The 56,546-nt window shown below is 39.2% G+C and carries 60 protein-coding genes (2 of these 60 cut by a window edge); 32 read left to right on the forward strand and 28 right to left on the reverse strand.

The annotated features are described in order from the left end of the window. Positions 1-126, forward strand: partial view of an MFS transporter gene (locus ODQ17_RS10450; protein ID WP_322903440.1) — the end only. The gene continues 1,230 nt to the left of window position 1, outside the view; the window shows 126 of its 1,356 coding nt (coding positions 1,231-1,356); its start codon lies beyond the left edge, outside the window; the stop codon is at positions 124-126. A gap of 48 nt (positions 127-174) precedes the next feature. On the opposite strand, the gene ODQ17_RS10455 is transcribed toward ODQ17_RS10450, so the two are convergent. Continuing rightward, positions 175-1,413, reverse strand: coding sequence for an SGNH/GDSL hydrolase family protein (locus tag ODQ17_RS10455; protein ID WP_322903442.1), 1,239 nt, complete (start codon positions 1,411-1,413; stop codon positions 175-177). Positions 1,414-1,524: 111 nt separating this feature from the next. On the opposite strand from ODQ17_RS10455, the gene ODQ17_RS10460 reads away from it, so the two are divergent. Next, positions 1,525-2,430 carry a LysR family transcriptional regulator gene (locus ODQ17_RS10460; RefSeq protein ID WP_322903444.1) on the forward strand — a complete coding sequence of 302 codons (906 nt, stop codon included), beginning with the start codon at positions 1,525-1,527 and terminating at the stop codon, positions 2,428-2,430. On the opposite strand, the gene ODQ17_RS10465 is transcribed toward ODQ17_RS10460, so the two are convergent. Continuing rightward, complete coding sequence (locus ODQ17_RS10465; RefSeq protein WP_151768449.1) at positions 2,423-2,725, reverse strand: hypothetical protein; 303 nt, start codon at positions 2,723-2,725, stop codon at positions 2,423-2,425. The two genes, ODQ17_RS10460 and ODQ17_RS10465, sit on opposite strands and share 8 nt — an antisense overlap. Before the next feature lie 904 nt (positions 2,726-3,629). Here ODQ17_RS10465 and ODQ17_RS10470 point away from each other — a divergent pair. Together ODQ17_RS10470 and ODQ17_RS10475 are read left to right on the forward strand one after the other, a co-directional pair. Then, the gene (locus ODQ17_RS10470) at positions 3,630-3,776 is read left to right on the forward strand and encodes a hypothetical protein (RefSeq protein WP_005304246.1); all 147 of its coding nucleotides are present in this window, start codon (positions 3,630-3,632) and stop codon (positions 3,774-3,776) included. A gap of 266 nt (positions 3,777-4,042) precedes the next feature. Next, a complete protein-coding gene (locus ODQ17_RS10475; protein ID WP_322903449.1) occupies positions 4,043-4,471 on the forward strand; it encodes a hypothetical protein in 429 nt (142 codons plus the stop codon). A 90-nt stretch (positions 4,472-4,561) separates the two neighbouring features. Here the strand turns inward: ODQ17_RS10475 and ODQ17_RS10480 are convergent, their stop codons facing one another. From ODQ17_RS10480 to ODQ17_RS10490, 3 genes are all read right to left on the reverse strand, one after another. After that, complete coding sequence (locus tag ODQ17_RS10480) at positions 4,562-4,879, reverse strand: hypothetical protein (RefSeq protein ID WP_004793048.1); 318 nt, start codon at positions 4,877-4,879, stop codon at positions 4,562-4,564. Between the two features lie 115 nt (positions 4,880-4,994). Beyond that, a complete protein-coding gene (locus ODQ17_RS10485; protein ID WP_005304252.1) occupies positions 4,995-5,210 on the reverse strand; it encodes a hypothetical protein in 216 nt (71 codons plus the stop codon). 280 nt (positions 5,211-5,490) lie between these two features. Further along, a complete protein-coding gene (locus ODQ17_RS10490) occupies positions 5,491-5,967 on the reverse strand; it encodes a CinA family protein (protein ID WP_312321717.1) in 477 nt (158 codons plus the stop codon). A gap of 316 nt (positions 5,968-6,283) precedes the next feature. On the opposite strand from ODQ17_RS10490, the gene ODQ17_RS10495 reads away from it, so the two are divergent. Both ODQ17_RS10495 and katE read left to right on the forward strand, forming a co-directional pair. Next, entirely contained in the window at positions 6,284-7,702 is a 1,419-nt protein-coding gene (locus tag ODQ17_RS10495) for an iron-containing redox enzyme family protein (protein ID WP_322903454.1), read from the forward strand. Between the two features lie 43 nt (positions 7,703-7,745). Then, positions 7,746-9,890, forward strand: a complete 2,145-nt coding sequence (gene katE / locus ODQ17_RS10500) for a catalase HPII (RefSeq protein ID WP_322903456.1) — start codon at positions 7,746-7,748, stop codon at positions 9,888-9,890. A 55-nt stretch (positions 9,891-9,945) separates the two neighbouring features. Here katE and ODQ17_RS10505 read toward each other — a convergent pair whose 3' ends face one another. Together ODQ17_RS10505 and ODQ17_RS10510 are read right to left on the reverse strand one after the other, a co-directional pair. Then, on the reverse strand, positions 9,946-10,824 hold the full coding sequence (locus ODQ17_RS10505; protein ID WP_322903458.1) for an SDR family oxidoreductase: 879 nt from the start codon (positions 10,822-10,824) through the stop codon (positions 9,946-9,948). 139 nt (positions 10,825-10,963) lie between these two features. Continuing rightward, positions 10,964-11,365, reverse strand: coding sequence for a DUF6367 family protein (locus tag ODQ17_RS10510; RefSeq protein WP_005304267.1), 402 nt, complete (start codon positions 11,363-11,365; stop codon positions 10,964-10,966). Between the two features lie 474 nt (positions 11,366-11,839). Between ODQ17_RS10510 and ODQ17_RS10515 the strand changes: the two genes are divergently transcribed. Further along, positions 11,840-12,694, forward strand: a complete 855-nt coding sequence (locus tag ODQ17_RS10515) for a KGG domain-containing protein (RefSeq protein ID WP_322903460.1) — start codon at positions 11,840-11,842, stop codon at positions 12,692-12,694. Between the two features lie 59 nt (positions 12,695-12,753). On the opposite strand, the gene ODQ17_RS10520 is transcribed toward ODQ17_RS10515, so the two are convergent. After that, positions 12,754-12,987: a hypothetical protein gene (locus tag ODQ17_RS10520; RefSeq protein WP_004793031.1), complete on the reverse strand. Its 234-nt coding sequence runs from the start codon at positions 12,985-12,987 to the stop codon at positions 12,754-12,756. Between the two features lie 288 nt (positions 12,988-13,275). Here ODQ17_RS10520 and ODQ17_RS10525 point away from each other — a divergent pair, with 288 nt between their 5' ends. Further along, a complete protein-coding gene (locus ODQ17_RS10525; RefSeq protein WP_005304277.1) occupies positions 13,276-13,887 on the forward strand; it encodes a LexA family protein in 612 nt (203 codons plus the stop codon). Positions 13,888-13,958: 71 nt separating this feature from the next. On the opposite strand, the gene ODQ17_RS10530 is transcribed toward ODQ17_RS10525, so the two are convergent. Beyond that, positions 13,959-14,570 carry a LysE family translocator gene (locus ODQ17_RS10530; RefSeq protein WP_009388290.1) on the reverse strand — a complete coding sequence of 204 codons (612 nt, stop codon included), beginning with the start codon at positions 14,568-14,570 and terminating at the stop codon, positions 13,959-13,961. A gap of 156 nt (positions 14,571-14,726) precedes the next feature. Here ODQ17_RS10530 and ODQ17_RS10535 point away from each other — a divergent pair, with 156 nt between their 5' ends. Next, positions 14,727-15,182 (forward strand): Lrp/AsnC family transcriptional regulator, encoded by a 456-nt coding sequence (locus tag ODQ17_RS10535; RefSeq protein ID WP_000376211.1) that lies wholly within the window; start codon positions 14,727-14,729, stop codon positions 15,180-15,182. Positions 15,183-15,239: 57 nt separating this feature from the next. On the opposite strand, the gene ODQ17_RS10540 is transcribed toward ODQ17_RS10535, so the two are convergent. Beyond that, positions 15,240-16,856 (reverse strand): purine-cytosine permease family protein, encoded by a 1,617-nt coding sequence (locus tag ODQ17_RS10540; protein ID WP_004793027.1) that lies wholly within the window; start codon positions 16,854-16,856, stop codon positions 15,240-15,242. Between the two features lie 195 nt (positions 16,857-17,051). On the opposite strand from ODQ17_RS10540, the gene ODQ17_RS10545 reads away from it, so the two are divergent. Next, positions 17,052-20,516: a hybrid sensor histidine kinase/response regulator gene (locus ODQ17_RS10545; protein ID WP_322903465.1), complete on the forward strand. Its 3,465-nt coding sequence runs from the start codon at positions 17,052-17,054 to the stop codon at positions 20,514-20,516. Next, positions 20,513-21,472, forward strand: a complete 960-nt coding sequence (locus ODQ17_RS10550) for a response regulator transcription factor (protein ID WP_322903467.1) — start codon at positions 20,513-20,515, stop codon at positions 21,470-21,472. Before ODQ17_RS10545 ends, ODQ17_RS10550 begins: the two co-directional genes overlap by 4 nt. 47 nt (positions 21,473-21,519) lie before the next feature. Here ODQ17_RS10550 and ODQ17_RS10555 read toward each other — a convergent pair whose 3' ends face one another. Together ODQ17_RS10555 and ODQ17_RS10560 are read right to left on the reverse strand one after the other, a co-directional pair. Then, complete coding sequence (locus tag ODQ17_RS10555) at positions 21,520-22,590, reverse strand: alpha/beta hydrolase (protein ID WP_322903469.1); 1,071 nt, start codon at positions 22,588-22,590, stop codon at positions 21,520-21,522. A gap of 45 nt (positions 22,591-22,635) precedes the next feature. Then, on the reverse strand, positions 22,636-23,112 hold the full coding sequence (locus tag ODQ17_RS10560; RefSeq protein WP_322903471.1) for a cyclophilin-like fold protein: 477 nt from the start codon (positions 23,110-23,112) through the stop codon (positions 22,636-22,638). A 285-nt stretch (positions 23,113-23,397) separates the two neighbouring features. Here ODQ17_RS10560 and ODQ17_RS10565 point away from each other — a divergent pair, with 285 nt between their 5' ends. Further along, positions 23,398-24,288, forward strand: a complete 891-nt coding sequence (locus ODQ17_RS10565) for a LysR family transcriptional regulator (protein ID WP_322903474.1) — start codon at positions 23,398-23,400, stop codon at positions 24,286-24,288. On the opposite strand, the gene ODQ17_RS10570 is transcribed toward ODQ17_RS10565, so the two are convergent. Continuing rightward, complete coding sequence (locus tag ODQ17_RS10570) at positions 24,266-25,471, reverse strand: MFS transporter (RefSeq protein WP_322903476.1); 1,206 nt, start codon at positions 25,469-25,471, stop codon at positions 24,266-24,268. The genes ODQ17_RS10565 and ODQ17_RS10570 overlap by 23 nt on opposite strands. A 263-nt stretch (positions 25,472-25,734) precedes the next feature. Between ODQ17_RS10570 and ODQ17_RS10575 the strand changes: the two genes are divergently transcribed. Beyond that, the gene (locus ODQ17_RS10575) at positions 25,735-26,019 is read left to right on the forward strand and encodes a GNAT family N-acetyltransferase (protein WP_001025680.1); all 285 of its coding nucleotides are present in this window, start codon (positions 25,735-25,737) and stop codon (positions 26,017-26,019) included. A gap of 105 nt (positions 26,020-26,124) precedes the next feature. Here the strand turns inward: ODQ17_RS10575 and ODQ17_RS10580 are convergent, their stop codons facing one another. Then, on the reverse strand, positions 26,125-26,238 hold the full coding sequence (locus ODQ17_RS10580) for a hypothetical protein (RefSeq protein ID WP_322903478.1): 114 nt from the start codon (positions 26,236-26,238) through the stop codon (positions 26,125-26,127). Positions 26,239-26,302: 64 nt separating this feature from the next. Between ODQ17_RS10580 and ODQ17_RS10585 the strand changes: the two genes are divergently transcribed. The 5 genes from ODQ17_RS10585 to ODQ17_RS10605 all read left to right on the forward strand — a co-directional run bounded on the left by ODQ17_RS10585 (position 26,303) and on the right by ODQ17_RS10605 (position 30,191). After that, positions 26,303-26,962, forward strand: coding sequence for an amino acid ABC transporter permease (locus ODQ17_RS10585; RefSeq protein WP_002114214.1), 660 nt, complete (start codon positions 26,303-26,305; stop codon positions 26,960-26,962). After that, positions 26,952-27,617, forward strand: coding sequence for an amino acid ABC transporter permease (locus ODQ17_RS10590; RefSeq protein ID WP_000418066.1), 666 nt, complete (start codon positions 26,952-26,954; stop codon positions 27,615-27,617). Before ODQ17_RS10585 ends, ODQ17_RS10590 begins: the two co-directional genes overlap by 11 nt. 2 nt (positions 27,618-27,619) lie before the next feature. Beyond that, complete coding sequence (locus ODQ17_RS10595) at positions 27,620-28,351, forward strand: amino acid ABC transporter ATP-binding protein (protein WP_322903480.1); 732 nt, start codon at positions 27,620-27,622, stop codon at positions 28,349-28,351. 30 nt (positions 28,352-28,381) lie between these two features. Then, entirely contained in the window at positions 28,382-29,242 is an 861-nt protein-coding gene (locus ODQ17_RS10600; protein ID WP_322903482.1) for a transporter substrate-binding domain-containing protein, read from the forward strand. A gap of 82 nt (positions 29,243-29,324) precedes the next feature. Next, positions 29,325-30,191: a cysteine ABC transporter substrate-binding protein gene (locus ODQ17_RS10605; protein WP_322903484.1), complete on the forward strand. Its 867-nt coding sequence runs from the start codon at positions 29,325-29,327 to the stop codon at positions 30,189-30,191. Positions 30,192-30,438: 247 nt separating this feature from the next. Here the strand turns inward: ODQ17_RS10605 and ODQ17_RS10615 are convergent, their stop codons facing one another. Next, positions 30,439-31,374, reverse strand: a complete 936-nt coding sequence (locus tag ODQ17_RS10615; protein WP_322903488.1) for a LysR family transcriptional regulator — start codon at positions 31,372-31,374, stop codon at positions 30,439-30,441. A gap of 91 nt (positions 31,375-31,465) precedes the next feature. On the opposite strand from ODQ17_RS10615, the gene ODQ17_RS10620 reads away from it, so the two are divergent. Beyond that, positions 31,466-32,104: a LysE family translocator gene (locus ODQ17_RS10620; RefSeq protein ID WP_322903490.1), complete on the forward strand. Its 639-nt coding sequence runs from the start codon at positions 31,466-31,468 to the stop codon at positions 32,102-32,104. A gap of 465 nt (positions 32,105-32,569) precedes the next feature. On the opposite strand, the gene ODQ17_RS10630 is transcribed toward ODQ17_RS10620, so the two are convergent. From ODQ17_RS10630 to ODQ17_RS10650, 5 genes are all read right to left on the reverse strand, one after another. Continuing rightward, a complete protein-coding gene (locus tag ODQ17_RS10630; RefSeq protein WP_322903492.1) occupies positions 32,570-34,531 on the reverse strand; it encodes a family 2A encapsulin nanocompartment cargo protein cysteine desulfurase in 1,962 nt (653 codons plus the stop codon). Further along, complete coding sequence (locus ODQ17_RS10635; protein WP_001107602.1) at positions 34,506-35,438, reverse strand: family 2A encapsulin nanocompartment shell protein; 933 nt, start codon at positions 35,436-35,438, stop codon at positions 34,506-34,508. Before ODQ17_RS10635 ends, ODQ17_RS10630 begins: the two co-directional genes overlap by 26 nt. A 257-nt stretch (positions 35,439-35,695) precedes the next feature. Beyond that, positions 35,696-36,637 (reverse strand): serine O-acetyltransferase EpsC, encoded by a 942-nt coding sequence (gene epsC, locus ODQ17_RS10640; RefSeq protein WP_075382795.1) that lies wholly within the window; start codon positions 36,635-36,637, stop codon positions 35,696-35,698. 18 nt (positions 36,638-36,655) lie between these two features. Further along, positions 36,656-37,165, reverse strand: coding sequence for a rhodanese-like domain-containing protein (locus ODQ17_RS10645; protein ID WP_151821791.1), 510 nt, complete (start codon positions 37,163-37,165; stop codon positions 36,656-36,658). 236 nt (positions 37,166-37,401) lie between these two features. After that, a complete protein-coding gene (locus ODQ17_RS10650; RefSeq protein WP_322903495.1) occupies positions 37,402-38,139 on the reverse strand; it encodes an SDR family oxidoreductase in 738 nt (245 codons plus the stop codon). A 125-nt stretch (positions 38,140-38,264) separates the two neighbouring features. Here ODQ17_RS10650 and ODQ17_RS10655 point away from each other — a divergent pair, with 125 nt between their 5' ends. Together ODQ17_RS10655 and ODQ17_RS10660 are read left to right on the forward strand one after the other, a co-directional pair. After that, positions 38,265-39,167 carry a LysR family transcriptional regulator gene (locus ODQ17_RS10655; protein WP_322903497.1) on the forward strand — a complete coding sequence of 301 codons (903 nt, stop codon included), beginning with the start codon at positions 38,265-38,267 and terminating at the stop codon, positions 39,165-39,167. Between the two features lie 60 nt (positions 39,168-39,227). Further along, entirely contained in the window at positions 39,228-40,046 is an 819-nt protein-coding gene (locus ODQ17_RS10660) for an AraC family transcriptional regulator (protein WP_322903499.1), read from the forward strand. Positions 40,047-40,084: 38 nt separating this feature from the next. Here ODQ17_RS10660 and ODQ17_RS10665 read toward each other — a convergent pair whose 3' ends face one another. Continuing rightward, complete coding sequence (locus ODQ17_RS10665; RefSeq protein ID WP_322903501.1) at positions 40,085-40,687, reverse strand: LysE family translocator; 603 nt, start codon at positions 40,685-40,687, stop codon at positions 40,085-40,087. 154 nt (positions 40,688-40,841) lie between these two features. On the opposite strand from ODQ17_RS10665, the gene ODQ17_RS10670 reads away from it, so the two are divergent. Further along, entirely contained in the window at positions 40,842-41,249 is a 408-nt protein-coding gene (locus tag ODQ17_RS10670; protein WP_107973273.1) for a DUF2000 domain-containing protein, read from the forward strand. Between the two features lie 66 nt (positions 41,250-41,315). On the opposite strand, the gene yghU is transcribed toward ODQ17_RS10670, so the two are convergent. The 3 genes from yghU to ODQ17_RS10685 form a co-directional block, all read right to left on the reverse strand. Continuing rightward, entirely contained in the window at positions 41,316-42,164 is an 849-nt protein-coding gene (gene yghU / locus ODQ17_RS10675; RefSeq protein WP_322903504.1) for a glutathione-dependent disulfide-bond oxidoreductase, read from the reverse strand. 33 nt (positions 42,165-42,197) lie between these two features. Further along, positions 42,198-42,824 (reverse strand): glutathione transferase, encoded by a 627-nt coding sequence (gene yfcF / locus ODQ17_RS10680; protein ID WP_322903506.1) that lies wholly within the window; start codon positions 42,822-42,824, stop codon positions 42,198-42,200. 120 nt (positions 42,825-42,944) lie between these two features. Next, the gene (locus ODQ17_RS10685) at positions 42,945-43,850 is read right to left on the reverse strand and encodes a LysR family transcriptional regulator (protein WP_322903508.1); all 906 of its coding nucleotides are present in this window, start codon (positions 43,848-43,850) and stop codon (positions 42,945-42,947) included. 110 nt (positions 43,851-43,960) lie between these two features. On the opposite strand from ODQ17_RS10685, the gene ODQ17_RS10690 reads away from it, so the two are divergent. Next, positions 43,961-44,392: a CidA/LrgA family protein gene (locus tag ODQ17_RS10690; RefSeq protein ID WP_005069824.1), complete on the forward strand. Its 432-nt coding sequence runs from the start codon at positions 43,961-43,963 to the stop codon at positions 44,390-44,392. Positions 44,393-44,404: 12 nt separating this feature from the next. Further along, positions 44,405-45,094, forward strand: a complete 690-nt coding sequence (locus ODQ17_RS10695) for an LrgB family protein (RefSeq protein WP_002157453.1) — start codon at positions 44,405-44,407, stop codon at positions 45,092-45,094. Between the two features lie 7 nt (positions 45,095-45,101). On the opposite strand, the gene pdxR is transcribed toward ODQ17_RS10695, so the two are convergent. After that, the gene (gene pdxR, locus ODQ17_RS10700) at positions 45,102-46,592 is read right to left on the reverse strand and encodes a MocR-like pyridoxine biosynthesis transcription factor PdxR (protein ID WP_322903512.1); all 1,491 of its coding nucleotides are present in this window, start codon (positions 46,590-46,592) and stop codon (positions 45,102-45,104) included. A 115-nt stretch (positions 46,593-46,707) separates the two neighbouring features. Here pdxR and ODQ17_RS10705 point away from each other — a divergent pair, with 115 nt between their 5' ends. Together ODQ17_RS10705 and ODQ17_RS10710 are read left to right on the forward strand one after the other, a co-directional pair. Further along, positions 46,708-47,343 carry an FMN-binding negative transcriptional regulator gene (locus ODQ17_RS10705; RefSeq protein WP_322903514.1) on the forward strand — a complete coding sequence of 212 codons (636 nt, stop codon included), beginning with the start codon at positions 46,708-46,710 and terminating at the stop codon, positions 47,341-47,343. A 42-nt stretch (positions 47,344-47,385) separates the two neighbouring features. Further along, positions 47,386-47,979, forward strand: a complete 594-nt coding sequence (locus ODQ17_RS10710) for a GNAT family N-acetyltransferase (protein ID WP_322903516.1) — start codon at positions 47,386-47,388, stop codon at positions 47,977-47,979. Positions 47,980-47,982: 3 nt separating this feature from the next. On the opposite strand, the gene ODQ17_RS10715 is transcribed toward ODQ17_RS10710, so the two are convergent. From ODQ17_RS10715 to ODQ17_RS10725, 3 genes are all read right to left on the reverse strand, one after another. Beyond that, positions 47,983-48,975 carry an AraC family transcriptional regulator ligand-binding domain-containing protein gene (locus tag ODQ17_RS10715; protein ID WP_322903518.1) on the reverse strand — a complete coding sequence of 331 codons (993 nt, stop codon included), beginning with the start codon at positions 48,973-48,975 and terminating at the stop codon, positions 47,983-47,985. Between the two features lie 39 nt (positions 48,976-49,014). Beyond that, complete coding sequence (locus ODQ17_RS10720; RefSeq protein WP_322903520.1) at positions 49,015-49,845, reverse strand: oxidoreductase; 831 nt, start codon at positions 49,843-49,845, stop codon at positions 49,015-49,017. A 160-nt stretch (positions 49,846-50,005) separates the two neighbouring features. Further along, entirely contained in the window at positions 50,006-51,193 is a 1,188-nt protein-coding gene (locus ODQ17_RS10725) for an MFS transporter (protein ID WP_322903522.1), read from the reverse strand. Between the two features lie 400 nt (positions 51,194-51,593). Between ODQ17_RS10725 and mdcA the strand changes: the two genes are divergently transcribed. The 6 genes in view from mdcA to ODQ17_RS10755 are tightly spaced (at most 2 nt apart) and all read left to right on the forward strand, a layout consistent with a single transcriptional unit that may run on beyond the window. Further along, positions 51,594-53,273, forward strand: a complete 1,680-nt coding sequence (gene mdcA, locus ODQ17_RS10730; protein ID WP_322903526.1) for a malonate decarboxylase subunit alpha — start codon at positions 51,594-51,596, stop codon at positions 53,271-53,273. Beyond that, positions 53,273-54,157, forward strand: coding sequence for a triphosphoribosyl-dephospho-CoA synthase (locus tag ODQ17_RS10735; protein WP_322903528.1), 885 nt, complete (start codon positions 53,273-53,275; stop codon positions 54,155-54,157). The genes mdcA and ODQ17_RS10735 overlap by 1 nt, the downstream gene beginning before the upstream one ends. A gap of 2 nt (positions 54,158-54,159) precedes the next feature. Next, complete coding sequence (locus ODQ17_RS10740; RefSeq protein ID WP_000448955.1) at positions 54,160-54,459, forward strand: malonate decarboxylase subunit delta; 300 nt, start codon at positions 54,160-54,162, stop codon at positions 54,457-54,459. Then, on the forward strand, positions 54,452-55,303 hold the full coding sequence (locus ODQ17_RS10745) for a biotin-independent malonate decarboxylase subunit beta (protein ID WP_322903530.1): 852 nt from the start codon (positions 54,452-54,454) through the stop codon (positions 55,301-55,303). The genes ODQ17_RS10740 and ODQ17_RS10745 overlap by 8 nt, the downstream gene beginning before the upstream one ends. Beyond that, a complete protein-coding gene (gene mdcE, locus ODQ17_RS10750; RefSeq protein WP_322903532.1) occupies positions 55,300-56,127 on the forward strand; it encodes a biotin-independent malonate decarboxylase subunit gamma in 828 nt (275 codons plus the stop codon). The genes ODQ17_RS10745 and mdcE overlap by 4 nt, the downstream gene beginning before the upstream one ends. After that, positions 56,118-56,546, forward strand: partial view of a malonate decarboxylase holo-ACP synthase gene (locus tag ODQ17_RS10755; protein WP_322903534.1) — the 5' portion only. 180 nt of this gene lie beyond the right edge of the window; only the first 429 of its 609 coding nucleotides appear in the window; it begins with the start codon at positions 56,118-56,120; its stop codon lies beyond the right edge, outside the window. The genes mdcE and ODQ17_RS10755 overlap by 10 nt, the downstream gene beginning before the upstream one ends.

A 56,546-nucleotide genomic window follows, 5' to 3' on the forward strand; every position in this document is an offset into this window, starting at 1 on the left:
ATGAATTTTGTGATGATCGCAATCCCTGCAATTTTGGCGCTTTTCGCTGTCATGGTTCTAAGACGTTATGCAGCTGAAAAACAGCCGATTACACCAAAACTTACCACCGAGTTAGAGGGTAATTAATAAATAGTGATGCAGGTAGGGAGCAAATTCCTACCTGCATCTGGCGTTTTATTGATTAACTAACTGGTTTAAATCAACCAGATTTGCCATTTGTTGATTACCGCGATCATTCGGATGTAAATGATCTCCAGAATCATAAATTGGATTTAATCGGTCAGAATGTTTTGAATCTTTTAAGCCTTGCTCAAGATCAAGAACCCCATCAAATGTTTTACTGGTTCTCATCCACTGATTAATGCGCTGGCGTAATTCATCTTTGTTAGGCTGATAATAGTTATCTAAAGGTGTATTGGGTAAAGCGCCTGAAAAGGGAAGTAATGTCGCCCCAATCACTTGAATACCTTGCTCATGAGCGTCCTTTACAACACGTTTATAACCTTCGGTTAAGGCTTCAAACGACGGTATTTGTTGTTTAGGTGCAAAAGCTGTACCGGGCCATGAAATATCATTAATACCAACTAAAACAATTAAAGTTTTAACACCTGAGTATTGAAACACTTCACTGTTTAAACGTTTTAAAGCACTGTCACCCATACCGTCTGTAAGTAGTCGATTCCCTGAAATTCCACTATTAATAACCGCTATTTGATGGGTCGATAAGCGCTTAGCTAAAAAGTCAGTCCATCTCGTATTTGCATCTAAAGTTGCAGTTGCGCCGTCAGTAATGGAGTCTCCAATGACTGCAACAACATGTGCTTTATGCTTCGGTTTTACTTCAATAGCCGATAATAATAACCGTGCAGTTGTTGTTTTGGCACTGCTAGGCGTATTTAAGTTCGCGGTCTGATTGCCAGCAATAATCCAACTGGTTTGTTTCGCATCCCAATGAAAAGTTTTAAATGTAGTCGGCTTTTGAATAAAACTATTTACCATTAACTGCGCATGATCGGGAACAGGTAGCTGGATTGGATCACTAATCAGTTGTTTGCCAGGTAGAATTTGTGCTTTAAGTTTCCCAGAAAAATAAACTGGATAAGTACTCTTAGCTTTTAGACTTTGTCCTTTGAATATTCCCACAGTTGTTTTATCAATAGATAACGGTTGATCCCCATATTGATTTGTGAAAACAAGCCTAACAGCTTCACCACCTAAACTAATTTGACTGATTTGTTTGATGGTTTGATTAGATATTTGATCTGGAATATTGGTCGGGAAAAAGAAATCTTTATTCCAGACTTTTTGGGGGCTGGCTGCCCAAGTGGTAATCCATTCGCTCTTTTTTACTTCTGCTTGTGCAAAGCTTGTAAATAAAATGAGAGAGAATAGGGCGGGTTGATAAAGTTTCATCTCGTGAACTCTTTAAAACGAATTAAAGTTATCTTGAAACAAATTGCTGGCTTGTTATAGCGACATAAGCGGAATAAGATTTGTGAATGAAATTCATAAATGGCTTTTGTTATGTCATATTTTGATATTAATCGGTCTGGCGAGTTGGCAATTTTTATTCGAGTGGTCGAGCTTGGGAGTTTCTCTGCCGTTGCAAGAGCTTGTGACATGACGCCGTCTGCGGTCAGTAAGTTAATTTCTCGGTTGGAAAAAAGACTTGGCGTTAGATTGCTTAACCGTTCAACACGCCAGTTTCAGCTTACCAGTGAAGGATGTCAGTTTTATGAGCAAGGCATTCATATACTCAATAACTTAGATGAACTAGAACAATCAGTTACTGCAAATCACATGCCGCAAGGGCGAATTAGAATTCATACTAGTCTTTCATATTGGACACACTTTTTATTGCCTTGTATTTCTCGATTTAACGAGTGCTATCCACAAATTGAATTAGAGGCTCATTTGAGTGATGAAGTCATTAATTTAGTTGAGCAACGGATTGATGTTGCAATTCGGACAGGGCCTTTAAAAAGCTCAAATTTGGTTGCTCGCTCACTCGGAAGCACGCAGAAACATTATGTCTGTTCACCTGCATATATTGAAAAGTATGGTTGTCCGCAGCACCCAGAAGAGCTTTATGAACATCAGCTTTTAGATGTAAGTTATCAGCGTCAGAATAAAATATGGTTGTTTAAAAGAGACGAGCAAGAAATCACACTTGCACCTACTCAAGTCCTGAGAGTAAATCATGGAGAAGCAATCTTACAATTAGCGCTTGCAGGTGTTGGCGTTGCACAGCTTAATGAATTCCAAGTTCGAAAAGCGCTAGAGCAAAAACTATTGGTTAAAATTCTTGAAGACTGGAATATCAATGCTTCTGAAGAATTTCATGCTGTTTGGATAGGACATGACAAATATGTCCCTAAACGTGTAAGGGCATTTTTAGATTTCTTGGTAGAGCAGGCAAAGATTAGTTAATTAAGTTTTTTCTGGCACTTAACTGACATTGGTGCATGGTTTCATTCATTGTTTCCACAAAGTGCTTATCCGCATCAATATTTTGTAAGCTTACTTTAGGTAAGTTTTCTACAAATTGTGGCGAATAATGTTCTTCTAAAGAGTTATAAATACAATTACATTGTGAAAGTGCGCGTCCTGCCCAAACACAATGTCTGTTAAATTCATTTTTACTGATAGATCTGCAACCTAATAAACTTATAGAACTTATTAATAGGATGCACATTAAAACAATACGATATAAAAAAAACATCATAATTGCTCTTAGTTGGTTGTTGTTATCGTTCGATTTGGTATATAGATGTTCTAATCTTTAATTGGCATTTAATCTTGAGATTTTTTCCGTATAAAGATAAAAGTTTGGATAGGTGAAAAGATGGTAGGAATTCTTTAAAAGTGTTTTAAGCTGAACGATAAGATAATAAAGATGAAGAAAAATAAAATGATATAAAATAATAGTCATTAGAGACTCCTTGATAAAAGAAGTTACGCCCAATCACTGCTATTAATTATGGTGGTGAAACGAAAGAGGGTTAGCAGACTGATACCTAAGAAACCAGCACACCCGAAGGTGTCCCACTCCCGTTCCTCCGTCAAAGGCACGAGGGGCTCCACACCAAAAAACGTGTTTTTAGTGCACTTAGGTAGACGGTCTGCTAAAACCGACTGACAAAATAGGTCAGCCGGAGCATCATAAGCTGAGCATTAAAGCGGGTCAATTGCAAAAATAAAAGATTGGTTTATATAAACAAATATTAATATTTTTAAATTTTTATTAATAAAATAACTGATTATTTGGAATTTAAGCGATTGATTAATTATTATACCTAATCTTAATAATTGAGTTTTAATGTTTATATATCAAATATTTATTAATTGTTAATTTATATATTGTTTGCAATCATTGACTTAATAAGACACAAACTCGGAAAGGATGAATAATTTTACTTTCATGAATATGACAATCTGAAATAATTAGCTAATGCCAAAATTTAATTAAAATATCAATTGCAAGAATGATATTTTTTGATCATTTATTTAATTTTGATTTTTACAAAAGCTTGCATAATCTACAAAAGTTAAGAGAACCACTGCGGTAGGTCAACAGAAGATAATGTTATTCATAAGCTTATATCTTAAGATTAATCAGGGTGATCTCAATGTTAAGAATTTTTTGTGCAGTAAGTATGGTATTTGCAATCGCGATGGGTATGAGTGCTTGCCAAGATCGACATTCAACAGATGATGATGGAACACATGGCTCTAATGATCCAACTGTTCCACAACAAATGGATAAAAACTCATAATTATTTCATCTAAGAAAACTCACTTTTACGTGAGTTTTCTTATCGTTAATTTCTATAAGATATGTAACACAATAAAAAAGATAATTATATAAAAAGATAAAATTAATCAATGAATTAGATTGAAGTTATCTTTTGAATAATTTGTTGTTACTGAATTGTTTCGCTATTAAATTATAGTTTCAAAAAATTAATAAAATAAACACAATAAATTACTTATATTCATCCAAAATTCATTTTAATGATGAGAGTTTTATAAAGGTAAGGATATGCCCCAGTACTTAAGAATAGCTGAGAAAATCTATCAAAATGTTAAAGAGAAAAAAGGCTTTACAGATGAGCCTATGGAGGACCTTAACAATTTGATGATTGAACTCAGACATGAGCTTAAGGGGACAAAGCTTAAGCTTTTATACAATTACATTGATTTTGCTGACTTACTGATTAAACCCTTACAGGAATCTAAAATTAAATTGGATTTAAGCCTTATTCCAAAGAGTAAAAATACACAAGAATTTGTGCTGTGGCTTGCAGGTTTTATTGAAAGAATTACTACAGGCGGACAAGAAAAATTACCGCCAATTCAGACTAAAGTTGCTTTACCTGACTACGCCTATGAAGAAACACTTTCTTCTCCAGTAAAACCAGTCAATAATGGAGAAGAAATTATTGAATATTTTAATAAAAAAGAAAGTTAAATAGTGGCATATAAAAAAAGCCTATTTCCGAGGGCCAATCGGAAATAGGCTCTTAGTTTTTGGACCAAAAGAGAATGTTATAAAAACAACTTATCTTCCATTCCATGCATCTTTAATTGCTTGTTTAGCATGTTCCCATTTTAAACGAGATTCAGCTTTAAGTTCTTCCCATTTTTGTTCCAAACCGCCTTCGACATCTTCAAATTGAGTGCCTTGTTCCGATTCAGCACGTGCACGATGACCTAATTCATAGGCTGTCGAAAAGTCTCGGTCATAATCGAGATCGGGAGTAGTAAGCTGAGCTTCTTGATAATAAGGACGAGTAAGGTAACTTTCGCGCCAATAAGTGTCAGAATAATTATGGTCGCCGGCTGGCAGTCGTGCGTGATCGCTATTTTGATCTGTCATCAGTTTTTCCTCATCTATTATTTAATTTTATGCTTATGGTAAATTTAGGAAGGTGAGGGCACCTTCCTAAATAAAATGAATGACCGCATCAAATGACATTTAAGTCAGCATCGGATTAGCGTTGCTGATTATTGTTATTTGAGTTTTGTTGGCCTGAATCTTTTTGATTCGAGCCTTGTTGTTGGCGGCGATTGTCATTTTGCTGTTGTTGCTGATTGTTTTGTTGCTGTTGATTGCCGTTTGGCTGTTGCTGATTGTTGCGGTTGTCATTTTGCTGTTGTTGTTGCTGTTGATTATCGCGTTGATTGCTTTGATTATTAGTAGTGCTCATCTTTAATTACCTCATATCATTTATGATGTGTGTTTTATCTGAGAGCTTCAGATAGGTTTATTAAAACATGAAAAATTTTAATGTGTAGTCTTCGGGTGTTACCCTATATTTAACTGTAACTTTGAAAAATAAATAAAACCTTGATTTCTATAAAATGTAATTTTTATCAATAAACATAATTAATATGAAGATAGATAAAATTACATTTGAGTAAAGTGGTGTTAAATAAATGCTATGGTTATTTCTAAATGTGTATATGTTATCTTTTATTAAAATGAATTTATTTTTTATTATCTAATATTATGTATTCTATATCTTTAGAAATGCAATAAATAAGTTGTCTAATTTTAAGACATGGTAGCCCTTTAAATAGTCGTCTAAAGTTGTAAAAATTATTTTTATAATAAATAGAATAAAAAAAGGTGCCTACTGGTTTTTCTTTAGTCTCAGACCCTCCCTTTTTTAAGAGGCCTGTGCAGGCAATATAAAGATCGGCATGTAGGAGTTCTTTGCCTTTTTTGATCATTTCCACAGTGACTTCCATCGATTCAGGTGTATATTTTTCAATAAGTTCAGGTGAGATATGAAGTGTATTTTCTTTGACACGTAAGTCATAGCTGACTAAGCTTCCAATCAGAATATCACCTGAATAGGGACTTAAAGAGAAGCGATAAGCTAAATAGCCCGCCGAAGCACTTTCAAAAAGTGCAATTTTAATTTTTTCTTGTGCGAGTAATTTGCAACATGAATTAAACATTGGTTTTCTCCTTAAAACTGTTTTTAATTTAGTTATAAGAGTATTTTTAATTTATTTTTGTTAAGTTTTTAAACTTTATGATTTTTAAAGTAACTTAAATGTAATTAAAATTTATTGTTTATATATTTTTTATAAAAACAGATGCTTAAATAATTCTAAAGTTGAGAATGTAAATTTGTGTTATTTTTTATCTAATTGAAATTTAACGATTTTAAAATTATAGGTTATTTCTTAATAACGTAATATAACAAAGATAGGCTGGGATTATAGTTTAGCTGAAGTATGGTAATTTATATCTCACTAAAGGAGAATAGAAATGCCTGTTGTAGTGAAAGAAAGATTATTAGACTTATTACAAGATAATCAACAAAACTATTACGAATTATTTGTTTTTTTCCTTGATCCTGATATTTCTAGTTTTGAAAAAGAAAAGAAAGCACGAGATTTTCTTAATAAAGAAATTGATAAAATAGATCAAAAGGAAATTGATTTTCCTGCAACTATAAATACAGTTAAACCATGGTGTGAAAACGATAATAAAGAGAATTGTGAATTATTTCAGGCTTACCTAAACCGTAGACAAAATGGGGGTGAGAGAGAATATTTTAAGAATGTTGGTCAGGCATTCGAATTTTTAATTAAGGTTTCCCCAACTAAAAAAGTAGATGGTGCATGGCTATATAGTTCAGTTCACTACTGGAATGATCCGGTTTTTCATGACCTCATTATTACTTATTTGGAAGAGCTGGGACTAGGTGAGCCGAAAGCAAACCATGTCTGTATCTATGATGACTTACTACGTAGTCTCGGACTCGATAGTTTTGATCTGCTATTAGAAGACGAATATTATCATAATGCCGTGATTCAGCTGGCGCTTGGTTACGCTCCACCTGAGTTCATTCCTGAAATTGTCGGCTTTAATTTAGGTTATGAGCAACTGCCACTGCATCTACTCATCAGTAATTATGAGCTTGCTGAACTAGGTATTGATTCTAAATATTTTAATTTGCACATCACTATCGATAACATTGATAACGGGCATGCAGATAAAGCAATTAAAGTTATAGAAAATATTTACGATAAATACAGAGATAAAGAACTTTTCTTTAATAAATTGAAGCGCGGTTTTGCGCTTAATGGTCACGGTGTTTCATCTTCAAAAATTATTAAAAATTTAAATCTTGAAGATTTAGTCCTTAAAATTTTAAAAAGAAAAGCGCTCGTAGGTCAGCTCATTCATAACGAAACTAGACAGTTTGGATGTAAAACGATTAACCAATGGTTATCAAATCCAGAAGACGTTAAAGGGCTGGTTACACATCTCATTGATCACAAGTGGATTAAATTTAATACCGACCCAGAACAGAGTGTGTTCTGGCGAATGATTAATGAAGAAAATGGAAAAATGTTTGGGGTATTTAACCCTGTAGAACGTCAAATTATTCATGACTGGATTGCAGGTAGTGATCATTCTTCTAACTTCTTGGCTTATAGCAGGGAATTAAAGAATAGCCAGCGTATTCAAGATTATCTCTTTAGTTATATTTCCGATGGCGAACTGGATGCACTGCAAGAACGTGTTCAGAAATCACATGATCTTGCCATAAAAATATGCAAGTTGACTCCGTTTTTGGCCCCAGATTCACATCATAAAAGCATTGGACTTTGGAGCACTCGTAAATACGTCGAACTCCTTTTTCCATATTTAAGTTCCTTTAACAAAACTAACTCTTGAAGTTTTTTAACTCACCCCACGTTTAACTTTAAAAACATAGGTAATGAACATGACTGATAATGTTAAATCAACAAATAAAACAAGTGAAATGGCTGGTGCTGACGCTGCAAATAAAGCCAATACTACCCAAAAAACTGAACAATTAGACTCAGTCAGAGACGATGCAACCAATGAAGCATTAACCACAAACCAAGGCGTTAAAATAGCGGATAATGAGAATAGCTTAAGAGCGGGTATTCGTGGTTCGACGCTATTAGAAGACTTTATTTTAAGAGAGAAAATTACTCATTTTGACCATGAGCGTATTCCTGAGCGTATTGTTCATGCGCGCGGTGTAGGTGCGCACGGTTACTTTCAAGCTTATGAAGGAAATGAGCGCTTAACAAAAGCGGGATTTTTAACTGATCCAAGCATTCAAACACCAATTTTTGTACGTTTCTCAACAGTGCAGGGACCACGTGGCTCTGCTGACACCGTTCGTGATATTCGTGGTTTTGCGATTAAGTTTTATACCCAAGAAGGTAATTTCGATTTAGTCGGCAATAATGCACCAGTTTTTTTTGTGCAAGACGGTATTAAATTTCCAGACTTCGTTCATGCGGTAAAACCTGAACCAGATACAGAAATGCCAACAGGAGCAACTGCCCATGATACTTTCTGGGATTTTGTGTCTTTAGTTCCTGAGTCAGCTCATGCAGTAATTTGGGCAATGTCGGACCGTGCAATTCCACGTAATCTACGCTCAATTCAAGGCTTTGGTGTTCATACATTCCGTCTTATTAATGCCCAAGGAAAATCTCATTTTGTGAAATTCCACTGGACCCCTAAACAAGGTTTAAGTGCTTTAGTGTGGGATGAGGCTCAAAAACTTGCAGGTAAAGACCCAGATTTCCATCGTCGAGATCTGTATGAAGCGATTGAGAATGGGGTTTATCCTGAATGGGAATTGGGTGTACAAATTGTCGAAGAAGAAGATGAAATGAACTTTGACTTCGATTTATTAGACCCAACCAAAATTATTCCTGAAGAGTTGGTTCCAGTGACTCCAATCGGCCGATTTGTTTTAAATAGAAATGTAGATAATTTCTTTGCAGAAACAGAGCAGGTGGCTTTCTGTCCGGGACACATCGTGCCAGGGATCGATTTTACAAATGATCCACTTCTACAAGCACGCCTATTTTCGTACACCGATACACAGTTAAGTCGTTTGGGTGGACCGAACTTCCACCAAATTCCGATCAATAAACCAGTATGCCCATTCCATAACAATCAACGTGATGGTATCCACCAACATACGATTCATAAAGGGCAGGCTTCATATCAACCAAACTCAATTGATAATGATTGGCCAGCAGAAACGCCACCTGCTGCTTCAAATGGTGGTTTTGAAAGCTATCCTGAACAAATTAGTGGACACAAACTTCGTCAAAGAAGTGAAACCTTTTCCGATCATTTTTCACAACCGCGCCTTTACTACAAGAGCCTTGCCCCTCATGAGCAAAAGCATGTGGTCGATGCCTATACTTTTGAATTAAGTAAAGTGCAACGAAAACACATTCGTGAGCGCCAAGTTCAACAAATTTTGGCAAATATCGATCTCGACTTAGCTCGACAAGTAGGTGCTAACTTAGGAATTGAAGTTCCTGATTTGACTCTAGATTATAAGAAAACCGCAGTTGAAAAATCGGCTAAATTATCTTTCTTGGCTTTCCCACCAGAAGATATTCAAGGGCGAAAAGTTGCTGTGCTTATTCATAACCTTGTGAAGTCAGATACACTTGAAGCTATTAAAAAATGGGCGATTAAAGAAGGTGCGGTTGTTCATTTACTAGCGCCGAGCTTGGCTCCGGTAAAAGACCATAAAGACAATATTATTGTGGCTGATGGTATGCAAATGGCTGAACCTTCAATCGCTTATGATGCGGTGATTATTCCTGATGGCGATAACTTAAATGCCGTACTGCAAGATGGCGTAGCGCGCCATTATGTACTCGAAGCTTACAAGCATTTAAAACCAATTGCGTTTTTAGGTAATAAATCTGATTTGCTTGAACCGCTAGGTTTAGTTGCCGATGAGGGCACTTTAGTTGAAGATGAATTCCAGCCTATTGCTGAAAAATTCAAAAAACTGATTATGGCTCATCGTGTTTGGTCACGAGAACAAATAGCTGCTCAGATACCGGCTTAACAAACAAAAAAGCCCTGAAAGTTTTAACTTTCAGGGCTTTTTTATATCTTAGGGATTAACCATTTACGATTTGACCACCATTTACATGAATCACCTGACCTGTAATATAACTTGCATCATCTGAGGCAAGGAAAAGATAAGCAGGTGCAACTTCACTTGGTTGTCCCATTCTTCCCATTGGTGTGTCTTTACCAAATTCCTTAACGGTTTCTGCATCAAAACTGCTTGGGATTAATGGGGTCCAGATCGGACCTGGTGCAACACCATTTACCCGAATTCCTTTTTTCTGTTTCATTAAATTGTTCGATAAGCTACGTGTAAAAGTCGTAATCGCACCTTTGGTACTTGCATAATCAATAAGCTCATCATGGCCTTGATAGCTGGTAATACTAGTCGTATTAATAATACTGTCGCCTTCTTCCATATATGGAATAGCTTCTTTAGTAAGATAAAACATTGGAAAAATATTAGTTTTAAATGTCTTTTCTAATTGCTCATTACTAATACTTTCAATTTCCTTTTGTTGATATTGCACGCCAGCATTATTCACTAAAATATTAATTTTTCCATAATGTTGTAGAACTTTATCAATATCGAGTTTTGCAACATCTGGGTCAGAAATATCACCTTTTAATAAAAGGCAATGTTGTCCTTCTCTTTCAACAAGTTGTTTAGTGATTTCGGCATCCTCATCTTCTTCAAGATAAAGGATTGCAATATCGGCACCTTCACGGGCAAACAATACTGCGACAGAACGACCTATACCACTATCGCCACCACTAATAACGGCAACTTTATCTTTTAACTTATCGCTACCTTTATGAGAGCTTTTTATAACCTCAGGTTCAGGATGCATTTTTTCCTGATCGCCTGGTTGATGAGATTGAACTTGTGCAGGTGCGGATGTTGGATACTGATTTGTTGAGTTTTCCATACGTCAAATACCTCAGTTAAATATCTAATTTATAAATAGTGCGCTGTTACTACGTAAATATGAGTAAAATGAATTTTTTAATAAGTTGCCTTTGTTATTTTATTTATAAGGATGTAAAAAAATATTTTATATTTAAAAGTTAAATAATATCCATTAATTTGATTTTGTTCTTATCAATCATACTTTCAATAATAGATCTATTGCCTGTATCTTCTAGCCAATTTTCAATAGGTATATTATTGGATAAGTCTAAAATTTCTTTAATAATTTTTTTAGCGCCTTCAATATTTTGTGTCTCTTTATTATTTTTAATAATGATATTGTCAAGCAATAACTTTATATCTTCTTGCTCTATATTCTTTGACTTAATAATATGTAAATCTCTTTGGAAGGGATGGCTCGCATGCGGAGGATCTAATCTATAGCTCCATTCTTGGTCATAATTTTGCCATGAATTCTTAGATTTAATATGCCCGAGTAAAATTTCTGGAATAGAAATATGGATGTATTGTAGTGTTGACTCTTGATCTTTTAATTGCATGGCTAAACTACTCAAATTGCCTTAATAAAAATAGTTTTAAATATTCATATTAATCTCTCAAGTAAATTCACTTTGAAAATGTAATGATATATATTATTGTTTTATATTGAAAATAAGTGTTTTACTCTGTGTTTGTTTAAGTAAGTATGTTTCATTATTTTACTTTTTGTTTATAGTTAAGCTGTTTTGTTGTTTGTATAGATATTTTAAATCTGTTTGTAAAAATATATTGTAATGTGCAGTTAAGTAATAATAAGTGAGCTAATTATTTAAAAAGTAAAATGTGAGAAAAATTAGAATGTATAAATTTTTATTTAAATAATGAAGTTATAGAATTTTTAATCTTTCATTTTATATACATTTAAATTGATTGATACAGTGCATGGGTAGGAAAATATTATAGATCTTCTATCTTTATTAAATCCGTTAATCAAAAGCGGTAGTGACTATAATTAAATATAGGAAGATATAACTATGGCTAATACTAGATATGAAGATGATGATAACAATAGTACAGGTACTTCAAATCGTGGATTTGCAAGTATGGATCCTGAAAGAGTTAGAGAAATAGCCAGCAAAGGTGGGCGAGCAGCCCATGCCAGTGGTAATGCGCATGAATTTACTTCTGAAGAAGCTCGTGAAGCTGGTCGAGCAGCGCATGCAAGCGGTAATGCACATGAATTTACATCTGAGGAAGCTCGTGAAGCGGGTGCCTTAAGCCATAGAAATGGTGGTCGCGGTCGTAGGCGCGATGATGACGACGATGATGATGATCGCGGTAGCCGTTCAGGTGGCCGAGGACGTGGCCGCAGCCGTGATGACGATGATGATGACGATCGCGGTAGCCGTTCAGGTGGCCGAGGCCGAGGTCGCAGCCGTGACGACGACGATGATGACGATCGCGGCCGTTCAGGTGGTCGAGGCCGTGGCGGCAGCCGTGATGACGATGATGATGACGATCGTGGTAGCCGCTCAGGTGGTCGAGGCCGAGGTCGCAGTCGTGACGACGATGATGATGACGATCGCGGTAGCCGCTCAGGTGGTCGAGGCCGTGGCCGCAGTCGTGATGACGATGATGACGATCGTGGCCGCTCAGGTGGCCGAGGACGTGGCCGCAGTCGTGATGACGATGATGATGACGATCGTGGCAGCCGTTCAGGTGGCCGAGGTCGAGGTCGTAGCCGCGATGACGACGATGATGATGACGATCACGGTAGCCGTTCTAGCGGACGAGGTCGTGGTCGCAGCCGTGACGACGAAGATTATGACGGTCGTGGACAAAACTCTCGTAATCAAAAACGTGATGCCTCTGGACGTTTTACGTCTTAAGCATAATGTTTTAAAAACGAAGGAGGCTTTTGCCTCCTTCGTTTTTTAATTTATTTACTTTACTGTGGGAGCAGTTGTAGTCCTTTTACAATATCAATGTACTCAGAACCGTTTAACCAAAAAGATTTTTTTAAAAATAGTGTCGTCATAATACTTTCGGCTGCTTCGCTATCCGGATTTTCACAGAATAATCCGTAGCTTTCACCTAAAACCGCATCATTTTCAATTAGGCGGATATAGTAAGCATGTTGCTCATTTGCATAACCTAAAACCGCATCACGTTGATTTTTCATTTCGCATGTCTCCATACCAAAAAACTGAATTTAACCAGAATGTTAAGTGTTCAGAATCTCATTTGATAAAAATCAAAAAACAGTCAGCAATAATGACTATCTCGAAATAGGTTTTGATTTTCTTCAAATTGCCATTTTGATTAAAACATCCCTGTTAAAAGCAAAATGGATTAAAATCTGATCATGAGATTTATTGTTATGCAAAAAAAATATTTCGTCAACTTGAAAATGTAACTTTTTCAAGTTACATTGTTTGTGTAGGATTTGAACAGTGAAAAGGGAGGCAATATGCCAAAGAAAAAAGAGTTCGAGCATGGCGGTGTACGAGAAAATGCCGGACGTAAAGCACAGTTCAATGAACCCACCAAAGTCATTCGTGTTCCCGAGTCTCAAGTTAACTTTATCAAAAATTGGTTACTGAATAATGTCAAAACCAATAATTTAACCGACTTTAACTCAAAACTTAATGTTCAACAGGTTCACCCGAATAACGATAAAATTTACCACATTCCTTTAGCAACAGAACGTGTTGCGGCAGGTTTTCCTTCACCTGCACAAGATGATATTGAGCAAGCACTCGATTTAAATGAATATTTAATTAGAAATGAAAATGCCACGTTTATTGTCAAAGCCAATTCTTTATCGATGCTAGACGCTGGAATTGATATTAATGATCCGCTTATTGTGGACCGTAGTATTCCCGCTAAATCGGGTGATATTGTGATTGCACTCATCGACAATGATTTCACTGTTAAGCGCTTAATGATTGATAGTCAATTTCAGCCACCTAAAGTTTGGCTAAAAGCTGAAAATCCTGATTATCAGAATATTTATATTGAAGAGGGGCAAGAACTGGTGATTTGGGGAGTGGTGACTTATAACCTCAAACGAATGAGATAAATTTTTCTTATATTTTACTATTCAAGTTACTGACCCGAAAAGTGAGTCAGTAACTTTTTCCTGAATGATTTTTAAATTTGCCCAATCAATAAGCACGTTGCGATAACGACCATCAAACCACCTGAAAAACGACCGACTAATTGTGCTGCTTGTGGTCTGGTTTTCAAAATAGCCTCTGAACCATAACCCACCATTAAGTAAATAATCGCGCAGCTAATCATGTGAACAACACCAAAGGCAAGAATTTGTGTTGTCACTGACCATGAAGCAGTGGTGTCAATAAATTGAGGAAGCAGCGCTAAAAAAAGTAAAAAAACTTTCGGGTTTAATCCACTCACATAAACGCCTTTGGTTGCCCAGCTCAACCATGACTGAGCTTTTTCAGAACCAGACTCATTCGGAGTAGGAGGGGTAAGTAATAAGTTTATTCCCATCCATAACAAATAAGCAGAACCTGCAATTGTTAAGATCATGAGTGCAGTTGGATTATTTGCTACAAGCAGGCCAACACCAGCCGCTACCAATAAAATCGTAATAAAGTGCCCAAATAGCATACCTGCGACAGCGGGTACGACGACTTTGCCTTTAATCCCTGCCGAAATGGCATAGGCCCAGTCTGCCCCTGGCGTAATAATAAAAAGAATGGAGACACTCCAAAATGCAATAAAAATGTTAAAAGCCATATGCTTATCTCGGCAAACTATTTTCCAAAGGTTTCGCTCGTGGTTTAGAAAAAATCCCTATTTATTCGAGCTTGTTGAAAATAATATGCTCATGTATTTAGAATGTGCTTTTAAATGTTTGCTCATATCACACTCATTTGGGGTAAATTTTTCTAAATGGATCGCACAGATAAAAAGATTCTTGCTGAATTGCAATTAAATGGCCGATTATCTATTACTGAATTGGCAGAAAAAGTAGGTTTGAGTATTTCACCTTGTCACAGACGAGTGAAGGCTTTAGAAGAGTCGGGAGCCATCAAAGGCTATCGGGCAGAACTCGACCCAAACTTAGTGGGATTTGAATTTTCAGCGATTGTTTTTATTACGCTTAAAGAAGGCGATAAACAGGCAGTCGAGAAGTTTGAAAATGCCGTAATTGATATTCCACAAATTATTCAAGCGCAGCGTTTGTTTGGTGAGCCAGACTATTTGCTACATGTGGTCGCTAAAGATTTGCCAGCTTTTCAGCGTTTGTATGATGAAAAATTATCTGCTATTCCAAGTGTGCAACGACTCATCTCAACCATTGTGATGAAAGATGTAGTGCCTGAACGCTTATTTCCGATTGGCTAAAAATCATCAGGCGTAAAAAAAGAAGCTTTAAAGCTTCTTTTTTAGTTTCGAGAGTATTTAAGCATCGAGTGTTTTACACAAAGAACAGATCGTGCCGTTATGTTTGTGAGAGAACATAATATCTGGACGCTCATAACCTTGCTCACATACGCGGCAGTGATAAACCGTTGCAACTGGTGTACCTTCAGCATCGTAACGTGGTTCTTTAATGCCGTCATCGTGTGACTTGATGTAGTATTTTCCTTTGGTTAATAAACCCATGACTGGAGTTAAGACAAAAGCAAGCACAAGTGCGATAAGCGGAGAGTAAGGCGCCAAGAAACTACCAAGTAAGCCGAAGAATGCTGCAATTGATAAGCCTGCTGATACAAGGAAGGCAACCATACCGACAGGGTTTACGTTGTATAGCATGTCACGGCGATATTCAGGTTCTTTAGGTGAAAGTTTTAAAACATATTTGTTGATTGAAATGTCTGTTGCAACAACCACAACCCATGCAATGGCAAAGTTTGAATAGAACCCTAAGATTTTACCCAGTACCGCAAACATGTTGCCTTCCATTAAAGCAAGTGCAATTGCCAAGTTCACCATCACAAAGACAATACGACCCGGATAATGTTTGCTAATACGTGTGTAGGCACTTGTCCATGCAAGGGAACCAGAGTAAGCATTGGTCACATTAATTTTAATTTGAGAAATAACCACCAAAATTACTGCAAGTGTTAAAGCAGCCCAGCCCGGAAGCATGTCATGAAACGCTGCATTAAACTGTTGAACAGGTTCAGTGCTGTTTACGCCCGGTATTTTAGTGAGTAAATAGAACCCTAAAAATGCCCCAATAATTTGTTTAATTGCACCTAAAATCACCCAACCCGGACCCGCTGAAATAACGGCTGCCCACCATGCTTTGCTGTTTTCTTTTGTTTTAGCAGGCATGAAACGTAAGTAATCAATTTGCTCACCAATTTGCATGATTAGAGATAAACAAATACCAGCACCTAACATGATTGCTGCCATGTCTACGGTTGCAAAACCTTCTTTACCTGTAAAAGTAGCAAATTGGCTGACTAAAGTTGGTTCTTGATAAATCAGGTAGGCCACAGGACCAATCATCAGAATGAGCCAAAGTGGAGTGGTCCAAACTTGTAATTTACTCAAGGCTTTCATGCCATAAATGACGAGTGGAATAACCATAACGGTTGAGATGAGGTAACCAGCCCAAAGCGGAATGCCTAAACCGAGCAATAACCCTTGCGCCATGATTGAACCTTCAAGGGCAAAGAAAATAAATGTGAAACTGGCGAAAATGATACTAGTAAGAACCGAACCGATGTAACCGAAGCCTGCGCCGCGGGTAATCAAGTCAAGGTCGATGTTATAGCGCGCTGCGTAGTAGGCTAAAGGAATGCCAGTTAAGAAGATAATAATCGCTGCAAATAAAATGGAGAAAACAGCATTGGTTGTTCCGTAAGACATACCAATACTGGCACCAATAGAAAAGTCAGCAAGATAGGCAATACCACCAAGTGCAGTAATAGCGACAACTTTGGGACTCCAGCGCCGAAAGCTGTGTGGAGCATAACGTAAAGTATAATCTTCTAAGGTTTCATTCACTGCTTTTTGTGAATCTGTACCTTGCACAGTGTCCAGATTTGGATGTTCAGATACACTCATAACATCAACCTCCCAATCATTTTCGGTCAATCAACACAAATATTGATCATTGTTTTTTGATGTTTTTGAGTGTGTGATTTTTGGGGAAAATTGAAAATACGTTATTTTGCGTATATGTGCGTATTCGAGAAAATCGCCATGATAAATGACTTTTGGCATAAGGATTGCTGGGTTTAATACAGCCCTATCCAAAACATGAGTGTTATGCCAGATTCTTCACGCCCCCAACAAGCGCCACAACGTGTGATCAAAACACGCCGTGAATATAATATTTGGGTGGCCGATGAAAGTATCGAAGATTATGCGCTCCGCTATGCACCCACCTCAGTAAGAAAATGGTCACCTTGGACCGTTACTAATACCGCAATTTCGACTGTTAGTTTTCTGGCGATGGAAGCCATTGGGGCGACCATGCTTTGGCAGTATGGCTTTAGCAATGCAGTCTGGGCAGCAATTGTGGTATGTACCATCATATTTTTAACCAGTTGGCCGATTAGTTACTACGCTGCAAAATATAATGTAGACGTTGATTTGCTTACTCGTGGTGCAGGTTTTGGCTACATTGGCTCGACCATTACCTCTCTAATTTATGCCAGCTTTACCTTTATTTTGCTTGCGTTTGAAGCCGCAATTATGGCGATGGCACTTGAACTGGCTTTAGGCATTCCGCAAGTTATTGGTTACTTAATTTCGGCATTAGTGATTTTGCCTTTAGTGGTCAAAGGCATTGGTTTTATTAATAAAGTTCAGGCGATCACACAACCAATCTGGCTTTTATTGCTGTTATTACCGTGGTTTTTTGTACTTTGGAAACAACCACAAATTTTAAGTGATAGCTTGCATTTTGTTGGTGCGGTCTCAAACTCAACCGACTTTAACTTGTATTACTTTGGTGCGGCTTGCACTCTTATTTTTTCTTTTGTGATCCAAATTGGTGAGCAAGCCGACTATTTACGTTTTTTACCCCAACAAGAAAAGAATAGAACTGCATGGCGTTTTGCCGTTTTTTTAGGTGGTCCATCTTGGATTATTTTTGGATTCCTAAAAGTTCTAATGGGCATGCTGCTAATGGTGTTGGCTTTTCAGCTATTTATTCCTGTCTCTGAACTAGACAATCCGACTTATCTGTATTGGATTGCCTATCAGCAATTTATTCCAAATCCTCAACTAGCTTTAATATTGACTCTAGCACTGGTTTGCTTGGCGCAAATTAAAATTAATATGACCAATGCCTACGCTGGTTCACTGGCATGGTCAAACTTTTTTGCCCGCTTAACTCATAGCCACCCGGGGCGAATTGTCTGGCTTCTTTTTAATGTTTTTATTGCTATCGTTTTGATGGAAATGGGAATTAGCCATGCAGTTGAACGTATTTTGGGGCTATATAGCAATATCGCTTTGGCATGGATTGGTGCAGTTGTTGCCGATTTAATTATCTGTAAACCTTTAGATTTAAGCCCAAAGGGAATTGAATTTCGTCGTGCTTATTTATATGACATTAACCCCGTAGGTGTGGGTGCATTACTGATTGCTTCAGTGTTATCGATGCTGAGTTATTTGGGCTTTTTCGGACTCATGGCGAAAGGCTTGGCGAGTTTTATTGCTCTGGGGAGTGCTGTGTTATGCGTTCCTATTATTGCTTACTTAACCAAAGGCAAATATTACATCGCACGCCAGCCTGAAAAAATTCAGGCGACTTCGGTTGCTAACTGTGTGGTATGTGAAAGGGACTATGAACTTGCCGATATGGCGGGCTGTCCAGCCTATAACGGTACGATTTGCTCTCTATGCTGTTCACTTGAAGCGCGCTGCCACGATTTATGTAAACCCGATGCACGTTGGTCAGTTCAACTCAAAAAAGCCATCTGGCACTATTTACCAGAACGTTGGGCCAGCCGTTTAAATAGTCGAGTCAGTTTATATTTATTACTGACTTTAGGGCTGTCGATTGTTTTGGCAGTGAGTTTAAGTCTGGTTTATATCCAAGAAAAAACCTATTTAGAAACCATTAATGCGGCAGCCGTTCCTCAGTTATTTACGCTGTTTGTCAAAATTTACACCATTTTATTTTTATTGATGAGCGTTGCTGCATGGTGGTTAGTGTTAAACGATGAAAGCCGTCGTAATGCTGAAATCGAAACGCATCAGCAAACAGCATTATTGATTGATGAAATTGCTGCTCATGAAGTCACTTCAAAAGATCTGCAAGATGCCAGAATTTCAGCAGAGCGAGCAAATGATGCAAAAAGCCGTTATGTCATTGGAATTAGTCACGAACTAAGAACACCTCTAAATAGTATTTTAGGCTATAGCCAATTGCTTCAAAAACAAGAGCAGCTTTCAGAACAAGGCAAAATGGCGCTCGGGGTGATTAGCCGTAGTGGGCAACATTTGACTTCACTGATTGATGGTTTACTAGATTTAGCACGAATTGAAACAGGCAAGATTTCTTTAAATGTGGTGGATGTTCATTTCCCAAATTTTATAGAACAGATTATTCAAATGTTTCAGCCACAGTTTGAACAGAAGAATTTACAGTTTGTTTATGAAATTGGAGAAAACCTACCGCACTATGTCCGTACCGATAAAAAACGCTTAGAGCAAGTACTCATTAATTTGCTGGGTAATGCTTTAAAGTTTACGACGAGCGGCACAATTACTTTGAAAGTCGAGTATCGTTTTCAAACGGCTTATTTTGAAATTAGAGATACGGGCTGTGGTATTGCCGAGGCAGATTTAGAACGAATTTTTAACCCGTTTGAACGGGGCAGCAATGTCGTGCAAGGCGGATTTACCGGAACAGGACTCGGACTACCAATTGTAAAATTATTAGTCGATTTACTTGGTGGCCAGCTATCTGTGACTAGTCAACTCAATCAGGGTTCTCAGTTTAAGATTAAGTTTTATTTACCTTCAAAAGAAGTGGTTCATCCAATTTCTAATGTTTACTCCAACCAAATTACAGGCTATCAAGGCGAGCGAAAACGAATTTTGGTTGTCGATAATGAAGCGGTGGATCGGGGGTTAGTCGCTAATTTTCTAAAACCATTAGGATTTATAATTGAAGAAGCCGAGTCGGGCATTGACTGTTTAAGACGTGTACCTATTTTCCAGCCTAACTTGATCTTGATGGATTTAAATATGCCTTTGATGGGGGGCTGGGAAACAGCGCGGTTATTACGTCAGAATAATATTACCAATGTGCCGATTTTAATTATTTCCGCCAATGCTGGCGAGCGCGAAGTCAACCCACAAGATGCCGTCTTAAGTGAAGACTTTATGTTAAAACCAATCGACCTCAATTTGTTGCTGAGTAAAATTGGGGACAAATTAGGTTTGATATGGATTGATTCTAAAACAGATGCACATCTTGAAAATAATGAGGTTCAAGCACTGGATGTAAAGGTATTTAAGCAGGAGCAAACCACTGTTCATACATCAATTATACAACCTGAAAATAATGATCTGCTCGATTTGCCGCAAAGCTTGCAACAATTAAATGATTTGATTGGGCAGGGTTACATTCGAGGAATTCAACAGACTTTAACGCAATGCCGTCAAAATTTTCCAGAGCATAACGAGTTATGGGAACAGCTTGAACACGCTATTCAAAAGTTTGATTTAAAACACGCGCAACGATTAATTCAGGATAAGCAATGAGTACGCAACATGTTTCTTTTCAGCAAGCTTCGCCAAACGAGCAGGCTGCTATTCTGATTGTGGATGATGTGCCGGAAAATTTAGGCTTGCTACATGAAAGTCTAGATCAGGCAGGTTATCGCGTGCTTGTCACAACTGATGGGTTAAGTGCAATTGAAATAGCTCATCGATGCTTACCAGATATGATTTTGCTCGATGGCAATATGCCACATATGGACGGTTTTGAAAGTTGCATACAGCTTAAAGCAAGTCCAATTACGCAGTTTATTCCCGTCATTTTTATGACAGGTTTGTCTGAAACAGAACATATTGTGCGTGGTTTTCAGGTCGGTGGGGTAGACTATGTAACCAAACCTCTGAATATTGAAGAAGTACTAGCAAGGGTAAAAACACATTTGGCACATGCCAAACTATTGCAGCAACAGAAACAGGTGATTGATGCGACGGAAACAGCCATTCTTGCGCTAGATGTTCAAGGTAAAATTGTTTGGAAAACCCAAAAAGCCAGTGATTTACTGAATCAATATTTACCTGAATTAGAGGGCTTTGAAGCTGGGTTAAAAGCTTGGTTTTCAGACTTAGAGCAAGAAAAAGACCCCAAAAAATTAACCAGCTGTTCTTATTCAACGCCATCCCAGCAATTACAGCTTTTATTGCTTACGCCGTGGGAAACTGAACCAAGCGTGGCAAAAAATTATCTGATACAGATTAAGACTTCTACGCCGGCTTTGGAAATGGCTGATATTTTGAAATATTGCCCACAGTTGACTCAACGTGAGGCCGAAGTCATGCACTGGTTGTTGTTAGGCAAAACCAATAAAGATATTGCAGAAATTTTGGAGCTGAGCCCACGGACGGTGAACAAACATTTAGAGCATGTTTTTGAAAAACTTTGTGTTGAAAATCGAACTGCTGCCGTAGCGCATATTAATAGTCTGGTACAAGAGTTTCATTAAAGTTAATTAAAAAGCTAGAGGCCCGTATTCAGCCTCTATCATCTGTATTACTTCAAGTTTTGTTTAAAGAAACTGGTTAATTTATTAAATGGAATGAGATCGACCCGATCATATAAATCGACATGTCCAGCACCCTTAACGTAGTAAAGTTCTTTAGGTTGGCCTGCGAGTTTATAAGCTTCTTCACTAAACTCCTTTGAATGAGCTTGATCACCGGTAATAAACAACATCGGACGTGGTGAAATCGTTTCAATGTCGTTAAATGGGTAGAAGTTTAAAAATTTGACATTACTGGTGAGCGTTGGGTGGGTTGTAAGCTCTCTCGATGAACCTTTAGGCGTATATTCTCCGCGTGGAGTACGATAAAAGTCGTAAAATTCACGTTGAATAGGGTGTGTATCTGCTGTTAGCTCATGCGTAGTTCCGCTGGTATATTTGGTTTCACCACCTTTAAACTCAACATAACGCTGTGCAGCGGCTTCTGCAATAATTTGTTTTCTTTGTTCTAGGGTTTGTGAGTGACGTAAACCATTGCGGTTTGCTGCACCCATGTCGTACATACTTACAGTGGCAATAGCTTTTAAACGCGGATCAATTTTTGCTGCACTAATGACAAAACTCCCGCTTCCACAAATACCTAATACACCAATGTTATTACGGTCAATGAAAGATTGTGTTCCCAAATAATCTACAGCGGCACTAAACGCTTCTGCATAAATGTCTGGTGCTACAACATTTCTTGGTTGGCCCGCGCTTTCACCCCAAAATGATTGATCAATTGCTAAGGTCACAAAACCTTGTTCAGCCAGTTTTTGTGCATAAAGCATAGAGCTTTGCTCTTTTACAGCACCCATAGGGTGACCAATTACAATTGCAGAGGCTTTAGTCTTTTTATTCAGATTTTTGGGAATAACCAGATTGCCGACAATATCCATGTTGTATTGATTTTTAAAAGTCACTTTTTGAATAGTCACTTGCTGACTTTGATAAAAGTTATTCGCACCATTAGACATATCGGCCGCCATAGCTGAAGTTGAAGAAAATAGACCAATAGTTGCTGCACAAATTGCAGCCGCCGTATGGGTTTTAAGCTTTTTAAATAAGGGAGATGTACTCATAAATACCTCAATTTAAACAATGTGAATGGGTGAGTAGATAGATGCTTATTCGATTTGTGAAATTGAAATTTTGATGGGTTGTTTTTGCTTGAATGCTTGGGGAATAGCATCTAGTTTTCCAAGAAAAATGAGGCCATTGGCATAACCAACATGAGAATCTTTATAGAAAAAAGCTAGATTACCCCAAGGAACATAATAGGTAAGATCACCCGCTTTTCCAGCATATCCATGAGGCGCGTTTTGTGTAGTTAGCTTGGTGGGTAGATCAGCTATTTTTTCAGTAGAGTCATAATCTTTAAGGATTAATGTCAAAGGAAGCTGTTTGGCAAAATCTTCAACAGTAGGTGACATGGCTAATGTGGCAAATAGCGGTTGCTGTGTTCCATCAATATCAATACGGATTTTCATCATCGATCCCCTTTGTTGATTTTTACCTTGAGGCTTTATTGCATAAGAAGCGGAAGTCACTGAGAACAAAACACAGAGGCTGACTAAGCCTTTAAAAAACTTATAACTAGCCATATCAACTCACCTCGCTTCTTTAAGAAAAAGCACATAAATGCAATGAAGCTATTTATTCTTTAACGTAAACATATGAGTGGAATTTATTAATTTTTTACAATAATAAAATGACTCATAATAATCGCTTCAGTTTATTTAAATCTTCATATTTACTGCTTGATATGGATTTTAACGAATCTTCTTTTTAATAATTAGTCTAAAAAACAAACATGGACTTATGAGTAATATTCATAAATAATTTTATCCTCTATAATGAGATTGAACTTTGAATAGAGATAAAAGCAGATGATAAATAAAGAAAACTATAACGATCTTTATGCTTTTTTAATGGTGGCAAGAGAGGGTAGTTTTACTAAGGCCGCAGGGAAAATGGGAATTTCACAATCTGCGCTGAGTCATACCATTCGGGGTTTAGAAGAACGTTTGGGAATGTTGCTCCTGACCAGAACCACACGTAGTGTTTCACCTACCGCAGCAGGCGAAAGGTTGAAACAAACAATTAGTGCTAGCTTTGATCAGATTGATAATGAATTATCCCTTTTAACTTCATTTCGAGACCAACCCGCTGGTACAGTTCGGATTAATGCTAGCAGCCATGCGATACGGGAAGTGCTGATTCCAAAACTTAAAAAGATTGCGGGTGATTACCCAGATGTACAAGTTGAACTAACTGCCAATAGTGGGATGGTCGATATTGTGGCAGAGCGATTTGATGCTGGCGTTCGTTTCGGAAGCCGCGTAGCTGATGGCATGATTGCAGTACGTATTAGTCCAGATGTCAAAATGGCGGTAATAGCAACACCAGCATATTTTGAACAATATGGAATTCCTCATACTCCTAAAGATTTAATCAATCATCAATGTATTGGCTATCGTTTAACGACCCAAGGCAGCGTGTATGCGTGGGAATTTGTGAAAGATGGTCAAGAAACAAAAGTTAAAATTCAGGGGCAATGGATATTTAATGAAAGTTATGAGATTGCACAAGCTGTTCGGGCTGGATTTGGACTGGCTTATATTCCAGAAGATTTGATTCGAGAAGATCTAAAAGAAGGGAAGCTGATTCAAGTTTTGGAAGAGTACAGTATCCAGTTTCCCGGATACCATTTGTACTATCCACATCGAAGACAACTTTCACCTGCATTACGATTGGTTATCGATGTACTACGTGAGTAGCATTTCGCCATGTGAGAAAAGCAGTAATTGCGCCTAATAGCAAAATAGTTGCGCTCATATAGAACGTGGCACTATAGTCATATGAGTCATATAATAATCCACCTATAGTTGCACCTAGAGTAATTGCAAATTGAATAATCGCAACCATCAAACCACCACCAATTTCGGCATCTTGATGTAGTGTTTGGGCAAGCCAGGTATTCCATGCAACAGGTGCCGACGTTCCAATAAAGCCCCATAACCCCATCAATATGGCAACAAACCATAAATGCCCACCACCTAGCACAAAAGCTCCAGCAATCAATGCCATGATGAATGGAATAAGAATCAGATAACGATAAACATGTTGGTGGAGGATTAAACTAATTACAAATGTACCCACTAAACCTGCTAAACCCAATATTAATAATAAAATGGATAGCATTGTCGCATCGACATGAGTAACGGTTTCTAGAAATGGGCGTAAATAGGTAAATAGCGCAAATTGGCCCATAAAGAGTAATAAAATTCCGGTCATCCCATAAAGTACAATTGGGCGTTTTAGTAAACCAAATGGATTTTTAGATTTCTCAACTGACAATATTGCAGGAAGAGAAGGCATACTTTTAAATTGCCAAATAAGTGCAACAATCGCGATGGGGACAATACAGAAAAAAGCACCACGCCAGCCAATAATTGAACCCAAAAAACTTCCTAATGGTGCTGCAATTGTGGTGGCTAGAGCATTTCCGCCATTTAATAAACCGAGTGCTTTAGGTACTGAAAGCGGAGGAACGAGTCGCATGACAATTGATGTCGACATTGCCCAAAAACCACCAATCACCACACCTAAGATTGCACGACCCAACATAAACACAGCCGCAGAATGGGCAAATGTAATGACTATGCCCGAGGCTACCATCAGTAGGGTGAGTAATAAAATGATATGTCGTCGGTCCCATGCCTTAAATACACGGCTAATCGATAAGCTGGTCATCACAGCAAAAATACCAGAAATTGCGATTGCTTGACCCACTTGGCCTTCACTCATATTTAAATCTAAAGAGATGGGGGTAAGTAAACTTACGGGCATGAACTCAGATGCAATTAATACTGCGCAGCAGAGCGACATTACAAAGACGGCACCCCAAGCAGGTGTTGAATGTTCATATGTGCTTTGCTCAATTTGATGAAAAGAAGACATAAAAGTTCCAATCTCAAAACTATTGAATTTTCATAAATGAAATGAATAAAATCTGGTCGCAGAGCTTAACAACAATGATTTGAGAGGATTAGACGCTGAATTACGAATAGAATTATGAATTTTATGCATGAATTGTATTTAAAAAGCATACAGACTCGCTGCTAAAAACAGGCTATTTTTTTACACTTAGATTTGTTCTTATAGATAAAGATTATACAAAGTCATTTCTAAATAAATATGAGTTGTAATACGAGGAATTCATTGTGAATATTCAACAAAAAGATGATACAAAACACGGCAGCTTTAGCTTACTTGATGGTGAAACCGTTGCAGGTGAAATGACTTATACATGGGCAGGCGAAAGCATGCTAATTATTGATGCCACAGATGTGAATGAAAATTATCGTGGACAAGGTGTAGGGCGCCAATTACTTGATGCATTGGTGGCTTTTGTTCGTGAAAAAGACGTAAAGGTGATTCCGCTTTGCCCATATGCTAAATCAGTTTTTGATAAAGACCCAAGCATTGGTGATGTACTTAGAAAGTAAAAAATAAATTGAAGATTATTTAATAGAAATCGGGCCTTGGTGTCCGATTTTTATTGGCTTTATTATTGATGTTTGTTTATGTGAATATGTTTTAAGCAGTTGTATTCAACTGATTTCAAGGTTTTCCATTGCCAGATCGAATTTATCAAACTTATAGAAAAGCTTATCTAATAAAAATAGTTTTAGACCAATTGGGAAAAAAATAAACTCGTTGCACAAATATTTAATAGCTGACGAAAGCTAAATATTTATAACGTTTTAATATTATTTTTTGGAATTTTCCTTGAACTGGCAGTATATCCATAGTGTGTTGCCGCAATTTTTCTCTGCAACTTTGACCACGCTGAAAATTTCAATCATCAGTATTATTCTGGCCATTATTGTAGGGCTGATTTGCAGCATTTTAATCACATATCGCGTGCGGGTACTCAATAGAATTGCCCAGTTCTATATCGAGTTATCTCGAAATACCCCTTTATTAATTCAACTATTCTTTTTGTATTACGGCTTGCCAAAGCTTGGCATCAAAATCGATGGTTTTGCTTGTGGTGTGATCGGACTGACCTTTTTAGGCGGAAGCTATATGGCTGAAGCCTTCCGAGCAGGTTTGCAGTCTGTTGCAAAAGGGCAGATTGACTCTGCAAAAAGTATTGGTCTGCAACCGATTCAAATTTTTAGATATGTCATTTTTCCTCAAGCACTGGCTATTTCAATTCCGGCAATAGGAGCAAATTGCCTATTTCTAATTAAAGAAAGTTCTGTGGTCAGTGCTATTGCAGTCGTTGAGCTGCTTTTTGTCACCAAAGACTTAATTGGGATGGACTATAAAACCACGGAAGCTTTGTTTTTATTAATCATGGCTTATCTGATTATTTTGTTGCCCGTGTCTATTTTAACCAGTTATCTGGAGCACAGAAGTCGGAAGGTGAGCCATGGAACTTGATTATCTATTTCAAGCGAGTCACCTCGAACGTTTAATGTGGGGACTTTGGGCAACTGCAAAAATTGCATTTATTTCAGTGTTTTTCTCTGCAATTTTCGGCACAGTTTTCGGCGTCATTATGACTTCTAAGAATATAGTCGTTAAAGCATTGTGCCGCCTGTACTTAGAAGCCATTCGAATCATTCCAATTTTAGTTTTGCTGTTCGTGTTTTATTTCGGCTTTGCGACATGGTTTAATTGGCAGTTTTCCGCAATGTGGGTATGCGTTGTTGTATTTGTTTTGTGGGGCACCGCAGAAATGGGCGATTTGGTCCGTGCAGCTATTACTTCAATTGATCAGCATCAACGCGATTCGGCCTATGCCCTCGGACTAACTCATGTTCAAGCTTTGATCTACGTCATTTTTCCACAAAGTCTAAAACGAGTAACGCCAGGCGCGATTAATTTATTTACCCGAATGGTGAAAACCAGCTCTTTGGCAGTGCTGATTGGTGTGGTTGAGGTCATTAAAGTTGGCCAGCAAATTATTGAAAATTCGCTGTTGACCGTACCGAGCGCTTCTCTTTGGATTTATGGCTTTATTTTTATTTTGTATTTTCTGATTTGCTATCCCTTATCTCGTTTGGCGGCACATTTAGAAAAGGTCTGGGAGTAATTATGCCTTTGTTATCGATACAACAATTACAGAAATCATTTGCACAAAGTCATATTTTACAGAGCATTGATCTGGATGTAGAACAAGGAGAAGTGGTTGTTATTTTAGGTCCATCGGGCTGCGGTAAAAGTACCTTGTTGCGCTGTATTAATGGCCTAGAACCGATTCAGGGTGGCGAAATTTGTTTAACTGGCTCAGGTGTGCTCGGTAAAGATGTGGACTGGACTAATGCTCGTCAAAAAATTGGCATGGTTTTTCAGAACTATGAGCTATTTGGGCATATGAACGTTATTGACAACATTTTGCTCGGGCCACTTAAAGTACAAAAACGCCATCGTGATGAAGCAGAACAAGTAGCGGATGAGTTGTTAAAGCGCGTCGGACTATTTGAGCGAAAACTTGATTATCCACGACAACTTTCTGGTGGACAAAAACAGCGTATTGCCATTGTACGTTCACTGGTCATGCAACCTAAAGTCATTTTACTTGATGAAATTACCGCTGCACTTGATCCGGAAATGGTTAGAGAAGTGCTTGATGTAGTCCTTAAGTTAGCGAATGAAGGAATGACCATGCTGATTGTGACACATGAGATGTCCTTTGCCCGTAAGGTTGCTGACCGCATTATTTTTATGGATAAGGGCAAGATTATTGAACAGGCTTCACCAGAAGAATTTTTTGAACAGCCAAAAACAGAAAGAGCGAAAGCTTTCTTAAATATTTTGTCGTACTAAATTTTTATTATTTGAATCATGAGGAAGTGAATGTTTAAACGTAATTCAATAAAAATATTAAGCAGTCTTGCTGTTGCTGGGGTGTTGTTAACTGCATGTAGTAAAACGCCATCCACTGAACAGGCAAGTAATAGTCAAGAAGACCATTCTTTAGAGCAAGTCAAAAAAAATGGGGTTCTACGAGTTGCCGTTTTTGCCGATGATCCGCCGTTTGGTTATGTAGATAGTGCAGGTAATAATCAGGGCTTTGACGTGGCTTTAGCAAAACGGGTGACTAAAGATTTGCTCGGTGATGAAAAGAAAGTTGAGTTTATTGTGACTGAAGCTTCAAATCGGGTAGAGTTTTTAAAATCAAATCGTGCCGATGTGGTGTTCGCGACATTTACGGTAACCCCTGAACGTAAGGAGGTTGTCGATTTTGCCGAGCCTTATTTAAAAGGTGCTTTTGGTATTGTCTCGCCTAAAACCAAGCCGATTACTGATATTGCTCAATTAGAAGGTAAGACATTAATTGTCAATAAAGGCACAAGTTCAGATACCTACTTTACCAAGCATTATCCAAAAGTAAATTTACTTAAGTTCGAAAGAAATTCGGATGCCTTCAAAGCCTTAACCGACGGTCGTGGTGACGCGATTTCACAAGATAGTACCTATGCTTTGGCATGGGCCGCGAAGAACCCAAGTTATGTGGCAGGTATTCAGTCCATTGGTGATCAAGAGTTTATTGCACCAGCAGTTAAAAAGGGCAATACCCAATTGTTGAATTGGCTCAATACTGAAATCAAGCAGCTCAGAACAAATGGTGAAATTAATAAAATTTATGATGAAACCTTGAAACCAATTTACGGCGACTCGGTCAATCCGAATGTGTTTTTAGATGTAGGCCAATAATTTTCGATATCGCTGAGGCAGTGTCTAGAAGTAGGCGCTGCGATTTTAAATAAGACTTTTACAAGAACGATAGGGTGAAATAATGACAACATTAACATTTCAAAACGTGAAGCATATTTTAGCTGTGTCTTTACTGAGTTTGGGTTTAGTTGCATGTGACAAAGGAACTCAGTCTACTGAAAAAACGGCAGATACCACACAAACTGTGTCGAGTATTGAACAGATCAAAAAGAACGGCGTGGTACGAATTGGTGTATTTAGTGATAAACCGCCGTTTGGATATTTAGATGCTCAAGGTAAAAATCAGGGTTTTGATGTAGAGATTGCTAAGCATGTCGCTAAAGACTTGTTGGGTGATGAAAACAAAGTTGAGTTTGTTTTAACTGAAGCGGCTAACCGTGTCGAATACTTAAAAGCCAATAAAGTGGATATTATTTTTGCAAACTTTACCGTTACACCAGAACGTAAAGAAGTGGTCGATTTTGCTAAACCTTATTTAAAAGTGGCACTAGGTGTGGTTTCTCCAAAAAGTCATCCGATTACTGATGTGGCTCAACTTAAAGATAAAACTTTATTGGTAAACAAAGGTACAACAGCTGATTCATTCTTCACTAAGACTCATCCTGAAATTAAACTACAAAAGTATGAACAAAACACTGAAACTTTTGATGCTTTAAAAGATGGTCGTGGTGCTGCGCTTGCACATGATAACTTGCTGGTTTTAGCTTGGGCTAAAGAAAATCCAAATTACACCGTTGGCATTACCAATTTAGGTGAGCAGGACTTAATTGCACCAGCAGTGAGAAAAGGCGATAAAGAATTATTGGACTGGTTGAACCAAGATTTAGAGAAACTGGCTAAAGACGGCGTGATTCATCAGGCTTATGAAAAAACGTTAAAACCAGTGTATGGCGATACGATTAATCCAAAAGATTTATTAGTTGAGTAATCGTGCTAATAACCTCTAATGATTAGAACTCTAGATAGTATTTACTCGAGCTAAGATTCATCTACAGCCTGCCCATAATTTATAAAGATAATGTTTTTGTAATATTTTTTATAGATGGAAACAGTGGTCAGGTTCTGTAGATGAGAAAGTTTTTTGGTTACTTTTTTCAAAAAAAAGTAACAGAATTAGCTGCTTGCTTTAGAGGTTGAAAGGTGGGATTCCATCGTGCTAATTCCTTGATTCTATATTACATTAACTTAAATAAAGTCGGCTCTGCTGCTAATTTATCTGCCAAATATTGAATAAACACACTCAATTTAGGCGGGACATGCCGTGTCGGTGGGTACAGTAACCACAGCCCGCCACTATAATAAGTTTTAAAATACCAGTCGGGTAAAACCTGAACTAAGGTACCTTGTTGTAGCGCATGGCGTGCAACGAAGTAAGGTAAGCTCGCAATACCTAAATGCTGTAATGCCGCACTCAAACGCACACCCGTATGGTTTGCTGCATAACGTCCACGCACAGCCACACTGATCGATTTATTTCCTTGCTGAAATTTCCACTTTGAGTCACTGGCTTGTTCACCCAAGTAAATACATTCATGCTGCTTTAAATCATGAGGATGGTTCGGTGTACCGTGCTTGGACAAATATTCAGGTGTAGCACAAACCAAGTGATCAATATCAATCAGCTTTCGGCCCATAAGGCCACCTGGTGGTTGCTCTGTAATTCGAAGTGCTAAATCAACGCCATCATCAATCAGGTCTACATAACGATCTTCTAAAAGCATTTGTATATCAATTTTCGGGTAGAGTTCTAAAAACTCGGGTAAATGTGGGTGAATCATAAAATGTCCGACAGCTTTTGGAACACTCATGCGAATAATACCTTCTGGCTCGACATGAAATTGGCCTGAACTTTCCATGACTGCTTGTGCAGCGTTCACCATATCTAAGCAACGTTGATAGACCTGTTGTCCACTTTCACTTAAACGAAGTTTCCGTGTAGTCCGATAGAGTAAGCGGGTGCCTAAAGCACGTTCTAAACGGGCAATCGCGCGGCTTACAGCTGAAGGTGTTGTACCAAGCTGGCGAGCAGTTTCAGAAAAACTTTCCGACTCGACAACCTTAACGAAAGTCGCCATTTCATTTAACAGAATCAGACTTTGATTTGTGCTCATGAGGCAAAAGTTATTTGGATTTTGATTGGATTATCGCGTTTAAAAAATCGCAATACAATCTTTTAGGTGATTTTCAGGAAACTAAATTGTTATGTGGCAGTTGTATGGACATGAGTTTTTAACGCTAGCTCTTATTCACTTTATGGCGGTGATTTTACCAGGTCCAGATTTTGTGATTACGGTAAGACAAAGTGTACGTTATGGCTACTTAATTGGATGTCTAACCGCAATTGGTATTGGTGTCGGAATTTCAGTACATGTTTTTTATACACTGGTTGGTATTGGCTTTTTGATTCAACAAAGTGAATGGCTCATGTCACTGATCAGAACAGCAGGGGCAGCTTACTTAGTGTATTTAGGATGGCAGTGTTTACGTAGCCAGCCAAATACCAATATTGAAATTAATGGCTCAGCAGACAGTGACATGCCGAGTTTATTTAAAGCTTTTACTATGGGTTTTCTTACCAATGCATTAAACCCAAAAGCTACTATCTTTTTTCTGGCAATTTTTACGACGATTGTAAGTACGGCCACACCAATGAAAGTTCAGGTTTTTTATGGAGTCTGGATGTGTATGGTTAATGCCATCTGGTTTATGGTGGTAAGCGTACTGTTTGCTCAGCCTATTGTACGTAAACGGTTTTTAGAGTTTGGAGTTTATTTTGAGCGGGTAATGGGAGTTTTATTAATTGGGATTGCATTGAGATTGATTTGGGGATTGTTTAATTAAGTTGGGTATCTATTAATATTTTCTCTGGTTAAAGTTATCTGCAAGTTTTTAGATTAGCACAACGGAGTCCATACTTGCATTTGCTCGTGCTGAATTTCATCCACAGCCTGCCCATAATTTATAAAGATAATGTATTTGCAATATTTTTTGATAAATGAAGACAGAGAACAGGTTCTGTGGATGAGAAAATTTTTGGTTACTTTTTAAAAAAGTAACAGAATTAGCTACTTTCTTTGGAGGCAAAACGGTAAGACTCCGCCGTGATAATTACTTTAAATTGTCTAGAGTATTAATAACTCTTAGCTCGAGCCGAAGGCTAATTCAGAAATTGAATTTAAAATAATAAGATTCCTCCGTGATAGCTACTTTGACTTGTTCCTATATATAACTTTAGAGCTCAAGTAGTTTTAATAAATAATCCATAAAAAAGACTGCTCGAAAGCAGTCTTTTTTGCAAAAATAAATTTAACTGGTACGCCTATTACGCGTCAGTTGATGTAACACTGACACCAATAAATCAATTTCTTCAGTCGTATTATAAAAAGCCAAAGACGGACGCACGGTTTGTTCTACACCAAAACGACGTAAAATTGGCTGTGCACAGTGATGGCCAGAACGTACGGCAATACCATGTTGATTTAAAGCTTTACCGACTTGTTCAGTTGAATAGCCTTGTAAGGTAAAGGACATAACACTGGCTTTGTGATGCGCCGTTCCGATCAAACGTAAACCTGACACACTGCTCAGTGCATTTTGACCATATTCGAGTAGATCATGTTCATAGCGAGCAATGTTATGAATGCCTAGACTTTCGACATATTCAAGCGCAGCGCCTAAACCAACAGCATCGGCAATGTTTCCAGTTCCAGCTTCAAACTTGTTTGGTGCAGGTTGGTAAACTACTTGTTCGAAGGTAACATCCTGAATCATGTTACCGCCGCCTTCCCAAACAGGCATGCTTTCTAGCAACTCTGGTTTTGCATAGACCGCGCCAATGCCCGTTGGACCAAATACTTTATGTCCAGAAAACACAAAAAAGTCTGCATCGAGAGCTTGTACATCGGTAGGGATGTGCGAAACAGATTGAGCACCATCAACTAAAACACGTACACCTTTGGCATGCGCAATTTTAATGACTTCAGCAACAGGTGTGACTGTTCCTAAAGCATTCGAAACTTGAGTAATCGACAGCAGTTTAGTGCGTTCATTAATCAGTTTTGGCAACTCTTCTAAAATAATCTGGCCCGTGTCATCCACAGGAATGACTCTTAATTTTGCTCCAGTTTTTTTAGTGAGTTGATACCAAGGCACAATATTGGCATGGTGTTCTAAGTGAGAAACGATAATTTCATCACCTTCACCAATATTTTGCTCACCCCATGTTTTTGCAATCAGGTTAATGCCTTCGGTTGTTCCTCGAACAAAGATAATTTCTTTAGAAGAGGGTGCACCAATAAATCGGGCAACTACATTTCTTGCATGCTCATAGGCATCGGTTGCACGAGCCGCTAACTCATGGGCAGCGCGGTGAATATTTGAGTTTTCATGCTGATAAAAATAAGCAATCCGGTCAATCACGCGCTGCGGTTTTTGTGTGGTCGCAGCATTATCCAACCAAACTAGAGGTCGACCGTTGACGCGTTCCTGTAAAATTGGGAAATCGCGACGTATAGCATCTACATCGAGTGGTTGAGCACTGCTTGCTACAAAAGTGGGTTGTGATGGTTGATAGTGACTATAACTTTGTCCACTTTGAGGCAAGTCTAAAAAATAAAATGCAGAGCTTGCCGAACTTTGGGGAGGCGTATTCGTTGCAAAACGATCTTCCGTCAGCAATGATTTCAGCTGGTCACCATGTGGTAACTGAAAAGACTGTGCAACCGAATAATTATCTTCAACACCTTTAACAGACGGTTCTGCTGCATTGGGAGCAGAAAAATCATTTAAAAAATAATAAGGTGATTCACCTGCACCAGTGGGTAAGTTTGGTTCAATGCGTGGCACATTGGGTTCACTATGAGCAGCTTGTGGCAAATGTGGCTCAAATGGTGGGCGCGGCAAATTAGCTCCACCAACCACAGGCGCAGACGCTACAATTCGGCGTTCAGGGTAGTCTGGCAAATTTGGAATATGCTCAGGATATTCCGGATTAAGACTTTTCTGAAAGGCGATATTGGGCGCACGACCACTGAGTGCAGAAAATGGTTCACCCGGTTGTGGTGGGTGGGGTGGCGCTCCGACAGGTAAGTCCAAGTTTAGGCCCGATGGAGAAGCTGAACTGCTTGAGCTTGGTAATGCTGAAAAAAACTCATTAGCAAGTCGAGCAATGGTGGACTCATCAGGGAAGTTGGCTGGTGGATTAACACCAGTCACTTCAGGCTCCGTTGGACTACCTTGCAGATTACTTGTAGTTAACTGGGTAGTCATGATATTTGTCCACCTCCACATCATCTAATACTGCCAACGCATCATCAGTGAGTACTGCAAGTGAGCAATATAATGAGATTAGATACGACGCAATCGCGTTACGGTTGATTCCCATAAAGCGTACTGAAAGCCCTGGTGACTGTTCACCAGCAAGACCTGGTTGGAATAAACCAACAATCCCTTGACGCTTTTCACCAACACGAAGCAGCAAGATTTTAGTTTTGCCATCTTCTACAGGAATTTTATTTGATGGAATGAGTGGAATACCGCGCCATGTAATGAATTGCGAACCAAATAAGCTAACCGTTGGAGGCGGTACACCACGGCGTGTACATTCACGTCCAAATGCTGCAATCGCATCAGGGTGTGCTAGGAAAAATCCTGGTTCTTTCCAGACTTTACGTAACAAATCATCAAGATCATCTGGAGTAGGTGGGCCATTTAAAGTCGAAATACGTTGGTCATCTGTCACACTTGCCAGTAAACCGTATTCAGGGTTATTGATAAGCTCACTTTCTTGACGTTCTTTAATGGTTTCAATCGTTAAACGGAGCTGTTCTTTAATTTGGTCGTGTGGGCTGCTGTAAAGGTCAGCAACACGTGTATGTACATCTAAAACAGTAGATACACCATTTAAAAAGTATTCGCGTGGTTCTGGGTCATAATCAACAAAAGTTTGAGGTAAAGTTGCTTCATCACGTTGTGTGCAAGCGACTTGAATATCATCAGTATTATTTACACGGTTTAAGCGGTAGATACCTGCTTCAACAGGAAGCCATTGAAGTAAGTGAGTCAGCCATCTGGGAGTAATTGTAGAAAGTTGGGGAGCAGTTTTGGTTGCATTGGCCAGTTGACGGGCTGCGTGGTCCCCCAGCGCAAGTTGGGCTTTGTCAGTATTTTTCGCCATGAATCATTTTTCCTTATTACAGTGGCTTGGTTATAAAATGTTAAATTTTTAAATTATCGTGTTAACAGATTAGAATTAAATATTCGATTTTCAAAATATGAATAAGGTATAAATAAATGAACACAGTTCACTTATTATGAATAAGCATATGTTTATGAAAATTTAATATAAATAAGTAATAAACTGATTTATATATACCAAATTCATGTTTTTAATATATTGGTTAAAACTCTTATATATAAAATTGTGAATACGATTTATTTAAATTCTGGATTTTTTTGATAAGCCTCCAGTGGTGACTGTAAAATCTGGCTTCCTGCGGGAATACTATGTGTAAGCCAGACATTTCCCCCAATAATGGACCCTCGACCAATCGTAATACGACCTAAAATAGTGGCACCTGCATAGATCACTACGTCATCTTCAACAATTGGATGGCGTGTATAGTCTTTTTTCAAACCACCATCATCATTGGTTTCAAATCGTTTCGCTCCAAGGGTCACTGCCTGATAAATACGGACACGCTCTCCAATAACGCTAGTTTCACCAATCACCACACCCGTACCATGATCGATGAAGAATCCTTTACCGATTTTTGCACCCGGATGAATATCAATACCAGTTGCAGAATGCGCCAACTCGGAAATAATGCGAGACAATAAAGGCACTTGGGCATAGAGTTGATGCGCTATTCGATGATGAATAATCGCAAATATGCCCGGATAGCAAAGTAATACCTCATCCACACTATGCGCCGCCGGATCGCCTTCATAAGCAGCACGCACATCGCCGTCTAAAAGACGTCGTATAGAGGGTAAGGTGTTGGCAAAATCCTGCACAATATTTTGAGCAAGTTCGTCTGGCTGTTGCACTGTGTTCGAATGACTCAAATGACGTTTTGCTTCATAGTTTAAAGCCAGTTGTACTTGAGCATGTAAGGCTGTGAGTACCCGATTTAAAGTATAGGCAATATAAGAATCTTCAGTTTCTTGACGTAAGTCAGCAGGGCCTAAACGCATTGGAAATAAAATTCCACATAGGTCATCTAAAATGGCTTTTAACGCTTCTTTAGATGGAAGTTCACGGCCCCCAAATTCTTTGGTTCTGTGTTGCTGCTGACGCCAGTCATGCCGTGCTTGTTGTAAACCTTGTACAACAGCATTAATGTTCCATTGAGTCACAAGCTTTCCTTGATTCACTGAAAATTGATTAAAGTATTAGTCTTGTTGCCAAGGAAGTTGATGGATGCGCCAACCATTTTTCTGATTACGCTGTTGCTGATCATTTAGATCGCCTTCGAAGCCTTCAAGAACGTTATAAATATGCTCAAAACCAGCATTAAATGCGGCCTCGGCAGCTTGTGCTGAACGGTTGCCACTACGGCATAACAAAAGAATGGTTTTGTCTTTGCCAACTTTTGATTCGAGTTCTTTTAAAAAGCGTGGATTACGGTTAAACGATGTGCCTGTTGCCCAAGCGACATGAACACTTTCAGGGACATAACCCACAAATTTACGTTCTTCATTGGTACGCACATCAACTAAAACAGCTTCGCCTTGTTGTACGAGTTGCCATGCATCAGTAGGTGATAAACTGCCACTAAAATTAAGTTCATGTTCCTGTGCGTATTGCTGTGCTTTACTAAGAATAGTGTCTTTTGACAAAGATGTATTAGAACTCGAAGAGATAAAACCAGATGGGTTTTCTGTATTTAATTTGGCATTCATTTAAATAATTCCTTATCTTCGATTCAGATTGTTATTGTTCAATTTACGCGTTTTTAAATATAAGCAAAAATAAGTAATATCTATTTATATATATTTTTTTAATAAATAAGCAAGCTAAATATTTTATATAAAACCGTATTAATTAATCTTATAAAGTTCTTCTAATAATATGTTTGATTTATTTTAACATTTGGTAAAAACCATATGGATTAAAATAATCCATATGGTTTTAAATATTAAGCAAATCCACCATTTACTCGAATGACTTGTGAATTTACCCAACGTCCATCTGGGCCAGCTAGCATGGCAACTACACTGGCAATTTCTTCAGGTGTTCCGATTCTTTCCAATGGGGCAAGTTTTGCAATAGCCGCTACTTGTTCATCAGTTTTTCCATTGTAAAAAAGGTCAGTACCTGTAGGGCCAGGCGCAACTGCATTTACGGTAATATTTCGGCCGCGTAACTCATTTGCTAACACATGTACTAAGCCTTCTACACCTGCTTTTGAAGCAATGTAGGGACCATATGCCGGAAAAGATTTAGCAATTACACTCGTTGAAAGCGTAATAATCCGACCACCATCTGGAACTGTTTCGGCTGCATGCGCCAATATTAAAAATGCACCACGTAAATTGGTATGAATTACTTTATCGAAATCTGGCAGACTTTCAGGTGTAATTTTTGCCATAGGCATAATACCAGCACTATGAATCACAACGTCTAATTGACCGTTAATGGCTTTTGCTTCTTGAAACAAACGACTCACCTCATGTTCATTTGCAACGTCTGCTTGAATAGCAGAGGCTTGACCACCTTGCTCAATAATATGATCTACAGTTGCTTGGGCATGCACTGTATTGCCAGCATAGTTAACAATGACATAAAAGCCATCTTGAGCTAAACGCTCAGCAATAGCACGACCAATACCACGTGATGCACCAGTAACCAGAGCTGTTTTTCTTGAAATATTCATTTTTAGATTGCCTGTTTGAATAAGTATGGCTTATTTTAATAATATAGAAATATGGGATAAATCTTCATAATTGGATAAGATAATTCCATATTTATTAATAATAGATAGGGTTAAAAGCGAGCACTATGGATAAATTTGATACATTGCAACTTTTTACCCGCATCGTAGAGCTGGGTAGTTTTAGTCAGGCAGCCGATCAGCTAAATATCCCACGTGCTACAGCAAGTAATGCCATTAAAGAGCTAGAAAATAACTTACAGTGTCGTTTGCTAGAGCGGACGACTCGGCATGTAAGGCCATCACTAGATGGACAAGCATTTTATGAGCGTTGTACACAAATATTATCGGAACTCGACGATGCCGAATCCTCCTTACGGAATGTAATTGCTCAGCCCCGTGGTTTATTACGTGTCGATTTATCAGGCGCACATGCGACCAAAATTGTTTTACCCAATATCGACCAATTTCATCAGCTGTACCCTGACATTGAACTCTTAATTAGTACAGGCGATCGCTTGGTTGATCTGATTAGGGAAGGGATAGACTGTGTGGTGAGAGCAGGACGTTTGGATGATTCAACTTTAATTGCTAGACATTTGGTGGATATGCCACAAGTCATTTGTGCAAGTCCTGACTATCTAAATAAACATGGAACACCATCGCAACCAGAGGATTTGTTATCACATTATTGTGTCAATTTCTTCTCGACCGCAGGCGGGCGGAATTATCCATTTGAATTGATGGTGAATGGCAAAAAACAAGATTATTTTTTGAAAAGCTGGATCGCGGTAAATGATGCTGAAAACTATGTATTATCTGCTTTACGTGGGGCAGGTTTAATTCAGGTCCCGCGCTATCATGTAGCGAATGAGTTAAAAGACGGACAACTGGTTGAGGTTTTATCTGCGTGGGAAATCCCGGAGATGTCAGTTTCTGCTTTATATCCGCAGCATCGGCAGCTCTCACCACGCGTACGCGTTTTTGTCGCTTGGCTGAGTGAGTTATATACGGGGTATTTTTCAAAATAACGATAGCGTATAACGTATAGGTAGAATGCTCTCTAGCACATATAAAATTTTGGTGAATATGTGATTGAATTACCCAATGCAAATGATTGGATTGTTAGAAATTCTGACCCTAATAGTCTCGAACGAATTGAAGCCTTTTTTACCGATCATGCGTATGAGTCACATCGCCACGATACTTTTGCAATTGGTCGAACATTAACAGGTGTTCAAAGCTTTCATTATCGTGGAGAGATGAAACATAGCCAGCCGGGTATGACGATGGTTTTACATCCTGATGAAAAACATGATGGAGAGTCAGGTAGTCGAGATGGTTTTAGATATCGGATGGTGTACGTAGAACCTGCAACTCTACAGGAAATTATGAAGGGCAAACCTTTACCATTTTTTGAAAATGGCTTGAGTCAGGATCCCCGTTTATTTAAAGCAACCGATGTTTTATTACAGGGAATGGACCAGCATATTGATCCTTTAGAAAAACAAGATGCTTTATATGATTTGGCAACCACACTTTACGATATTTCTGGTAATAATCAGCGCACCTCACATTCTTATGACTATGTCACAGCGGAGCGCGCTAGAGAATTTATACATGCTTCTTTATATGAAAATATCTCTTTAGATGATATTGAAAAAAATGTGGGACGAGACCGCTGGAGTCTTTCACGTGATTTTCGCCTGCTATTTGGTACAAGTCCACATCGATATATGACTATGCGTAGGCTGGAAGTTGTAAAGTCCTGCTTGATGTATGGAGAGTCCTTAACTCAAGCTTCATTGATTGCAGGATTTTTTGATCAAAGCCACATGACACGTCATTTTCTAAAAGCATTTGGATTGACTCCAGCCAGATGGCGGATGATCAATAAGCTCTCTTCTTAAACAAAAGCCAGCCTGTTTAGGCTGACATAGACTTTATCTTAAATTAGGTTCATGCCTTTCAAAAAATCATAAAGCATAAATATGCCAGAAACGATTAGCATCATTCCCATGACTTTGTTTATACGATTAAACCAGATTTTATTTTTAATTTTTTTACCTAACACTGCACCTGCCCAAGAATAAAGACAGGGCGCGCCAGCTGCACCCAGTGAAATGAGCAATGATACGAAGAATATTTGAACGCCAATGATATGTGCTGTCGGGTACATAATGGTTGTAACAGGCAGAATCACTAAAATTCCTTTTGGGTTTAAAGCTTGTATCCAGAAACCATTCCAGAATGAAAGTGCCTGAACTTCAGTGGCTTCGTCACTAATATCGATATCTGACTTTAGCATTTGATATGAAAGGTAAAACGTATAACACGCGCCAAACAAAGCAATATAGTGCAAGGCATTTTGTGGAATGATCGCGGCACCGATATATCCAAAAATCATGAATAACATCAGCATTGCACAACCGACACCTATAAAAAAATAAATTGTTCTTTTGAACTGTCCGGTTAGCCCAGCGTTTAGTCCCATAAAATTTACAGGACCGGGGCTATACATCACACTCAAGGTATAAAAAAAGATTTCCATAACGTATCTGCTGAAACAAAAACAACCCAGCATAGTGACTCGCAAATTTATGGTCTTGTACGTTTGTGATGGCTCCTGCACAAACGTACAAGACGAAAAAAATCTGAATGAGTCATGATGAGCGAGTTAAAGTTATGATTCAGGAAAGAGGTTTATGTTTGATACAAAAATTGCGCTGATTGTCCGTAATGATCTTGCGACGTGGCAGAGATTAAATGTGGTGGCTTTTTTGGCAACAGGGATTGCCTCTGCTGTACCTGAAATGTTGGGGAAACCTTATATCGATGCGAATGGCTATGAGTATGGCAACATGTTAGGGCAGCCGATGTTGGTATTTGAAGGGGATTTATCTGGAATGCAAAAAGCGCATCGCAAAGCAATTGAGCAAGATTTGACGATAATTCCTTATGTACATGCCATGTTTTCTACAGGAAATGATGAAGATAATCGGGCGGTTTTTTTAGCCGATGATGCAAATCAATTAAATTTGGTTGGGCTAGCGTTAAGAGGGCCTAAAAAGGCCGTTGATAAGGCAATAAAGGGACTTTCTTTGCATCAATAAAATATTATTGAAAGAATGATAAAACCCACTTTTTGAGCAAAAGTGGGTTTTGTTTAAAAATGATGATTAAACTTTATCTTGAGTCTTGGTCTCAAAATCGCTGGCATCATGGCGTTCATGCAACTGGGTAGCTAAATCACCAAAAGTACGGTTGACCATACGACCACGTTGAACCGCAGGGCGAGCTAAAATCGCATCTGCCCAGCGCTGAACATTTTTATATTGATCGACTCCTAAAAACTCTGCGCCGTTATACACCCAGTTTTTAACAAGACCGCCATACCAAGGGAACGCCGCAATATCAGCAATGCTATATTCGGAACCAGCCAAATATTCATGCTTTGCTAGATGCTGATCTAATACATCAAGTAAACGTTTCGTTTCCAAGGCAAAGCGGTTTACTGCATATTCAATTTTAACAGGTGCATAAGCATAAAAATGCCCAAAACCACCACCTAAGTAAGGTGCGCTGCCCATTTGCCAGAATAACCAATTAAGGCATTCAGTACGTGCAGTAATATCAGTTGGAATGAAAGCTTTAAACTTTTCAGCTAAGTAAAGCAAAATTGAGCCAGATTCAAACACTCTTAATGGCGGGTTTTGGCTATGGTCAACCAATGCTGGAATTTTAGAGTTTGGATTAATTTCTACAAAGCCACTGCCAAATTGCTGACCTTCACCAATTTTAATCAGCCATGCATCATATTCAGCATCTTGATGTCCTAATGCTAAAAGTTCTTCTAGCAAAATAGTGACTTTTTGGCCATTAGGCGTTGCTAAAGAGTAGAGCTGGAGCGGATGTTTACCGACGGGAAGTGTATGCTCGTAACGCGCACCTGAAGTCGGTTGGTTTAAATCGGTTTTTTCTCCAGTCCATTGCCAAACTTGTGGAGGAATATAGTTTGAATCACTCATTTTTTATCTCGTGTTTGGTGTAAATATAAGGATTTATTTATGTCGCAAGGCAAGCCATTTTTGTACGGTCGGACGTTGCCATTGCTGTAATGCATAGTTTTTTAAACGTTCTGGTACAGCATCACCATTTTGAATAAGGCGTTGCAGCATCAGGGCAAGTTCAGCATCCACAATGCTCCATGAACCAAAAAGAAATTCGGCATCAGACGCAAGAAGTTTTTCTGCAACAAAGAAAAGTTTCTCCGCAGCTTTTTTGCCTTCTTCTGAAAGTGGAGTGGACTTGGGCTGAATAAAAATAACATCGGTTGGACGTTCAGTTCTTAGGGCTACTAAGTCCGATCGGAGCCATGCCTGAATTTGTCTTGCTCTTGCGCGTGCTTGAATATCTTTTGGATAAATAGCTGTGTTTGGATAAAGCTCTTCAAGATATTCCAAAATGGCAGAAGATTCTGATAAGGCAAAATCATTATGCTCAAGTACAGGCACTTTGGCAGTTAATGACTTTGCTACATAAGATTTTTCAAACTGGCCTTGCTGGCCTAAGTTGATGGTCGCTATTTCAAATGGAATTTGTTTTTCATGTAGCCCTACAAAAATTGTAAACGCGTAGGGGCTTAGAAATTGTGAATCTGTGTACAGCTTAAAATGTTCATTATTCATTATTATTGTCCATGTCATAAAACAATCGGATCTAGTCTAAGTGAGCTGATCCAAGATTGGGTAGCTTTTTTGTGGAAAAGCTTTATCGGTTTTTGAATTAAGCCATTTCAGTGTTCAACGTTAGGGCTTAATGTGCTGAAAATGCTGACGAACAATACTAAGCCACGCCTGTACAGCTGGTGAGACAGGAAGATTCTTTTTCCAAGCCATGACTAAGTGCCACTGAATATTTGGTTTTTCAAGCGGTACCGCTGCAAATAAACTAGAGTCAAGCATGTCGGTATAATATTGTGGCAAGAGAGCAATCCCCATTCGCTGTAGCACCATGTCTGCCAAGAGGTGCCATTGGCTGGTACGACAAGCAATGGTTGGATAAAAACCATGCTGCTTACAGGCATCGAGAATAATACTGTTTAAAGAGAAATTTTCAGGAAACATTAAAAATGATTGGTGTTGTAGCTCTTCTAGATTTATTTTTTTGCGGGTTGCCCAACTCGCATCCCGACGTAAAAGAACCATTAAAGGGTAGTTACATAGCTCAATGCTATTAAAGATTTGCGTATCAAAAGGCTGCAATAAAACGCCAACGTCTAGTTCATTGTTAAGCAAAGCTTGCTCAATACCACGTGAGCCCACTTCCATAAAAGCTAATTCAATATCTGGTAATTGCTGATGATAATCAAATAGGGCAGTCGTTAAGAGCTGCGAGCCTAAAGGCGGAACGCCAAGTTTTAAAGTTCCTGTTTTTAATTGTTGATAGTTTTCAATTTCAAGAAAGATGTTTTGTTCTGCCTGAAGAAGCTCGATTGCATGTTGATAAATGCGCTCTCCAATTTCAGTTAGTTCAATTTGTCTTTTTCGTCCATGATCAGGTTTAACCAAAAGCTGTACCTGAAGTTGCTCTTCAAGCTGCTGTAATATTTTACTAATAGTGGGTTGAGTCAGATACAACTCTTCAGCAGTACGGGTAAAACTTTTAGTTTTTACCAATGTAACGAAGCACTGTAGTGATTTTAGTGAAAGCATAATAAAGAATAAATTATTCCATTTTGGAATAAAATTAACATGAATAATTCATATTTAGCAACTTTAACCAGGATAGCATAATGGTGTAGTTAACCATCTAATTTCGCAAAATGAGTACTGAATCTGCTTCTGGCACACCCACACAACCTTCACTTTTAGTTTTAGTTAAACAAATTTTGATTTTGGCTGGATTTTGGTGGGTCGGATATCTCTTACATCAAAAGCTTGGCGTACCTGTCTCAGCAGGCATTTTAGGTATGTTTTTATTGCTTTTATGCCTGTTCTTTAAAATTATCAAAATGGATCAGGTGGCAATGGGAGCAACCGTTGTTTTAGGTGAACTGTTACTATTTTTCGTGCCCGTTGTAGTCGCCGTAGTTCAGTATAAAACTTTGTTTATGACCGAAGGCTGGCAAATTGTCTTGAGCATTGCGGTTGGGACCATTTCAGTCATGCTCAGTACTTGCCTGACGATTCACTATTACAATCGTTTGAAAGCTTATTTACAGGCTCGAAAACGTCTTCAACATAAGCATATCTAAAGAGCAAACGACATGAATATTTGGTCAATTCTTTGTCTGATCTGGACTTTGGCAGCCTATGTTGTGGCAAAGCGGATCTATCAGAAAAATCCAAAACTTTGGTTATCACCCGCGATTAGTGTGCCGGTACTCACCATCATTTTGATGACGATTTTTGGAATTTCATATCAAACTTATGCAGAAGATACGCAGTGGATTGTTAATTTGTTAGGGCCTGCAACGGTTGCGTTTGCTGTACCGATTTATCGTTATCGGGAAACGATTCGTAAAAACCTTGGGGTCCTTTCAATTGCGATTATTGTGGGGATGAGTGTAGGTGTGATGTCTGCCTATGAGATGGCGCAGTGGTTCCACTTTAGCCCTGAAGTGACCAATAGTTTGATGGCACGTTCTATTTCAACACCATTTGCCATGATTTTAGCTGAAGATATTCACGGTTCGGCAGCATTGGTTTCACTATTTACCGTTATTACTGGTTTGGTCGGTATGATTTGCGGCGATGCGATTTTAGCGATTACTAAAATCCGTTCTAATGTGGCAAATGGGGCAGCCTTCGGCAATGCAGCCCACGGTTTTGGTACAGTTAGAGCACAGCAACGTAATAGTGAAGAAGGTGTAATTGCCAGTTTAACCATGGTTATTGCAGGTATTTTAATGGTGCTGATTGGGCCATTTGCGATTCATCTATGGTTGCTGTTGTAGGCTTTGTCTAAGTCGGCTTGTCATGTTGTTGAATAATCTTTGATAGTTTTTTGATGGCTTGTCTCATCAGTTCGGGTTCAAAATCGCCTAAGCCAACAATTAACCCCGGACGTTGTTGTTCTTTTGAAAATGTCGGTGAAATTGCTTTAATCGCAATGCCTGCATCGACTGCCGAGCTTGCAACGTCAATATCATTAATATGATGAGCCAGCCATAACACCATATGCATGCCTTGATCGCCCGGCTGTAACCAAGCCAGTTCTTGAGGGATGTATTGTTCAATCAAGCCAATAATGTATTCTCGAACTTCTGCATAGACATTTCGAGTCCGTCGAATATGCCGCTCTAAATAGCCCTCTTGAATAAAAGCAGCCAAAACATGCTGGTCGGCAGCTGGTGGGTGTCGATCAATTAAGACCCTTAGTCCACAAAAAGGAGCTACCAGTTCTTTAGGCAACACGGCATAGCCAAGTCTAAGGGAAGGAAATAAAACTTTACTGAAAGTCCCAAGATAAATGACTTGGTCGGGCGCCATACCTTGTAAAGATGGGAAGGGTTGTCCGTTATAACGGAGTTCGCTGTCGTAGTCATCTTCAATGATCCATGCATTTTGCTGTTTTGCCCAAGCCAATAAAGCCGTACGTCTTGCTAGACTCATCGGCATGCCAAGTGGATATTGGTGAGATGGAGTCACAAAAGCAGCACGTGCATGTTTAGAAAGCTTAATTCCGGTTTCAACCTGAATACCTTCTTCATCGACAGGAACACGCACCATCCGAATGTTGTGTACAGCATGTTCAAAAATGGCTGTGGTACCCCGATAAGCTGGATCTTCAATCCAAACTTCATCTTTTGCTTCAAATAAAATCTGGCTGCAAATATAAAGTGATTGCTGAATGCCAGGAGTAATCACAATTTGTTCAGGTTCGCAGTGGACAGAGCGTGATCGGCGTACATAGTCTGCTATAGCAACTCTTAGTGATAGCACGCCTTGAGGCTCGCCATAACCCGAAGGAACACCTGCACCTCGTGATCTAAATTTATTACCAAACTTACGCCAAATATCACTCGGTTGGGTGCGAGCAATGGGAACAGACACTGCAAAAGGGGCATGAGGAAGTGGTTTAAACTCCTTAAGCACTTGGGCATAAGAACGTGCCGACTTCGTCAAAGGGATTGAGTTAGGTGTGGTCTCTTTTTGAGAATATTGCGGTGTAGTTTTTTTAGCTAAAGCATGAGACACATAGGTGCCCGTTCGTGCTTGAGAGTCAAACACACCTTCGGCTAAAAGCTGATCGTAAGCTTCGATAATCGTTCCGCGAGCGACTCCAAGTGTTTGAGCCAGTTCACGTGAAGAAGGCAACGGATCTCCCGGTTGTAAATCACCACTTTGTACAGCTTCACGCAAAGCTTGGGTTAGTTGAGCACTTATCTTTCCTTGGCTTTTATTAATCTTTGCAATAGACGGAAGTTCAACAACTTTTGCCATTCTTGCCATAATTCTGGTCTACTTAAAAAAATACAAAGTGGTTCTTTTTAATAAACCACAGAAACCAGAAAATTTACAACACAAAATATAAATAATCCTGATATTTACAGTGAGGTTTTGAGCCATGTATATCCCCGATGATTATGCAGAAAACCGTTTGGATGTATTGCATTCTCTTATTACCGAATATCCGTTTGGTGTGCTTTTTACGCATGGAAGTAATGGCTTAGATGCAAATCATCTTCCATTCGAATTACAGGCAGGTGAAGGGGAATTGGGTGTACTACGTGCGCATGTGTCTAGAGTTAATCCTGTCTGGCAGGACATTAAAAATGGAGATGAGGTGTTGGTCGTGTTTCAAGCAGGCGATGCTTATATTTCACCAAACTGGTACCCATCCAAACATGAACAGCACAGACAAGTACCGACATGGAACTATAGGGTTGTGCATGCTTATGGCAAAGTAACCATTCGAGATGATGAACGTTACGTCCGTGGTGTTGTGGCTCGTTTAACTCGTACCCATGAAACATCTCAACCTGAACCATGGAAAATGTCCGATGCACCAAAGGACTATCTTGAACCGATGTTAAATGCGATTGTAGGTATTGAGATTGAAATTACCAAGTTGCGAGGAAAATCAAAACTTGGGCAAAACAAAGAACGTCGAGACATTTTGGGCGCGGCAGATGGCCTATCGAAATTTGGTCATCAAACCATAGCGGACGCTATGTATAGTGTGGCTGAGTTAAATAAATAATTTCGAAAATATACAACTTTAATATCAATTGAGGAGACAAAGATGTCTTTTACTACACCTGTTGAGTTGGTAGGTGAGCACGTTATTTTAAAACCACTAAATGTAACTCAAGCTGAAGCGCTCAAAGAGGCTGTTTGCGATGGGGAACTCTATAATCTTTGGTATACCCGTGTGCCAAGACCTGAACAAATGGCTGCTGAAATTGAAAGACGTCTCGGTTTGCAAAAATCTGGTTCTATGTTGCCTTTTTATATTGAAGACCGAAAAACAGGTCAGGCGTTAGGTATGACAACTTTAATGAATATTGAAGAAGCACATCGCCGTGTAGAAATTGGTTCGACGTGGTACCGCAAGTCTGCACAGCGCTCACCTGTAAATACTGAGTGTAAAAAGCTATTGCTGGCCCACGCATTTGAGTCATTGAACTGTATTGCGGTTGAGTTACGTACATCTTCTTTAAATGTTCAAAGTCAAACTGCAATTGTACGTTTAGGTGCAAAGCTTGATGGTGTGCTGAGAAGTCATCAAATTGTGAAAGATGATATTTTGCGGGACACTCACGTTTATAGCATTTTGAAACATGAGTGGCCTGCGGTTCGCCAAAACTTGGAATGGATGTTGAACAAGCCGCGTTAGGAATTAATGCATAAGTCTATATTCTTGCGGAGTATTACCTGTCCAGTTTTTAAATGCTCTGCTAAAAGAATTGTGCTCTTGAAAGCCCAATAGAAATGAAATTTCACCCGTGCTCATTGATGATTTTTCTAAATAATGTTGGGCAAGAGATTGACGTGTGGCATCCAAAAGCGTTTTAAAATTAGTTTGCTCTTCTAAAAGTAGCCGTTGTAGCGTACGTTTGCTCATCGCGAGTCGTTGAGCAACATCTTCTATCGTACACAGTCCAGCAGGTAGGTTTTCTAAAAGAATTGCTTTAACTTTTTCGCTAACTGTTGCATCTTCATCAAGCTGTATAAGACTACGTTGCAAGTTTGGCTCGAAAAAAGACCACATGGTCGGGTTGGCTGTTAAAAAAGGACGTTCAACATCTTGGCGTGAAAAGACAATTGAAATGTGTTCACTTTTTTGTGGAAGTACGCCAAAAAATGTTTTGTATTCTGCCAGATGACTAGGCAAATCGGGCAGCGTAACTTTCAAAGGTATAACCTGATGTCTTGTACATATTCTTGCTAATTGAGCAAAAAAGACCAGTTCTGACATGGCAAGACTTTGCGGCGTTGGCGTAGATACATTATAAAATTTGAGTTCTAGCATTGTTGTGTCGTTATCAATTGCTACTTGTAACTGCATTGGCCCAACGAGTCTTTTAAATTCAGATAGACGCTGTATCGCAATATTAAAGTTTGGACTACAAATACACGCAAAAATCGCTGGATCAAACAGTTCAACTGTAATCATTTGACCAATTTTTAAAGGTAAGTCATTTATTCCAGCAAGTTGTTCAATTGCGTGCCAAAAATTGAAATATTGAACAGGCGTAAGGCTTGCATCTTTACGGTTGAATAAATCAAGCGGTAGAGATGCCAAACGTAATGCATCTTCAACATTTATGCCTAGGTCATTCAGTAATAACTTCCAGTTGGTATTTAAGGCAAAATTTGAAGCATATTTCATTTGAGCATCTCAACATTAAGCTTGTGTTGGTCACTTAATTTATTTAATAACTGACATCACCATACGATCAAACACACGGTCGCCAAACCATTTACGTACAAATATCATCAGTTTGGCATATTTTCCACCCACATAACGTGTTTTAGGTGACGATGCATGAACAGCTTTCATGAGCATATCAACGACCACTTGCACGTCTGAAAGTGCACCTTTTTCAACAGAGGTATGTGTTGCATTAGCAACTGCCGTCGCCATGTGGCTGTAGGCACTTTGCCCTGAACGCTCAAGCATAGGCTTGACCATCACATCTGCAAATTCAGTTGCGATAGCACCGGGTTCAATGACAACAACATCAATGTTAAATGATTTTAACTCTAAACGTAGACAGTCAGACCAACCTTCAACTGCATGTTTGCTCGCATGATACCAACTACCAAGTGGTGTATAGATTTTCCCACCCATTGATGAAATATTGATAATTCGACCCTGCATTTTTTTACGCATACTTGGAAGAATTTTTTGAGTTAAATAGGCCATACCAAACAGATTCACTTCAAATTGATAGCGTGCATCGGCAAGGGAAGTATCTTCCATGGCGCCATACATGCCGAAGCCTGCGCAGTTAACTAAAATATCAACACCATGGGTTTCTTTTTCAATAGTTTTCACAACTTGGTCGATATCGTCCTGATTGGTAATATCCATTTTTAATGTATGAGCACCGAGTGTTTTTAGTTCTTGCATAGCATCAACACGACGGGCAACGGCATAAACAGTTGCACCTTCTTTGAGTAATGCTTTGGTAAATGCTTTTCCCATACCAGATGATGCGCCTGTGATGAGAACGATTTTTTCTTTAACTGTGTTCATATTCTGTCTCTCAACTAAAGTTTTAAGGAACTTGCTTTTCGATAGAGGCATCATAGAAATTTGAACAGTATTTATCCAAATCGAATGGCGACAATGTTTAATCAAAGTGCGCCAAATTTTTAAAATATTATTTCCTCGAAATAAGAGCAGATACACAAAATTAAATTAAAGTTTCTTGCCGTCTTTTGCTTAACCATAGTAATGAGCATGCTGCAATTACTAGCCACGGTACTAAAGCAATATTCATTGCTTCCCAGCCAAATAAATCGAGTAAAGCACCTGCGCTAAAAGAACAAATTAAGCCGGCAACAAAAACAGTCATGTCGTTAATGGCTTGAGCCTTGGCTTTTTCAGCCGCTGTATATGTTCCGGTAAGTAAAGAAGTGCTGCCAATAAATAAAAAGTTCCATCCCACACCTAATAAAATGAGTGAGATTGCAAACGATGCGAACTGAATACCCGAGAGGGAAAAACCAATATAGCAAGCAAATAATATAAGACCGGCAAACATGATTTTAAGCACACCAAATCGGGCGATTAAATGTCCAGTAAAGAATGAAGGTAGGAACATACCAAGCACATGAAGCTGAATGACGGTTGTAATCGTTCCAAGTTCATGATGTGAATGTCGCATGGCTATGGGTGTTGCAGTCATACCTAAAATCATAATGCCATAACCTGTGACGGCACCAAACAAAGCAACTAAATAGGTAGGCTGAAAGACAATCTGTTGCCATGGGCGACCAGCAGAAAAGTCAGACTTTTGCTCAACTGTATTGGCAATATGTAGGCTAGATAAAATGCCCATTGCGACAAGTGAAATGATGCTAATAATTAAAAATGAACCGATATATTCCAAATGCTGGAATAAAGGTCCACCAAAGCGCGCCAAAGTCGGGCCAATCAGTGCTGCAACAACTCCACCTGCCATAACCCAAGAAATGGCACGTGAACGGAATGCATCATCTGCTACTTCACTGGCAGCAAAACGATAAAACTGAGCAAAGGATTGGTAGGCTCCGACACATAACGTGCCTAAGGCTAAGAGAGTAAGTGAACTATAAAAGATACCAATGGCGGCAATAATACCGCCAATTACACCTAGAAAAGCGCCGAAAAGAAAACCCTTACGCCGTCCTACATGTGCCATCAACATTGATGCAGGGAACATCATTAAGGCTGTACCCAAAAACATAGATGCGATGGGTAAAGTTGCTAGTATCGGTGTATTTGAAATATTTGCCCCAGCCAAACCACCAATCGTCATGACCATGATCGATACGGTTTGGTAAAGTGACTGAGAACTCGCCAAAATAAGAACTTGGCGATGCATCGTATTTTGAAGCATGAGAGCCTTTTTATATGTGTTAATCGATGAGTTTGGGTGCTGAGTTTTTATATAAGAAGAAAGTATCAACAGCTCAGCTTGAAAATGTTGAGGTGTTCTTAGTTATAACAATATTTCTTTGGCATAAACTATTTTTTATCAAGTAATTGCAGCTGAATAATCAGACTTAATATTCTATCATCTGATAGTTTGATACAAAACAATTGAAGCCCCAATTTTTCTAAATAAGTCTATTTATTTAAGACATTTAATATGTCTATTCTCTCAAATTCTTTTTCAGCCACCTTAAAATAAATCATTAACCTGAGGTTAATAACCACTGATGTAGGTTGATTGATCAAAATTCCATAAAGCGTTTTTATAGATACAGAACAAAACTGCGATCTATATAGGTAAGCACATGGAAGGATCAGTTCAGAATAAAGAACGTTTATGGACAAAGCGGCGTCATGCCAAACAATTAAAACTAGAGATGGCAAACCAATATACCGATGGTGTGGTGATTCCAACTCAAGACATTATTAAAGTTTTAGAAACTTTAATTACACCAGGTGACAGAGTTGTACTCGAAGGGAATAACCAAAAGCAGGCAGATTTCCTTTCACGTTCTTTGGCACAAACTAATCCAGATGTTTTGCATGATTTACATATGATTATGCCAAGCGTTGGGCGTTCGGAACATCTTGATCTGTTTGAAAAAGGCATTGCACGTAAGCTCGATTTTTCTTTTGCTGGCCCGCAAAGTTTACGTATTAGTCAATTAATTGAAGATGGGCTGCTAGAGATTGGTGCGATTCATACCTATATCGAGTTGTATTCACGTTTGGTGGTCGACCTTATTCCAAATGTGGTGCTTTCTGCGGGCTTTATGGCAGACCGTCAAGGCAATATCTATACAGGCCCAAGTACCGAAGATTCTCCAGCACTTATTGAACCTGCCGCTTTTAGTGATGGTATTGTGATTGTTCAGGTCAATGAACTGGTCGATGACGTAACAGAGTTACCACGTGTCGATATTCCTGCTTCTTGGGTCGATTATGTGGTGGTCGCAGACCAGCCATTTTATATCGAACCGTTATTTACTCGCGACCCGAAACACATCAAACCTGTGCATGTGCTCATGGCGATGATGGCAATTCGCGGAATTTATGAAAAGCATAATGTGCAATCGTTAAACCATGGTATTGGTTTTAACACTGCGGCAATTGAATTGATTTTACCGACCTATGGTGAATCTTTAGGTTTAAAAGGAAAAATTTGCCGAAATTGGACACTAAATCCGCATCCAACCTTAATTCCAGCGATTGAAACAGGTTGGGTTGAAAGTGTGCATTGTTTTGGTACCGAACTTGGTATGGAAAAATATGTTGCAGCTCGTCCTGATGTGTTCTTTACAGGTCGTGATGGCGCTTTACGTTCCAACCGCATGATGTGTCAGCTCGCCGGTCAGTACGCCGTTGATCTATTTATTGGCGCAACTTTGCAAGTTGATGGTATGGGACATTCTTCAACCGTTACCAAAGGTCGTTTGGCTGGTTTCGGTGGTGCACCAAACATGGGGCATGATCCACGCGGACGTCGCCACGATACGCCAGCATGGCTAGATATGCGTTTGCAAGGCGCTAATGAAACAGAAACCTATTTGGCACGTGGTAAAAAGTTAGTTGTGCAAATGGTGGAAACCTTCCAAGAGGGTGGCAAGCCGACTTTTGTGGAGCGTCTTGATGCCATTGATGTGGCTAAAACAGCAGGCCTACCTTTAGCACCGATCATGATTTATGGCGATGATGTGACCCATTTACTCACCGAAGAAGGCATTGCTTATCTATATAAAGCAAGCAGCCAAGAAGAGCGTCAAGCCATGATTGCTGCTGTGGCAGGCGTGACCAGTATTGGTTTAACTCAGGACCCTAAAACAACAGCACGTTTAAGAAGCGAAGGCTTGGTGGTATTCCCTGAAGATTTAGGTATTCGCCGCACCGATGCAACACGTGAGCTTTTAGCCGCGAAAAATATTGCCGACTTGGTGACATGGTCCGATGGTTTATATCAACCACCTGCAAAATTCAGGAGTTGGTAATGATGGCACAATTTCAATATCAAGCACTTAGCGATAGTCAGCTTTTAGCAGATATGGCGGTCGAGGCTTTGATTGATGAAGTTAATCTGACGCCCAAACCAGCTTTGGTAGATCGCCGTGGCAGTGGTGCGCATGATGACCTGAATTTGGAGTTAATGGAGCGCTCTGCAAAAAGTTTAGGGCCCATGTTTGAGGCAATGACCCAAGCTGCAAAGCATCATGGTGAGGTTTGTTTAGCCTTGCGCGAAGACATTGGTGAAATTGGCCGCCAAGGTGAAAAGACCATGATGTTGGCAACAGATGGTGTTAACACACACCGCGGTGCAATTTGGGCCTTAGGTTTAATGGTTACGGCAGCAGCATTGGCACGCACCAATCAACAATATTTATCGGCTGTTGAACTATGCCAGTTAGCAGGTCAGATTGCTCAGCTTGAAGATCGTTTTATTCCAAAGCAGGCCTTGAGTCATGGTCAGCAAGTACAAAAGAAATTAGGCATCTTAGGTGCCAAAGAACAGGCTCAACAAGGTTTTCCAACTATTGTGAATTTTGGTTTAAAGCAGCTTTACCAAAGTCGTAGTAAACCAATGAAAGAAGAGTTCGCTCGTTTAGATGCCTTACTTGCGATGATGACTGACCTGACCGATACCTGCGTGCTTTATCGATCTGGAACAAATGGCTTAAAGCGTATGCAACAAGGTGCTCAGCAAGTACTGGATTTGGGCGGCAGCTCAAGCTTGGAAGGTCGACGTGCTTTACATCTTTTAGAGATTGATCTGCTTAGGATGAAGGCTTCTGCTGGTGGTGCCGCAGATTTGTTGGCAGCAACCTTGTTTATAGATCGTGCTGAGCAGTCATCTGTGAAAAATAAAAAGGGATTTTGATTATGGAAACACTTCATTTTGAATTTGTGGCCACAGAGCCACCTGTAAAAAAAGCACTAGTAGGATGTGTTGGCTCGGGTGATTTAGAAATTTTGATGGAACCTGGTGAAACAGGAAAAGCTTCTATTCACGTGGTGACTTCGGTAGATGGCAGTGCAGCACGTTGGCACAATCTTTTTGAACGGATTTTTACTGCGCAAATACCGCCAGCGGTCAATATTGATATTCATGACTTTGGTGCAACTCCCGGTGTCGTTCGCTTACGTCTAGAACAAGCATTGGAGGAGATTGCTCATGACTGATATTCAGAGTTTGTTAAATAAACAAGATTTTATTGAACTCAGCGCAAGAGAGCGTGCCAAAGCGCTATTAGATGAAGGGACTTTTCGAGAGTTGCTCGACCCATTTGCACGTGTTATGTCGCCTTGGTTGGCTCAGCAAAATATTGTGCCGCAAGCAGATGATGGTGTAGTGATTGCAAAAGGATCTATTCAAGAACGCCCAGTGGTTCTAATTTCTATTGAAGGTTTATTTCAAGGCGGAAGTTTAGGTGAGGTGGGCGGTGCCAAAATTGCGGGTGCCTTAGAACTTGCAGTTGAAGACAATCTAAAAGGTATTCCAACAGCGGCAATTTTACTGTTGGAAACGGGCGGCGTTCGCTTACAAGAAGCAAATCTGGGGTTGGCTGCAATTGCCGAGATTCAGGCTGCAATTGTTAACTTACGTCAGTATCAACCCGTGATTGCAGTGGTCGCAGGCAGTGTAGGGTGCTTTGGCGGTATGTCAATTGCAGGTGGTCTATGTAGCTATATTGTAATGACACAAGAAGGACGTTTAGGCTTAAATGGCCCGCAAGTGATTGAACAAGAAGCTGGTGTTCAAGAATATAACGCCAAAGATCGTCCATTTATATGGAGTATTACTGGTGGTAATCAGCGTTTCGCTAGTGGTTTGGCAGATGCTTTTGTTGACGATGATCGCCAAAAAATTCGTCAGCAAGTCATCGATTATTTAACTCAAGGCGTGCCTCAGCAGCATCGTAGTTCACATTACTCATTCTATTTAGCGAAGCTACAACAAGTCGATACTGCTGAGCAGATTACCCCAGCACAAGTTCAAGCTTTGTATCAAGGAGAGCAAGCATGAATATCGCCGTTGATACATTAAAAGCATCTACTCGTGGTGCACATTGGTTTAAAGCACTGACGCAAGGCTTTAAGACAGTTGATGGTTTTCCAGCTTCGGTTTGGGTAGCTGATGGTCAGATTGATCAGCAAGTAGTACGTGTGATTGCAGTTGTCCAAGACAGCAATAATCTGTTCCCACGCGCGAGACAAGGTGAGGTTGGACTGCTGGAAGGCTGGAATTTAGCAAAAGCAGTTGATGACGTGATTCAAGCCGATGCTCAGACTGAAAATAAACGCGGCATTTTATGTTTGGTTGATGTCCCGAGTCAGGCCTATGGGCGCCGTGAAGAATTATTAGGTATTCATCAAGCTTTAGCGGGTGCAGTAGATAGCTATGCCAGAGCCAGATTGGCAGGCCATCCTATTGTGAGTTTATTGGTTGGTAAGTCGATGTCGGGAGCTTTCTTGGCGCATGGATACCAAGCCAATCGTATTATTGCCTTAAAAGATCCAGGTGTTATGGTGCATGCGATGGGTAAGGAATCTGCTGCACGCGTTACCTTGCGATCGGTTGATGAGTTAGAGCAATTGGCATCAAGCATTCCGCCAATGGCTTATGACATTGAAAGTTATGCAACTCTAGGTTTGTTATCTGAACTGTTATCTGTTGAAAACCCTGAACAACCGACAACCGATGATCTTTTGTTAGCGAAACAGGTGGTTGCTCAAGCATTTAAAGAAATTAATGCTGATCAATCGAGAGGATTGGAACAAAGGCTTCACGGCAAAAACCGTCAAATGTCTAAAAAGGTCCGTGAATTATTGCGCGAGCAATGGTCATGAAACTTAAGCTCGAAGCCCATGATTTATTGTGGGGTATGACGGTCGATTGCTTGGCTGATGATGCTCCGATTTGGGTGAAAGAGATATTGCAACGAGGCGATCCTGTTGTAGTTCGACGGTCAATTACTCCTGTAGATCAGGTGGCTGTGGGAGTAAGAGGGCAATTTCGTCATCAACGATATGCAGCTCAAATGCCACGATCAGAGATTAGCAGACAGCTTAAGCCAGAAGCGCTGATTCATGTAGATACGCAACAGTTTGAGCACTTGGCAGAACGTTTACAGAGTATTTCCAGCATTATGAAAAATTTTTCAGGATGTTGGGGATATACAGGAAGTTTTGGGTTTGAACTGGCAACGGGCATTAAAACAGTAACCGAGCAAAGTGACATAGATTTGTTGATTCGAGCTGAACAACCT

This window comes from Acinetobacter sp. IRS14, assembly GCF_034650275.1.
GTDB classification, from domain to species: Bacteria; Pseudomonadota; Gammaproteobacteria; order Pseudomonadales; family Moraxellaceae; genus Acinetobacter; species Acinetobacter oleivorans.

Excerpts from the sequence above, each read along its gene's own strand:
- ODQ17_RS10455 (WP_322903442.1), bottom strand. The coding sequence starts at position 1,413 with ATGAAACTTTATCAACCCGCCCTATTCTCTCTCATTTTATTTACAAGC.
- ODQ17_RS10460 (WP_322903444.1), top strand. The coding sequence starts at position 1,525 with ATGTCATATTTTGATATTAATCGGTCTGGCGAGTTGGCAATTTTTATT.
- ODQ17_RS10465 (WP_151768449.1), bottom strand. The coding sequence starts at position 2,725 with ATGATGTTTTTTTTATATCGTATTGTTTTAATGTGCATCCTATTAATA.
- ODQ17_RS10470 (WP_005304246.1), top strand. The coding sequence starts at position 3,630 with ATGTTAAGAATTTTTTGTGCAGTAAGTATGGTATTTGCAATCGCGATG.
- ODQ17_RS10475 (WP_322903449.1), top strand. The coding sequence starts at position 4,043 with ATGCCCCAGTACTTAAGAATAGCTGAGAAAATCTATCAAAATGTTAAA.
- ODQ17_RS10480 (WP_004793048.1), bottom strand. The coding sequence starts at position 4,879 with ATGACAGATCAAAATAGCGATCACGCACGACTGCCAGCCGGCGACCAT.
- ODQ17_RS10485 (WP_005304252.1), bottom strand. The coding sequence starts at position 5,210 with ATGAGCACTACTAATAATCAAAGCAATCAACGCGATAATCAACAGCAA.
- ODQ17_RS10490 (WP_312321717.1), bottom strand. The coding sequence starts at position 5,967 with ATGTTTAATTCATGTTGCAAATTACTCGCACAAGAAAAAATTAAAATT.
- ODQ17_RS10495 (WP_322903454.1), top strand. The coding sequence starts at position 6,284 with ATGCCTGTTGTAGTGAAAGAAAGATTATTAGACTTATTACAAGATAAT.
- katE (WP_322903456.1), top strand. The coding sequence starts at position 7,746 with ATGAACATGACTGATAATGTTAAATCAACAAATAAAACAAGTGAAATG.
- ODQ17_RS10505 (WP_322903458.1), bottom strand. The coding sequence starts at position 10,824 with ATGGAAAACTCAACAAATCAGTATCCAACATCCGCACCTGCACAAGTT.
- ODQ17_RS10510 (WP_005304267.1), bottom strand. The coding sequence starts at position 11,365 with ATGCAATTAAAAGATCAAGAGTCAACACTACAATACATCCATATTTCT.
- ODQ17_RS10515 (WP_322903460.1), top strand. The coding sequence starts at position 11,840 with ATGGCTAATACTAGATATGAAGATGATGATAACAATAGTACAGGTACT.
- ODQ17_RS10520 (WP_004793031.1), bottom strand. The coding sequence starts at position 12,987 with ATGAAAAATCAACGTGATGCGGTTTTAGGTTATGCAAATGAGCAACAT.
- ODQ17_RS10525 (WP_005304277.1), top strand. The coding sequence starts at position 13,276 with ATGCCAAAGAAAAAAGAGTTCGAGCATGGCGGTGTACGAGAAAATGCC.
- ODQ17_RS10530 (WP_009388290.1), bottom strand. The coding sequence starts at position 14,570 with ATGGCTTTTAACATTTTTATTGCATTTTGGAGTGTCTCCATTCTTTTT.
- ODQ17_RS10535 (WP_000376211.1), top strand. The coding sequence starts at position 14,727 with ATGGATCGCACAGATAAAAAGATTCTTGCTGAATTGCAATTAAATGGC.
- ODQ17_RS10540 (WP_004793027.1), bottom strand. The coding sequence starts at position 16,856 with ATGAGTGTATCTGAACATCCAAATCTGGACACTGTGCAAGGTACAGAT.
- ODQ17_RS10545 (WP_322903465.1), top strand. The coding sequence starts at position 17,052 with ATGAGTGTTATGCCAGATTCTTCACGCCCCCAACAAGCGCCACAACGT.
- ODQ17_RS10550 (WP_322903467.1), top strand. The coding sequence starts at position 20,513 with ATGAGTACGCAACATGTTTCTTTTCAGCAAGCTTCGCCAAACGAGCAG.
- ODQ17_RS10555 (WP_322903469.1), bottom strand. The coding sequence starts at position 22,590 with ATGAGTACATCTCCCTTATTTAAAAAGCTTAAAACCCATACGGCGGCT.
- ODQ17_RS10560 (WP_322903471.1), bottom strand. The coding sequence starts at position 23,112 with ATGGCTAGTTATAAGTTTTTTAAAGGCTTAGTCAGCCTCTGTGTTTTG.
- ODQ17_RS10565 (WP_322903474.1), top strand. The coding sequence starts at position 23,398 with ATGATAAATAAAGAAAACTATAACGATCTTTATGCTTTTTTAATGGTG.
- ODQ17_RS10570 (WP_322903476.1), bottom strand. The coding sequence starts at position 25,471 with ATGTCTTCTTTTCATCAAATTGAGCAAAGCACATATGAACATTCAACA.
- ODQ17_RS10590 (WP_000418066.1), top strand. The coding sequence starts at position 26,952 with ATGGAACTTGATTATCTATTTCAAGCGAGTCACCTCGAACGTTTAATG.
- ODQ17_RS10595 (WP_322903480.1), top strand. The coding sequence starts at position 27,620 with ATGCCTTTGTTATCGATACAACAATTACAGAAATCATTTGCACAAAGT.
- ODQ17_RS10600 (WP_322903482.1), top strand. The coding sequence starts at position 28,382 with ATGTTTAAACGTAATTCAATAAAAATATTAAGCAGTCTTGCTGTTGCT.
- ODQ17_RS10605 (WP_322903484.1), top strand. The coding sequence starts at position 29,325 with ATGACAACATTAACATTTCAAAACGTGAAGCATATTTTAGCTGTGTCT.
- ODQ17_RS10615 (WP_322903488.1), bottom strand. The coding sequence starts at position 31,374 with ATGAGCACAAATCAAAGTCTGATTCTGTTAAATGAAATGGCGACTTTC.
- ODQ17_RS10620 (WP_322903490.1), top strand. The coding sequence starts at position 31,466 with ATGTGGCAGTTGTATGGACATGAGTTTTTAACGCTAGCTCTTATTCAC.
- ODQ17_RS10630 (WP_322903492.1), bottom strand. The coding sequence starts at position 34,531 with ATGACTACCCAGTTAACTACAAGTAATCTGCAAGGTAGTCCAACGGAG.
- ODQ17_RS10635 (WP_001107602.1), bottom strand. The coding sequence starts at position 35,438 with ATGGCGAAAAATACTGACAAAGCCCAACTTGCGCTGGGGGACCACGCA.
- ODQ17_RS10645 (WP_151821791.1), bottom strand. The coding sequence starts at position 37,165 with ATGAATGCCAAATTAAATACAGAAAACCCATCTGGTTTTATCTCTTCG.
- ODQ17_RS10650 (WP_322903495.1), bottom strand. The coding sequence starts at position 38,139 with ATGAATATTTCAAGAAAAACAGCTCTGGTTACTGGTGCATCACGTGGT.
- ODQ17_RS10655 (WP_322903497.1), top strand. The coding sequence starts at position 38,265 with ATGGATAAATTTGATACATTGCAACTTTTTACCCGCATCGTAGAGCTG.
- ODQ17_RS10665 (WP_322903501.1), bottom strand. The coding sequence starts at position 40,687 with ATGGAAATCTTTTTTTATACCTTGAGTGTGATGTATAGCCCCGGTCCT.
- ODQ17_RS10670 (WP_107973273.1), top strand. The coding sequence starts at position 40,842 with ATGTTTGATACAAAAATTGCGCTGATTGTCCGTAATGATCTTGCGACG.
- yghU (WP_322903504.1), bottom strand. The coding sequence starts at position 42,164 with ATGAGTGATTCAAACTATATTCCTCCACAAGTTTGGCAATGGACTGGA.
- yfcF (WP_322903506.1), bottom strand. The coding sequence starts at position 42,824 with ATGAATAATGAACATTTTAAGCTGTACACAGATTCACAATTTCTAAGC.
- ODQ17_RS10685 (WP_322903508.1), bottom strand. The coding sequence starts at position 43,850 with ATGCTTTCACTAAAATCACTACAGTGCTTCGTTACATTGGTAAAAACT.
- ODQ17_RS10690 (WP_005069824.1), top strand. The coding sequence starts at position 43,961 with ATGAGTACTGAATCTGCTTCTGGCACACCCACACAACCTTCACTTTTA.
- ODQ17_RS10695 (WP_002157453.1), top strand. The coding sequence starts at position 44,405 with ATGAATATTTGGTCAATTCTTTGTCTGATCTGGACTTTGGCAGCCTAT.
- pdxR (WP_322903512.1), bottom strand. The coding sequence starts at position 46,592 with ATGGCAAGAATGGCAAAAGTTGTTGAACTTCCGTCTATTGCAAAGATT.
- ODQ17_RS10705 (WP_322903514.1), top strand. The coding sequence starts at position 46,708 with ATGTATATCCCCGATGATTATGCAGAAAACCGTTTGGATGTATTGCAT.
- ODQ17_RS10710 (WP_322903516.1), top strand. The coding sequence starts at position 47,386 with ATGTCTTTTACTACACCTGTTGAGTTGGTAGGTGAGCACGTTATTTTA.
- ODQ17_RS10715 (WP_322903518.1), bottom strand. The coding sequence starts at position 48,975 with ATGAAATATGCTTCAAATTTTGCCTTAAATACCAACTGGAAGTTATTA.
- ODQ17_RS10720 (WP_322903520.1), bottom strand. The coding sequence starts at position 49,845 with ATGAACACAGTTAAAGAAAAAATCGTTCTCATCACAGGCGCATCATCT.
- ODQ17_RS10725 (WP_322903522.1), bottom strand. The coding sequence starts at position 51,193 with ATGCTTCAAAATACGATGCATCGCCAAGTTCTTATTTTGGCGAGTTCT.
- mdcA (WP_322903526.1), top strand. The coding sequence starts at position 51,594 with ATGGAAGGATCAGTTCAGAATAAAGAACGTTTATGGACAAAGCGGCGT.
- ODQ17_RS10735 (WP_322903528.1), top strand. The coding sequence starts at position 53,273 with ATGATGGCACAATTTCAATATCAAGCACTTAGCGATAGTCAGCTTTTA.
- ODQ17_RS10740 (WP_000448955.1), top strand. The coding sequence starts at position 54,160 with ATGGAAACACTTCATTTTGAATTTGTGGCCACAGAGCCACCTGTAAAA.
- ODQ17_RS10745 (WP_322903530.1), top strand. The coding sequence starts at position 54,452 with ATGACTGATATTCAGAGTTTGTTAAATAAACAAGATTTTATTGAACTC.
- mdcE (WP_322903532.1), top strand. The coding sequence starts at position 55,300 with ATGAATATCGCCGTTGATACATTAAAAGCATCTACTCGTGGTGCACAT.